The organism is Streptomyces incanus, assembly GCF_042656345.1.
GTDB classification, from domain to species: Bacteria; Actinomycetota; Actinomycetes; order Streptomycetales; family Streptomycetaceae; genus Streptomyces; species Streptomyces incanus.
In genome coordinates this window covers 1-56,930 of sequence record NZ_JBHSPC010000036.1, presented here as the reverse complement: position 1 = coordinate 56,930, position 56,930 = coordinate 1, and the positions used below count along the sequence as shown (strand labels likewise).

At 71.4% G+C, this 56,930-nt stretch carries 47 protein-coding genes, 5 pseudogenes and 1 riboswitch (1 of these 53 running past the window's edge); of the genes and pseudogenes, 19 read left to right on the top strand and 33 right to left on the bottom strand.

Features of this window, described 5'->3' with window-relative positions; translation table 11 throughout:
• From ACFP2V_RS13770 to ACFP2V_RS13720, 11 genes are all read right to left on the bottom strand, one after another.
• Positions 1–56, bottom strand: partial view of a pentapeptide repeat-containing protein gene (locus ACFP2V_RS13770; RefSeq protein ID WP_381210701.1) — the beginning only. 787 nt of this gene lie to the left of the window's left edge; only the first 56 of its 843 coding nucleotides appear in the window; it begins with the start codon at positions 54–56; its stop codon lies off the left edge, out of view.
• 45 nt (positions 57–101) lie between these two features.
• Complete coding sequence (locus tag ACFP2V_RS13765; RefSeq protein WP_381210698.1) at positions 102–1,049, bottom strand: sigma-70 family RNA polymerase sigma factor; 948 nt, start codon at positions 1,047–1,049, stop codon at positions 102–104.
• A 69-nt stretch (positions 1,050–1,118) separates the two neighbouring features.
• The gene (locus ACFP2V_RS13760; protein WP_381210696.1) at positions 1,119–1,862 is read right to left on the bottom strand and encodes a PIG-L deacetylase family protein; all 744 of its coding nucleotides are present in this window, start codon (positions 1,860–1,862) and stop codon (positions 1,119–1,121) included.
• A gap of 84 nt (positions 1,863–1,946) precedes the next feature.
• Complete coding sequence (locus ACFP2V_RS13755) at positions 1,947–3,248, bottom strand: alpha/beta fold hydrolase (RefSeq protein WP_381210694.1); 1,302 nt, start codon at positions 3,246–3,248, stop codon at positions 1,947–1,949.
• Positions 3,249–3,351: 103 nt separating this feature from the next.
• Positions 3,352–4,371 (bottom strand): LacI family DNA-binding transcriptional regulator, encoded by a 1,020-nt coding sequence (locus ACFP2V_RS13750; protein WP_055594331.1) that lies wholly within the window; start codon positions 4,369–4,371, stop codon positions 3,352–3,354.
• A gap of 158 nt (positions 4,372–4,529) precedes the next feature.
• On the bottom strand, positions 4,530–5,954 hold the full coding sequence (locus ACFP2V_RS13745; protein WP_381210692.1) for a BNR repeat-containing protein: 1,425 nt from the start codon (positions 5,952–5,954) through the stop codon (positions 4,530–4,532).
• 28 nt (positions 5,955–5,982) lie between these two features.
• Positions 5,983–6,303, bottom strand: coding sequence for an L-rhamnose mutarotase (locus ACFP2V_RS13740; RefSeq protein WP_381210689.1), 321 nt, complete (start codon positions 6,301–6,303; stop codon positions 5,983–5,985).
• A gap of 90 nt (positions 6,304–6,393) precedes the next feature.
• Positions 6,394–7,479 (bottom strand): rhamnose ABC transporter substrate-binding protein, encoded by a 1,086-nt coding sequence (rhaS, locus tag ACFP2V_RS13735; protein WP_381210686.1) that lies wholly within the window; start codon positions 7,477–7,479, stop codon positions 6,394–6,396.
• A 26-nt stretch (positions 7,480–7,505) separates the two neighbouring features.
• Positions 7,506–8,537, bottom strand: coding sequence for an ABC transporter permease (locus ACFP2V_RS13730; protein ID WP_381210683.1), 1,032 nt, complete (start codon positions 8,535–8,537; stop codon positions 7,506–7,508).
• The gene (locus tag ACFP2V_RS13725; protein WP_381210680.1) at positions 8,530–9,570 is read right to left on the bottom strand and encodes an ABC transporter permease; all 1,041 of its coding nucleotides are present in this window, start codon (positions 9,568–9,570) and stop codon (positions 8,530–8,532) included. The genes ACFP2V_RS13730 and ACFP2V_RS13725 overlap by 8 nt, the downstream gene beginning before the upstream one ends.
• Entirely contained in the window at positions 9,567–11,084 is a 1,518-nt protein-coding gene (locus tag ACFP2V_RS13720; RefSeq protein WP_381210677.1) for a sugar ABC transporter ATP-binding protein, read from the bottom strand. The genes ACFP2V_RS13725 and ACFP2V_RS13720 overlap by 4 nt, the downstream gene beginning before the upstream one ends.
• A gap of 263 nt (positions 11,085–11,347) precedes the next feature.
• Here ACFP2V_RS13720 and rhaI point away from each other — a divergent pair, with 263 nt between their 5' ends.
• The 9 genes from rhaI (at position 11,348) to ACFP2V_RS13675 (ending at position 22,014) form a co-directional block, all read left to right on the top strand.
• Positions 11,348–12,508, top strand: a complete 1,161-nt coding sequence (gene rhaI, locus ACFP2V_RS13715; protein ID WP_381210674.1) for an L-rhamnose isomerase — start codon at positions 11,348–11,350, stop codon at positions 12,506–12,508.
• Positions 12,509–12,660: 152 nt separating this feature from the next.
• Complete coding sequence (locus tag ACFP2V_RS13710) at positions 12,661–14,700, top strand: bifunctional aldolase/short-chain dehydrogenase (protein WP_381210671.1); 2,040 nt, start codon at positions 12,661–12,663, stop codon at positions 14,698–14,700.
• Complete coding sequence (locus ACFP2V_RS13705) at positions 14,697–16,142, top strand: rhamnulokinase (RefSeq protein ID WP_381210668.1); 1,446 nt, start codon at positions 14,697–14,699, stop codon at positions 16,140–16,142. Before ACFP2V_RS13710 ends, ACFP2V_RS13705 begins: the two co-directional genes overlap by 4 nt.
• A 115-nt stretch (positions 16,143–16,257) precedes the next feature.
• Positions 16,258–17,016, top strand: a complete 759-nt coding sequence (locus ACFP2V_RS13700; protein WP_381210665.1) for a (Fe-S)-binding protein — start codon at positions 16,258–16,260, stop codon at positions 17,014–17,016.
• A complete protein-coding gene (locus ACFP2V_RS13695) occupies positions 17,013–18,569 on the top strand; it encodes a LutB/LldF family L-lactate oxidation iron-sulfur protein (RefSeq protein WP_381210662.1) in 1,557 nt (518 codons plus the stop codon). The genes ACFP2V_RS13700 and ACFP2V_RS13695 overlap by 4 nt, the downstream gene beginning before the upstream one ends.
• Positions 18,566–19,207: a LutC/YkgG family protein gene (locus ACFP2V_RS13690; protein WP_381210660.1), complete on the top strand. Its 642-nt coding sequence runs from the start codon at positions 18,566–18,568 to the stop codon at positions 19,205–19,207. The genes ACFP2V_RS13695 and ACFP2V_RS13690 overlap by 4 nt, the downstream gene beginning before the upstream one ends.
• Before the next feature lie 141 nt (positions 19,208–19,348).
• The gene (locus ACFP2V_RS13685; protein ID WP_381210657.1) at positions 19,349–19,588 is read left to right on the top strand and encodes a hypothetical protein; all 240 of its coding nucleotides are present in this window, start codon (positions 19,349–19,351) and stop codon (positions 19,586–19,588) included.
• A 162-nt stretch (positions 19,589–19,750) separates the two neighbouring features.
• Positions 19,751–20,608, top strand: coding sequence for an AAA family ATPase (locus ACFP2V_RS13680; protein ID WP_381210990.1), 858 nt, complete (start codon positions 19,751–19,753; stop codon positions 20,606–20,608).
• A complete protein-coding gene (locus tag ACFP2V_RS13675) occupies positions 20,605–22,014 on the top strand; it encodes a vWA domain-containing protein (protein ID WP_381210654.1) in 1,410 nt (469 codons plus the stop codon). Before ACFP2V_RS13680 ends, ACFP2V_RS13675 begins: the two co-directional genes overlap by 4 nt.
• A gap of 321 nt (positions 22,015–22,335) precedes the next feature.
• On the opposite strand, the gene ACFP2V_RS13670 is transcribed toward ACFP2V_RS13675, so the two are convergent.
• The gene (locus ACFP2V_RS13670; RefSeq protein WP_381210651.1) at positions 22,336–22,698 is read right to left on the bottom strand and encodes a cupin domain-containing protein; all 363 of its coding nucleotides are present in this window, start codon (positions 22,696–22,698) and stop codon (positions 22,336–22,338) included.
• 223 nt (positions 22,699–22,921) lie between these two features.
• On the opposite strand from ACFP2V_RS13670, the gene ACFP2V_RS13665 reads away from it, so the two are divergent.
• Positions 22,922–23,332, top strand: a complete 411-nt coding sequence (locus tag ACFP2V_RS13665; RefSeq protein ID WP_381210648.1) for an SRPBCC family protein — start codon at positions 22,922–22,924, stop codon at positions 23,330–23,332.
• Between the two features lie 120 nt (positions 23,333–23,452).
• On the opposite strand, the gene ACFP2V_RS13660 is transcribed toward ACFP2V_RS13665, so the two are convergent.
• The 7 genes and pseudogenes from ACFP2V_RS13660 to ACFP2V_RS13630 all read right to left on the bottom strand — a co-directional run.
• Positions 23,453–24,715, bottom strand: coding sequence for an IS701 family transposase (locus ACFP2V_RS13660; protein WP_381210645.1), 1,263 nt, complete (start codon positions 24,713–24,715; stop codon positions 23,453–23,455).
• Positions 24,716–24,777: 62 nt separating this feature from the next.
• Positions 24,778–25,755 carry a pyridoxal-phosphate dependent enzyme gene (locus tag ACFP2V_RS13655; RefSeq protein WP_381210642.1) on the bottom strand — a complete coding sequence of 326 codons (978 nt, stop codon included), beginning with the start codon at positions 25,753–25,755 and terminating at the stop codon, positions 24,778–24,780.
• 102 nt (positions 25,756–25,857) lie between these two features.
• Entirely contained in the window at positions 25,858–26,442 is a 585-nt protein-coding gene (locus ACFP2V_RS13650; RefSeq protein ID WP_381210639.1) for a sigma-70 family RNA polymerase sigma factor, read from the bottom strand.
• Between the two features lie 323 nt (positions 26,443–26,765).
• A complete protein-coding gene (locus tag ACFP2V_RS13645) occupies positions 26,766–27,503 on the bottom strand; it encodes a hypothetical protein (RefSeq protein WP_381210636.1) in 738 nt (245 codons plus the stop codon).
• 119 nt (positions 27,504–27,622) lie between these two features.
• Positions 27,623–28,279: pseudogene (locus ACFP2V_RS13640) on the bottom strand (DUF6629 family protein); the annotation flags it as partial.
• 107 nt (positions 28,280–28,386) lie between these two features.
• A pseudogene (locus ACFP2V_RS13635) lies at positions 28,387–28,517 on the bottom strand (respiratory nitrate reductase subunit gamma); the annotation flags it as partial.
• A gap of 129 nt (positions 28,518–28,646) precedes the next feature.
• Positions 28,647–29,539, bottom strand: a pseudogene (locus tag ACFP2V_RS13630) (nitrate reductase subunit beta); the annotation flags it as partial.
• Between the two features lie 337 nt (positions 29,540–29,876).
• Between ACFP2V_RS13630 and ppk2 the strand changes: the two are divergent.
• Entirely contained in the window at positions 29,877–30,680 is an 804-nt protein-coding gene (gene ppk2 / locus ACFP2V_RS13625) for a polyphosphate kinase 2 (RefSeq protein WP_381210633.1), read from the top strand.
• Positions 30,681–30,814: 134 nt separating this feature from the next.
• Positions 30,815–31,588: a sulfite exporter TauE/SafE family protein gene (locus ACFP2V_RS13620; RefSeq protein WP_381210630.1), complete on the top strand. Its 774-nt coding sequence runs from the start codon at positions 30,815–30,817 to the stop codon at positions 31,586–31,588.
• A gap of 118 nt (positions 31,589–31,706) precedes the next feature.
• Here ACFP2V_RS13620 and ACFP2V_RS13615 read toward each other — a convergent pair whose 3' ends face one another.
• The gene (locus ACFP2V_RS13615) at positions 31,707–33,287 is read right to left on the bottom strand and encodes an alpha/beta hydrolase (RefSeq protein WP_381210627.1); all 1,581 of its coding nucleotides are present in this window, start codon (positions 33,285–33,287) and stop codon (positions 31,707–31,709) included.
• A 44-nt stretch (positions 33,288–33,331) separates the two neighbouring features.
• Positions 33,332–33,664 carry a hypothetical protein gene (locus tag ACFP2V_RS13610; protein ID WP_381210625.1) on the bottom strand — a complete coding sequence of 111 codons (333 nt, stop codon included), beginning with the start codon at positions 33,662–33,664 and terminating at the stop codon, positions 33,332–33,334.
• Between the two features lie 142 nt (positions 33,665–33,806).
• Between ACFP2V_RS13610 and ACFP2V_RS13605 the strand changes: the two genes are divergently transcribed.
• A complete protein-coding gene (locus ACFP2V_RS13605) occupies positions 33,807–35,864 on the top strand; it encodes a sensor histidine kinase (protein ID WP_381210622.1) in 2,058 nt (685 codons plus the stop codon).
• On the opposite strand, the gene ACFP2V_RS13600 is transcribed toward ACFP2V_RS13605, so the two are convergent.
• From ACFP2V_RS13600 to cobN, 3 genes are all read right to left on the bottom strand, one after another.
• Complete coding sequence (locus tag ACFP2V_RS13600) at positions 35,819–36,490, bottom strand: response regulator (protein WP_381210987.1); 672 nt, start codon at positions 36,488–36,490, stop codon at positions 35,819–35,821. The two genes, ACFP2V_RS13605 and ACFP2V_RS13600, sit on opposite strands and share 46 nt — an antisense overlap.
• A 445-nt stretch (positions 36,491–36,935) precedes the next feature.
• The gene (locus tag ACFP2V_RS13595; RefSeq protein WP_381210619.1) at positions 36,936–37,985 is read right to left on the bottom strand and encodes a methyltransferase; all 1,050 of its coding nucleotides are present in this window, start codon (positions 37,983–37,985) and stop codon (positions 36,936–36,938) included.
• 111 nt (positions 37,986–38,096) lie between these two features.
• Entirely contained in the window at positions 38,097–41,723 is a 3,627-nt protein-coding gene (gene cobN / locus ACFP2V_RS13590) for a cobaltochelatase subunit CobN (RefSeq protein WP_381210616.1), read from the bottom strand.
• Positions 41,724–41,756: 33 nt separating this feature from the next.
• Positions 41,757–41,907: riboswitch (cobalamin riboswitch) on the bottom strand.
• Between the two features lie 45 nt (positions 41,908–41,952).
• Between cobN and cobG the strand changes: the two genes are divergently transcribed.
• From cobG to ACFP2V_RS13575, 3 genes are read left to right on the top strand one after another with little or no spacing between them, the layout of a single operon-like run.
• Positions 41,953–43,260, top strand: a complete 1,308-nt coding sequence (gene cobG, locus ACFP2V_RS13585) for a precorrin-3B synthase (RefSeq protein ID WP_381210984.1) — start codon at positions 41,953–41,955, stop codon at positions 43,258–43,260.
• A complete protein-coding gene (locus tag ACFP2V_RS13580; RefSeq protein ID WP_381210613.1) occupies positions 43,257–43,928 on the top strand; it encodes a precorrin-8X methylmutase in 672 nt (223 codons plus the stop codon). Before cobG ends, ACFP2V_RS13580 begins: the two co-directional genes overlap by 4 nt.
• On the top strand, positions 43,925–45,421 hold the full coding sequence (locus ACFP2V_RS13575) for a precorrin-2 C(20)-methyltransferase (protein ID WP_381210610.1): 1,497 nt from the start codon (positions 43,925–43,927) through the stop codon (positions 45,419–45,421). The genes ACFP2V_RS13580 and ACFP2V_RS13575 overlap by 4 nt, the downstream gene beginning before the upstream one ends.
• A gap of 13 nt (positions 45,422–45,434) precedes the next feature.
• Here the strand turns inward: ACFP2V_RS13575 and ACFP2V_RS13570 are convergent, their stop codons facing one another.
• Positions 45,435–46,205, bottom strand: coding sequence for a cobalt-precorrin-6A reductase (locus tag ACFP2V_RS13570; RefSeq protein WP_381210608.1), 771 nt, complete (start codon positions 46,203–46,205; stop codon positions 45,435–45,437).
• Positions 46,206–46,264: 59 nt separating this feature from the next.
• Between ACFP2V_RS13570 and ACFP2V_RS13565 the strand changes: the two genes are divergently transcribed.
• Positions 46,265–47,383 (top strand): cobalt-precorrin-5B (C(1))-methyltransferase, encoded by a 1,119-nt coding sequence (locus ACFP2V_RS13565; RefSeq protein WP_381210605.1) that lies wholly within the window; start codon positions 46,265–46,267, stop codon positions 47,381–47,383.
• Positions 47,384–47,505: 122 nt separating this feature from the next.
• On the opposite strand, the gene ACFP2V_RS13560 is transcribed toward ACFP2V_RS13565, so the two are convergent.
• From ACFP2V_RS13560 to cbiE, 3 genes are read right to left on the bottom strand one after another with little or no spacing between them, the layout of a single operon-like run.
• Positions 47,506–47,919: a glyoxalase superfamily protein gene (locus ACFP2V_RS13560; RefSeq protein ID WP_381210981.1), complete on the bottom strand. Its 414-nt coding sequence runs from the start codon at positions 47,917–47,919 to the stop codon at positions 47,506–47,508.
• The gene (gene cobM, locus ACFP2V_RS13555) at positions 47,909–48,658 is read right to left on the bottom strand and encodes a precorrin-4 C(11)-methyltransferase (RefSeq protein WP_381210602.1); all 750 of its coding nucleotides are present in this window, start codon (positions 48,656–48,658) and stop codon (positions 47,909–47,911) included. The genes ACFP2V_RS13560 and cobM overlap by 11 nt, the downstream gene beginning before the upstream one ends.
• Positions 48,655–49,947, bottom strand: coding sequence for a precorrin-6y C5,15-methyltransferase (decarboxylating) subunit CbiE (gene cbiE / locus ACFP2V_RS13550; protein WP_381210599.1), 1,293 nt, complete (start codon positions 49,945–49,947; stop codon positions 48,655–48,657). The genes cobM and cbiE overlap by 4 nt, the downstream gene beginning before the upstream one ends.
• 1,178 nt (positions 49,948–51,125) lie before the next feature.
• On the opposite strand from cbiE, the gene ACFP2V_RS13545 reads away from it, so the two are divergent.
• Entirely contained in the window at positions 51,126–52,412 is a 1,287-nt protein-coding gene (locus ACFP2V_RS13545; RefSeq protein ID WP_381210596.1) for a phosphatase PAP2 family protein, read from the top strand.
• Positions 52,413–52,556: 144 nt separating this feature from the next.
• Here the strand turns inward: ACFP2V_RS13545 and ACFP2V_RS13540 are convergent, their stop codons facing one another.
• The 3 genes from ACFP2V_RS13540 to ACFP2V_RS13530 form a co-directional block, all read right to left on the bottom strand.
• Positions 52,557–52,859, bottom strand: a complete 303-nt coding sequence (locus ACFP2V_RS13540) for a hypothetical protein (RefSeq protein WP_381210593.1) — start codon at positions 52,857–52,859, stop codon at positions 52,557–52,559.
• Between the two features lie 36 nt (positions 52,860–52,895).
• Positions 52,896–53,453 carry a hypothetical protein gene (locus ACFP2V_RS13535; protein ID WP_381210590.1) on the bottom strand — a complete coding sequence of 186 codons (558 nt, stop codon included), beginning with the start codon at positions 53,451–53,453 and terminating at the stop codon, positions 52,896–52,898.
• 331 nt (positions 53,454–53,784) lie between these two features.
• Complete coding sequence (locus ACFP2V_RS13530) at positions 53,785–54,330, bottom strand: MerR family transcriptional regulator (protein ID WP_381210978.1); 546 nt, start codon at positions 54,328–54,330, stop codon at positions 53,785–53,787.
• Between ACFP2V_RS13530 and ACFP2V_RS13525 the strand changes: the two are divergent.
• A pseudogene (locus ACFP2V_RS13525) lies at positions 54,241–54,423 on the top strand (NAD(P)-binding domain-containing protein); the annotation flags it as partial. The gene ACFP2V_RS13530 and the pseudogene ACFP2V_RS13525 overlap by 90 nt on opposite strands.
• 471 nt (positions 54,424–54,894) lie before the next feature.
• On the opposite strand, the gene ACFP2V_RS13520 reads toward ACFP2V_RS13525, so the two are convergent.
• Both ACFP2V_RS13520 and ACFP2V_RS13515 read right to left on the bottom strand, forming a co-directional pair.
• Positions 54,895–55,854: a DUF5996 family protein gene (locus ACFP2V_RS13520; RefSeq protein ID WP_381210975.1), complete on the bottom strand. Its 960-nt coding sequence runs from the start codon at positions 55,852–55,854 to the stop codon at positions 54,895–54,897.
• A 558-nt stretch (positions 55,855–56,412) separates the two neighbouring features.
• A pseudogene (locus tag ACFP2V_RS13515) lies at positions 56,413–56,702 on the bottom strand (transposase family protein); the annotation flags it as partial.
• Between the last annotated feature and the right edge of the window lie 228 nt (positions 56,703–56,930).

Below are 56,930 nucleotides of genomic sequence, written 5' to 3'. Positions count from 1 at the left end.
CAGTCACCGCTCAGTTCGGGGCGGCCGGTCTTCGGTTCCGACATGCCGTTCAGCATACGGAACGTGGGGCGGGTGCCGGACCGTACCCCCGTCGGCCGGGCTCATCCCGTGAGGCCGGGCACCTCCAGACGGTCGAGCCGCTCGGGGTCGGCGAGGATGTACATGCCGGTGATGCGGCCGTCGGTGACGGTGACGGCCATGACCGAGTTGAGCCGGCCCTCGACCACGCTGATGAGGCCCATGGAATCGTTGACCATGACCTGCTGCGCGGCCGCGGTGTACCGGGCGAACATGAGCGCCGACTCGGCGACCGCCCTCGCGCCCTGGAGCGCCTTGGACACGGCGGCACCGCGGACCAGGGTGCCCGCGTCCGCCCTGAGGGTCACGTCCGGGTGCAGGACGGCGACCAGTGCGTCGAAGTCACCGCCGTGTGCGGCGGCCATGAAGGCGTCGAGCGCCTGCTTCTGCCGGCCGAGGTCGGGATCGGACGACGGGGTGGCGTCCCGCACCCGGCGGCGGGCACGGCTGGCGAGCTGCCGGGTGGCAGCCGGGCTGCGCTCCACCACCGGGGCGATGTCGTCGAACGGCACGGCGAACATGTCGTGCAGCACGAACGTCAGGCGCTCGTCCGGCTCCAGGTTCTCCAGAACCACCAGCAGGGCCACACCGACCGAGTCGGTCCGGAGGGCCTCCTGCTCCGGGTCGGCCGGTGCGAGCGATCCGATCACCGGGTCCAGGACGAAGGTCTCGTCGATCGGCTGCTCCCGGCGAGCGGTGCGCGACCGCAACAGGTCCAGGCAGATCCGGCCGGTCACGGTGGTGAGCCAGCCGCCGAGGTTGGCGATGGCGCCGGGGTCCGTCCGGCCCAGCTTCAGCCAGGCCTCCTGAACGGCGTCGTCCGCCTCGGCCTGCGAGCCGAGCATGCGGTAGGCGACCGCTGTGAGATGCCCTCGGTGCGCCTCGAAGCGCTGGGCCAGCGCGTCCCGGCCGCCCGTGTCCGCACCCGCGTACTCCACTCCCACTCCGCCGTTCCCGCCTGTCGCATCCATGCCGTCGCCCGTCACCGTTTCCTGCCCCCCTTGCCCCGCTCCCCCGCCGGCCCGGCGCGCCCTCCCCCGTCACCGGGAGAACAGCTCGAAGGCGACCGCGGGCCGGCCGCCGAACCGCTTACCCGTCTTCCTGCCGTTCCCCGTCAGGAAGCCGCGCACGTATTCCTCGGGATCCTGGTCGGTCAACGCCTGGATGTAGACGCGGTGTTCCAGCAGTGAGCGCACCGCCCTGTCCAGGCCGTTCGTCGCGTCCACGGCGTGGGTGGGGGTGCTGGAGCCCGCCACCGCGACCCAGCGGACCCCGGTCCAGGGTTCGAGACCCTGCTCGGTCAGTTCCGGGAAGATCCACCGGTTGCCGGCGTCACCGGCCGCGTCGAGCACCGCGCGTCCGACGGCCACATGGTCCGGGGTGTTCCAGAAGGTGCCGCCCCAGGTGTCCCGGTGGTTCAGGGTGATCACCAGCTCGGGGCGATGGCGGCGGACGGCGGCGACGATGTCCCGGCGCAGGGCGGTGCCGTACTCGATGACGCCGTCCCGGTGGTCCAGGAACTCCACCGTCGACACGCCGACCACGGCCGCGCCCGCCCGCTGCTCCCGCTCCCGGAGCGGGCCGCACTCGGCGGGGTCCAGGGTGTCGATGCCCGCCTCGCCGCGGGTCGCCAGCACATAGGCGACCTCGCGGCCGGCGTCGGTCCAGGACGCGATCGCCGCTGAGCAGCCGTACTCCAGGTCGTCGGGATGGGCGGCCACGGCCAGCGCGCGCTGCCAGTCGTCGGGCATGGGGGCGAGCTGAGCGGGTGTCACCTCGGTCATGCCCGCAGACTAACCCCCACCACCGACAACGCCCCGGAACGCGCACGGTGCACGCGGTGCGCGGAACGTCCGGGGCGCGCGGGCTCACACCTCGTCGCGGGCCATCGCCAGCAGCCGGTCCAGTACGCGGGGACCGCCCGCGCGGATGCCGTCGTGCTCGAACTCGTCGGTCACCCAGGTGCGCAGGCCGCGGATCGCCCGCGCGGTGCGCAGCGAGTGAGCCGTGTCGACGTACATGTCGTCGTGGTAGACGGCCGCCACGGCCGGGACCTCGTTGGCGGCGAGGCGGGCCGGGTCGTACAGAGGGGTCCAGTCGGTGCGGGCGGCGAGCAGTTCGGCGGTCTCGCGCAGCGGGCGCAGCGCGGGGTCGCAGTCGAACATCCAGGGGTGCACGGACTCCCCGGTGAACAGCAGCGGCCCGTCGCCCGCGAGGGCCTTCGCCGCGTCGAACCGCGGGAACTCGGCCCGGACCCGTTCGGCCGACCAGGCGGTGGGCCGGGCGTCCTGGCCGTAGATCGGCTCGTGGATGAGTGCGTACAGCGGATGGCCCGCGTACGAGAGCAGGCCCTGCGCCTGCTCCTGGAACGCGTCGGACAGTGCCGGGCCCGCCGGGGTGGGGACGAAGGCGTCCTCCAGGAGGTGGTGCAGCTGGTGGCTGCCGTCGCCGCTGCCCAGCACGCGGCCCAGGGACTGGAACGCCTCGGCGGTGAGCCGGTAGCCGTTCGGGAGGACGACCTCGTGGTCGAGGAGGTGCTCGGCGATCCGACGGGCGCGTTCGACGTCCTGCGGATAGCGGGCGTAGTGGGCGGCGACCTTGCGCTCGATGCGCGGGTAGGCGGCCCGGTAGACGTCGTCGGCGTGGGCGTCCAGGGAGGGCAGGCCGCCCGTGATCACGGCGGTGTCGAGGCCCTCGGGTGCCGTGGACAGGTAGGCGACGGTGCAGAAGCCGCCGAAGCTCTGGCCGAGTACGGTCCAGGGGGCGCCGCCGGTGACCTGCGGGCGGATCGCCTCGCAGTCGCGGACGATCGAGTCGGCGCGGAAGCGGGCGAGGTAGTCGGCCTGCTCGGTGGGGCCGCCGCGCAGCGGGAGCGTCTGCCGGTTGGCGGGGGTGGAGCTGCCGGTGCCGCGCTGGTCGAGCAGCAGGACGCGGTACTCCTTCAGGGCCCGGCCGAGCCAGGACGGTTTTCCGACGAATCGGTTCGCCCCGAATCCGGGGCCGCCCTGGAGGTACAGCAGCCACGGCAGGTCCTGGCCCGCCCGGTCGCCGGCGACGACCTCACGCGCGTACAGCTCGATCGTCTCCCCCGAGGGCGCGTCGTGATCGAGGGGGACGGTGAAGCGGCGGTCGGTGAGGACGACGCCGGGCTGGCGGTAGCTGACGGTCAACGGGGCTCCCGGGACGAACGGACGGTCGGGCCGCGACCCAGTTCAGCACATGTCCGCCCGGTCATTGCACCCGGGATCCCGGCCTGCGCGCGGGACCCGCTGGTCAGCGCGCCGACAGGCTGGAGCGCCGGACGACGAGTTCCGGGCGCAGCACGACCCTGCGGTGTTCGTGGGGCGCGGTCCCGGTCTCCGTCTCCTCGAGCAGCAGCTCCGCCGCCAGTGCGCCCATAGTGACTGCGGGCTGCCGTACGGAGGTGAGGGGGACGGCCGCGGCGGCGGCGAATTCGATGTCGTCGTAGCCCACGATCGCCAGGTCGTCCGGGACGCCGACCCCGGCCGCGTACATCGCCTGGAGCACGCCGAGGGCGAGCAGGTCGTTGGCGCAGAAGACGGCGGTGGGGCGGTCGGCGAGCCCGAGCAGCCGCGCGCCTGCGTCCCGTCCCGCGGCGACGTCGAGCCGCTCGGTGGGCAGTTCGCGCAGCGCTTGTGGGCCGAGTCCGGCCTCGGCGAGGGCGTTCAGCGCGCCGGTGCGCCGGTCTCTGACCTGGTTCAGGCCGGGCGGCCCGCTGACGTAGGCGAGGGACCTGTGCCCCGCGTCGACGAGGTGCCGCACGGCCAGCGCGCCGCCGGCGACGTCGTCCACGGAGACCGAGCACTCGGTGGTGCCCTCCGCGACCCGGTCGACCAGGACGAAGGGGATGCCATGCCGGCGGAAGGCCTCGATGTTGCGGCCGGTGGCGTCGGCCGGGGTGAGCAGCACGCCCCGTACCCGCTGCTCGGCGAAGAGGGAGAGGTAGTCGGCCTCCTCGCTCGCGTTCTGTGCGCTGTTGCAGACCATCACGCCGAGTCCGGCCGCTCGCGCGGCGCGTTCGGCGCCGCGCGCCACGTCGACGAAGAAGGGGTTGCCCATGTCGAGGACGAGCAGGCCCATGATCCGGCTGCGGCCCGCGCGCAGTTGCCGTGCGGACTCGCTGCGGACGTAGCCGAGCCGGTCGATGGCGGACAGCACCCTGGCCCGGGTCTCGGCGGCGACCGTGTCCGGACGGTTGATCACGTTGGAGACCGTGCCGACGGAGACTCCGGCGACGCGGGCGACGTCCTTGATACCCACCGACTGGGCCATCGGGCAGGGACCTCCGAGAAGACGAGGAGCGAAAGGCGAGGGACGGAAGGTGGGGGGCGGCCGGTGGTCGTTCACATTACCGGCCCGGCCGTCCCCCGATCGGCGGTGGCCGGGTCGGGCAGGGCTGGTCGACGGGGCGGACGGAAGCCGGGCGGGAGTCAGGTGGGCAGCCGGAAGTCGGCGACGTGCAGCGCCGACGGGGTGGCGCCGCTGGACCGCTCCTGGTACATGACCGACAGCACGCCGTCCTGGGCCGGCCGGGTCTCGTCGATCAGGACCTCGCCGAAGGCGTTCAGACCGGCGCCGTCGTACAACAGGGTCCAGTCGGTGTGGTCCGAGGCCGCGGAGGCGCCGGCGATCCGACCGTAGGGGAGGATCGCGTAGGCGTTGTCGTACCGGTCGAGAAGCAGCCGGGTGCGCTGGCTGGAATGCAGGGAGACGGGGATCTCGGTCTTGCGCCAGGTGCCCGAGGCGGTGCGGCGGACGTGGAAGGCGCGGCCGTTCGCGATGCGGTCGGCGACGTAGTCGGTGGTGCACTGGCCGAAGCGGCCGGGGACGTAGCTGATGATCGCGTGCGGCCGGCCGGCGGAGTCGGTGGACTGGCTCTCCTGGTTCATCAGGGAGTGGTCCGGGTTCAGCGGGTCGACGACCAGGCCGGGGTCGGTGACGGAGACCCGGTCGGCGGTGCCGGTGGTGGCGACGGCGGTGCCCGCGTCGTTGCGCCAGGTGCGGCCCCGGTCGTCGGAGTAGACGTAGCCGGTGTCGTGGTTGGTGATTCCGCCGGGGCTGCACATGACGGCGCCGTTCTGCTCCCGCCAGGTGAAGAAGGCGTGCAGGCGGCCGTTTTGGTCGTAGTCGATGCCGTGCAGGTACATGTTGCGGGCGGTGGAGGAGCCGTGCTCGCTGCGGTAGGTGCCGGTGGAGGCGGTCCATTCCCCCAGCGCCGTCCAGCGGGTGCCGTCGTACTCGGCCAGCGCGTTGCGACCGTCACCCGAGACGCCGGCGCGGTAGCTGAGCTGGAGCCGGCCCTCGGGGGTGGAGACGAACTGCGGGTAGGTGAACTGCGAAGTGAGAACGAGGCCGTCGAGCGTGGACTGCGGGGCACCGAAACGGCTCGCGGTCCAGGCCGACCCGGACGGGTTGTCCATGAGCCCGGCGGCGGACTTGATGTAGGTGAAGCCGTCGCTGTGGGAGTCCATGTGGAGGTGCAGGCGGCCGTCGGTCTTCGAGACTCCCATGGAGATGACGTTGTGGGAGTCGTTGTAGCGGAGTGTGTGGCCGACCTTGGCGGTCTGCCAGGTGCTCGCGCCGAGGGCGCGTCGGCCGACGACGGCGGTGCGGTCGGCGGTGTACCAGACGGCGTACTGGTGGCCCTTGTGGGTCAGCAGGCCGTTCTTCTGGAAGGAGTTGTTGTTGACCAGGCCGTCGTAGGAAACGAAGTAGACGGCCCGGTCGTCGAGGGTGGTGCGGCCGGCCGGGGTGACCGACGGGCCGGGGGCGGCGGCGCGGGCGGCGGACCCGCCGAGGGCGGGTCCGGCCACGGCGGCGAGTACGGCTCCGGCCAGCAGGGTGCGTCGTCTCATCTCGGGGCTCCTCGGGTGGGGTCCGTGGTCAGGCGAGGTGGAAGACTTCGGTGAGCGGTTTCATCGCCTCGTCCGGGCGGGCGCCGTCGAGGGTCTCGAAGAGGGGGGACATCTCCGCCTGCCAGCGGGCGTTGACGTCGGTGGCCTCCATGGCGGAGCGGGCGGCCTCGAAGTCCGGGGTCTCGAGGTAGCCGACGAGGAGGCCGTCGTCGCGCAGGAAGAGGGAGTAGTTGTGCCAGCCGGTGGCCGAGAGCGCCTCGCACATCTCGGGCCACACGGCGGCGTGACGTTCGCGGTACTCGGCGATCCGGTCCTGGCGGACCTTGAGCAGGAAACAGACGCGCTGCATGAAGTACCGCTCCTTCAGCTTTTCTTCAGTGAATGTTGACGCTGCCTCAGGTTCCGTCACACATCAGACAGTTGGCTTGGCAGGCCCCACTCAGAAGTCGAAGTCGTCGATGTTCTTCGAGTTGAAGACGGTGGGCTTGCCGAGGTTGATCACGCCGTCCTTGCCGATGGTGTACTCGCCCATCGCGCCGGCTTCGAAGGTCTCGCCCTCCTTGCCGGTGATCTGGCCGGAGGACAGGGCGACGGCGGTGCGCGCGGCGAGTTCGCCGAGCTTGGCCGGGTCCCACAGCTCGAACGCCTCGACGGTGCCGTTCTTGACGTACTTGCGCATGTCGTTGGGGGTGCCGAGGCCGGTCAGCTTGACCTTGCCCTTGTACTTGGAGCCGGACAGGTACTGTGCGGCGGCCTTGATGCCGACGGTGGTCGGGGAGACGATCCCCTTCAGGTTCGGGTACTCCTGGAGCAGGCCCTGGGTCTGCTGGAAGGACTGCTGGGCGTCGTCGTTGCCGTAGGCGACCTTGACCAGCTTGATGTCCTTGTACTTGGGGTCCTCGAGCTCGTCCTTCATGAACTCGATCCAGGCGTTCTGGTTCGTCGCGGTCTGCGCGGCGGACAGGATCGCGATCTCGCCCTTGTAGTCGATCTGTTCGGCGAGCAGCTGCACCTCGGTCCGGCCCAGGTCCTCGCCGCCGGCCTGCGAGACGAAGGCGTTGCGGCAGTCGGCGGTGGTGTCGGAGTCGTAGGTGACGACCTTGATGCCGTTCTTCATGGCCTGCTTGAGCGCCGTGCACAGCGCGCCGGGGTCCTGCGCGGAGACGGCCATGGCGTCGACCTGCTGCTGGGTGAGCGTGTTGACGTAGGAGACCTGGCCGGCGGTGTCGGTGGCGCTGGAGGGGCCGACCTCCTTGTAGTTGGAGCCCAGTTCCTTCAGGGCCTTCTCGCCGCCCTTGTCGGCGCTGGTGAAGTAGGGGTTGTTGACCTGCTTGGGCAGGAAGCCGACGGTCAGGCCCTTCTTGGTGGGCGCGTCGGGGTCGGCCTTGCCGGCCGTGGCCGCCGAGCCGCCGCCCTCGTTCTTGACGTCGTCCTTGGTGGTGCCGCCGCAGGCGGTGGCGGCCAGGGCGAGGGAGGTGACGGCGGCGAGGGCCGCACAGGTCCGGCGGAGGGAAGACTTGCGCATGGTGGATTCCTTACGGGGAGGAGGATTCACGGGGCCGGGGTGGGTGCTTTGGACACCGGTGGTGGGGCGGCCCGGCGTCCGGCACGTGCGGCGGAGATCTGCCGTGCGACGCGCGGACCGAGCACGGAGACGACGAGCAGGACGCCGGTGACGACGATCTGCGACTGGGCGGAGACGTTGACGAGGCTCATGACGTTCTGCAGTGCGCCGAGCAGGAAGACGCCCGCGATCGCGCCGCCGAGGGTGCCCTTGCCGCCGTCGAAGTCGATGCCGCCGAGCAGCACGGCGGCGACGACGGAGAGTTCGAGGCCGGTGGCGTTGTCGTAGCGGGCGCTGGCGTAGTGCAGGGCCCAGAAGACTCCGGTGAGGGAGGCCATCAGGCCGGTCAGCGTGAACAGGATCAGCTTCTGCCGCCTGACCCGGATGCCGGCGAAGCGGGCGGCCTCCTCGCTGGCGCCGATGGCGAAGAGCGAGCGCCCGAACGGGGTGGCGTGCAGCGCTACCACGGCGATCGCGAGCAGCACCAGGAACGGCAGCAGTGCGTAGGGGATGAAGCTGTCGCCGATACGTCCGGCGGCGAAGTCCAGGTACTGCGCGGGGAAGTCGGTCACCGCGTCGGAGCCGAGCACGATCTGTGCGATGCCCCGGTAGGCGGCGAGGGTGCCGATGGTGACGGCGAGGGAGGGCAGTCCGAGCCGGGTGACGAGCAGGCCGTTGACCAGACCGCAGGCGACGCCGATGAGCAGGCAGACCGGGATGATCGTCTCGATGGTCATGCCCTGGTTCCACAGGGCGCCCATGACCGCGCCGGACAGGCCGGCGGTGGAGGCGACGGAGAGGTCGATCTCGCCGGAGACCACGAGCAGCGTCATGGGCAGGGCGATCAGCGCGATCGGCAGGGTGTTGCCGATCAGGAAGGACAGGTTGAGCGCGTTGCCGAAGCCGTCGACGGTGGTGAAGGACAGCAGCAGGACCACGACGAGCAGGGCTCCCACGACCGTGTCCCAGCGCACGGAGGGGGACCGGCGGACGGCGCGCGTGAGAGCGGGGTCAGCCATGGCGGGCGTTCCTCTTCTTCAGGGCGGCGGCCACGCGCAGGGCGACGATCCGGTCGACCGCGATGGCGAGGATGAGCAGGATGCCGTTGATGGCGAGCACCCATACGGAGCTGACGCCGAGGGCGGGCAGGACGCTGTTGACGGAGGTCAGCAGCAGCGCGCCGAGGGCGGCGCCGTAGACGCTGCCGGAGCCGCCGGTGAAGACCACGCCGCCGACCACGACGGCGCTGACGACGGTGAGTTCATAGCCGGTGCCGGTGCCGGAGTCGACGTTGCCGAACCGGGCCAGGTACAGCGCGCCCGCGAGTCCGGCGAGGGCGCCGCAGAAGGTGTAGGCGGCGAGGATCCGCTTGCGTACGGGGATGCCTGCGAGCCGGGCGGCCTCGGGGTTGGAGCCGAGCGCGTACAGCTCGCGTCCGCTGCCGAAGTGCTTGAGGTAGTAGGCGGTGGCCACGAGGACGGTGAGGGCGATCAGGGCCAGGTAGGGCACGGCCGAGATGCCGCCGGAGCCGAAGTCGACGAATCCGGTGGGGAGATCGGCCGCGGTGATCTGGCGAGAGCCGACCCAGATGGAGTCGATGCCGCGGATGATGTAGAGGGTGCCCAGGGTGACGACGAGGGCGGGCACCTGGCCGAGGCTGACGAGCAGTCCGTTGAGCAGTCCGAAGCCGATGCCGAGCAGCACCGCCAGCGCGATGGCGACGACCGGGTTCCCGCCGCCCTGGAGCCATGTGCCGGCGGCGAAGGCGGAGATGCCGAGCGTAGAGCCGACGGACAGGTCGACGTTGCGGGTGAGGACGACGAGGGCCTGGCCGGTGGCGACCAGGACCAGGATGGTCGCGTTCAGCAGCAGGTCCTTGATGCCCTGCTCGGACAGGAACTCGCTGTTGCCGGCCTGGGTGACGGCGATCATCACCAGGAAGACCAGCAGGATGGCGAGTTCGCGCACCTTGAACACGCGGTCGACCAGCCGGGTGCCGCTGGACTTCGGCACCTCGACGACGGGGGTGGGGTCAGGGCTGACGATCGTCATGCGGCCCTCCCCGTGGCTGCGGCCATCACGGTTTCCTCGGTGGCGTCGGTGCGGGGGATCTCGGCGGTGAGGCGGCCCTCGTGCATCACCAGCACGCGGTCGGCCATACCGAGGATCTCGGGCAGGTCGGAGGAGATCATCAGCACGGCGACACCGTCGGCCGCGAGCTGGGAGAGCAGCCGGTGCACCTCGGCCTTGGTGCCGACGTCGATGCCTCGGGTCGGCTCGTCCACGATCAGCACCTTGGGGCCGGTGGCGAGCCACTTGGCGAGGACGACCTTCTGCTGGTTGCCGCCGGAGAGCGTGTTGACGGTGTCGGCGATCCGGGCGTATTTGACGTGCAGCTTGATCGCCCAGTCCAGGGAGCGGCTGCGTTCGGCGCCCCGGTCCATCAGGCCGGCGCGGACGGTCGTACGCAGTCCGGTCAGGCCGATGTTGCGCTCGATGGACATGTCCATCACCAGACCCTGGGCGCGCCGGTCCTCGGGGACCAGGGCGAGGCCCGCGGCCATGGCGGTGGACGGGGCGCCGTTGGTGAGCGCGCGTCCGTCGATCTCGACCTCGCCGGCGTCCCAGCGGTCGATGCCGAACACGGCGCGGGCCACCTCGGTGCGCCCGGCGCCCACGAGTCCGGCGAGGCCGACGATCTCGCCGCGGCGCACATCGAAGGAGACGTCGGTGAAGACGCCCTCGCGGGTCAGCCGGCGCACGCTCAAAGCGATCTCGCCGGGGCGCACCTCCTGCTTGGGGTACAGCTCCTCGAGGTCGCGGCCCACCATCCGGCGCACCAGGTCGTCCTCGGTCATGCCGTCCAGCGGTTCACTGGCGATCCGGGCGCCGTCGCGCAGGGTGGTGACCCGCCCGCAGATCTCGAAGATCTCCTCCAGGCGGTGGGAGATGAACAGGACCGCCGCGCCCTGCTCGCGCAGGGTGCGCACGACGCCGAAGAGGCGGGCGACCTCGCTGCCGGTGAGGGCGGCGGTCGGCTCGTCCATGATCAGGACGCGGGCCTCGAAGGAGAGCGCCTTGGCGATCTCGACGATCTGCTGGTCGGCGATGGACAGCCCGCGGGCCGGGCGGTCGGGGTCGAGTTCGACGCCGAGCCGCCGCATCAGGGCGGCGGTCGCGGTGCGGGTGGCCTTGTGGTCGATCCGGCCGAGAGCACGCCTGGGCTGTCGGCCCATGTAGATGTTCTCGGCGATCGAGAGGTCGGGGAAGAGCGTGGGCTCCTGGTAGATCACGGCGATCCCGGCGTCGCGGGCGTCGCCGGGTCCGTGGAAGAGGACGGGCGCGCCGTCGAGCAGCACCTGGCCGGCGTCCGGCCGGTGCACTCCGGCGAGCGTCTTGATGAGGGTCGACTTGCCGGCTCCGTTCTCTCCGGCGAGGGCGTGCACCTCGCCGGGGAACAGGTCCAGGGAGACGTCCCGCAGGGCACGGACCGCGCCGAAGGACTTGGAGATGTCCCTCAGTGCGAGAACCGGGGCGGCCGGACCCGTGTCGGACGGGTGGGTCATGAAGGCTCCTCGACGACGTCCGGCAGGGCAGCCCTCGCGGCGTCGTGAAAGGTTTCAACTGGGTTGCCGGGACGTTAGGCGCGCGGCGCATGTCACGTCAATGGGTCCCGGTCGAAAAAGTTTCGACAGCTTCGGATCACGCCCTGGTCACGAAGGGAGGTCTTGGACGGAGGGGTTGACACCCCTTCGGGGGCGCCATAGCTTCCCGTACTGAATCGTTTCACTCCGTGGTCGATAGGACCCGATGTCACAGGAGCCCTGACGTGACCGAGCTCGCCGCGGCGAAGGCCGCTCTCAAGACACAGGCCGTCGAGACGCCGTCGTGGGCGTACGCCAACTCGGGGACCCGTTTCAAGGTGTTCGCGCAGCAGGGCGTGCCCCGCACTCCGCAGGAGAAGCTGGACGACGCGGCCAAGGTGCACGAGTTCACCGGAGTGGCGCCCTCCGTGGCGCTGCACATCCCGTGGGACAAGGTCGACGACTACACCGCGCTGGCCGAGCACGCCGAGGACCGCGGTGTGCGGCTCGGTACGATCAACTCCAATACCTTCCAGGACGACGCCTACCGGCTCGGCAGTGTCTGCCACCCGGACGCGGCGGTCCGCCGCAAGGCCGTGGACCATCTCCTCGAATGCGTCGACATCATGGACGCGACCGGTTCGACAGACCTGAAGCTGTGGTTCGCCGACGGTACGAACTATCCCGGCCAGGACGACATCCGTGCGCGCCAGGACCGGCTCGCCGAGGCTCTCACGGAGGTGTACGAGCGGCTCGGCGAGGGGCAGCGGATGCTGCTGGAGTACAAGTTGTTCGAACCGGCGTTCTACACCACGGACGTCCCGGACTGGGGCACCGCGTACGCGCACTGCCTGAAGCTCGGGCCGCGCGCCCAGGTCGTCGTCGACACCGGCCACCACGCGCCGGGCACCAACATCGAGTTCATCGTCGCGACGCTGCTGCGTGAGGAGCGGCTGGGCGGGTTCGACTTCAACTCGCGCTTCTACGCCGACGACGACCTGATGGTGGGCTCCGCCGACCCGTTCCAGCTGTTCCGGATCATGCACGAGGTGGTGCGCGGGGGCGGGTTCACGTCCGGGACCGCCTTCATGCTCGACCAGTGCCACAACATCGAGGCGAAGATCCCGGCGATCATCCGGTCGGTGATGAACGTGCAGGAGGCCACGGCGAAGGCGCTGCTCGTCGATGCAGGGGCGCTGGCCGCTGCTCAGGCCTCCGGCGATGTGCTGGGTGCCAACGCCGTGCTGATGGACGCGTACAACACGGATGTGCGGCCGTTGCTCCGGGAGGTACGGGAGGAGTCGGGGCTGGACCCCGATCCCTTGACTGCGTATGCCCGTTCCGGGTGGGCCGAGAAGATCGTCGCGGAGCGAGTCGGTGGGGAGCAGGCGGGATGGGGGGCTTGATTGCCGAGATTCGTCTGCCGGGTTCCGTGATGCGCGCCCTGCGGGCCGTGTGTGGTTGATCGCGCCCACGCGGCGGTAGCCGCACATGACACTGCCCCGCGCCCCTGAAGGGGCGCTCTCCTCACCCTCTCTTGACAAGAACTGGAAGAGACATGGCAAACCACCCCGCAGCCGACGCCCTCCTCGCCCGTTCCCACCGTCTCGGTGCCGATCCTCGGAACACCAACTACGCCGGCGGGAACACCTCCGCCAAGGGCACCGCGACCGATCCCGTCACCGGGGGGGATGTGGAGCTGATGTGGGTCAAGGGGTCCGGTGGGGATCTCGGGACGCTGACCGGGGCGGGGCTCGCCGTGCTGCGGCTGGACCGGCTGCGGGCGCTGGCCGACGTCTACCCCGGAGTCGAGCGCGAGGACGAGATGGTCGCCGCGTTCGACTACTGCCTGCACGGCAAGGGCGGCGCGGCGCCCTCGATCGACACGGCGATGCACGGACTGGTCGAAGCCCCGCACGTGGACCATCTGCACCCCGACTCCGGCATCGCGCTCGCCTGCGCGGCCGACGGGGAGAAGCTGACCGCCGAGTGTTTCGGTGACGCCGTCGTATGGGTGCCGTGGCGACGGCCCGGTTTCCGGCTCGGTCTGGACATCGCCGCCGTGAAGGAGGCCAACCCGCAGGCCGTCGGGTGTGTCCTGGGCGGGCACGGGATCACGGCGTGGGGCGACACGTCCGAGGAGTGCGAGCGCAACTCGCTGCACATCATCCGCACCGCCGAGCGGTTCCTCGCCGAGCGGGGCAGGCCGGAGCCGTTCGGGCCGGTGCTCGACGGGTACGAGCCGCTGTCCGAGGCCGAGCGCCGGGAGCGGGCCGCGGCTCTCGCGCCGTACGTGCGAGCCGTCGCCTCGCAGGACCGGCCGCAGGTCGGGCACTTCGACGACTCCGAGGCCGTACTGGACTTCCTGGCCCGTGCCGAGCACCCCAGGCTGGCCGCGCTCGGCACCTCCTGCCCGGATCACTTCCTGCGCACCAAGGTCCGGCCGCTCGTCCTCGACCTGCCGCCGTCGGCCCCGACGGACGAGGCCGTGGCCCGGCTGAAGGAGCTGCACGCCGCCTACCGCGAGGAGTACGCCGCCTACTACGCGGCCCACGCCCAGGCCGACTCCCCCGCCATGCGCGGCGCCGACCCGGCGATCGTGCTGGTGCCGGGCGTGGGCATGTTCAGCTTCGGCAAGGACAAGCAGACCGCCAGGGTCGCCGGCGAGTTCTACCTCAACGCGATCAACGTGATGCGCGGTGCGGAGGCGGTCTCCTCCTACGCGCCGATCGAGGAGTCGGAGAAGTTCCGCATCGAGTACTGGGCCCTGGAGGAGGCGAAGCTCCGGCGGATGCCGGAGCCGAAGCCGCTCGCCACCCGGGTGGCGCTGGTGACCGGGGCCGGCAGCGGGATCGGGAAGGCGATCGCGCGGCGGCTGGCGGCCGAGGGCGCCTGTGTCGTCGTGGCGGACCTGAACGGGGACAACGCGGCCGCGGCGGCGGAGGAGTTGGGCGGATCCGACAAGGCCGTCGCCGTGACCGTCGACGTCACGTCGGAGGAGCAGATCGCGGAAGCGTTCCGGGCCGCGGTGCTCGCGTTCGGCGGGGTCGACCTGGTGGTGAACAACGCCGGAATCTCCATCTCGAAGCCGCTGCTGGAGACGTCCGCGAAGGACTGGGACCTCCAGCACGACATCATGGCCCGCGGTTCCTTCCTCGTCTCCCGCGAGGCGGCCCGGGTCATGATCGCGCAGCGGCTGGGCGGCGACATCGTCTACATCGCGTCCAAGAACGCGGTGTTCGCCGGCCCGAACAACATCGCCTACTCGGCCACCAAGGCCGACCAGGCCCATCAGGTGCGGCTCCTCGCCGCCGAGCTGGGTGAGTACGGCATCCGCGTCAACGGCGTCAACCCGGACGGTGTGGTGCGCGGCTCGGGCATCTTCGCCGGCGGGTGGGGGGCCAAGCGGGCGGCGGTGTACGGGGTGCCGGAGGAGCAGCTGGGCGAGTTCTACGCGCAGCGCACGCTGCTGAAGCGGGAGGTGCTGCCCGAGCATGTCGCGGCCGCCGTCTTCGCGCTGACCGGCGGCGACCTCACCCACACCACGGGCCTGCACGTCCCGGTCGACGCCGGCGTCGCCGCCGCGTTCCTGCGATGAGCACGGGTGCACGGCCGTACGCGGCGGTCGACCTCGGCGCGTCCAGCGGGCGCGTCATGGTCGGCCGCGTGGGCCCCGACAGCCTGGAGCTGGCCGAGGTCCACCGCTTCGCGAACCGGCCGGTGCGGGTGCCCGAGGGGCTGCGCTGGGACGTGCTCGGACTGTACGCCGGAGTGCTGGAGGGGCTGCGGAAGGCGGGCGACGGGCTCGCGTCCGTCGGTATCGACAGCTGGGCCGTGGACTACGGCCTGCTGGACGCGGACGGGGCGCTGCTGGGCAACCCGGTGCACTACCGCGACCGCCGTACGGACGGGGTCGCCCAGAAGGTGTGGGCGCGCGTCCCCGCCGGGGAGCTGTACGCGGCGACCGGTCTGCAGTACGCGCCGTTCAACACGCTGTACCAGTTGACGGCGGCCCGCTCCACCGCCCAACTCGCCCAGGCCAGAAGGCTTTTGCTGATCCCGGACCTGCTGGCGTACTGGCTCACCGGTGAACAGGGCACGGAGCTGACCAACGCCTCGACCACACAGCTGCTCGACCCGCGCACCCGCGACTGGTCCCATGGGGTCGCACAGCGGCTGGGCATCGACCTGTCCCTGTTCGCACCGCTGCGGCAACCCGGTGACCCGGCGGGAGAGTTGCGGCCCGAGGTGCTGGAGGAGACCGGTCTGGCGGGGCCCGTTCCGGTGACGGCGGTCGGCTCGCACGACACGGCGTCCGCGGTGGCCGCCGTCCCCGCCACCGGTGAGCGGTTCGCCTACATCTGCACCGGCACCTGGTCTCTGGCCGGCCTCGAACTGGACGCCCCGGTCCTGACCGAGGAGAGCCGCGCCGCCAACTTCACCAACGAGCTGGGGCTGGACGGCACGGTCCGCTACCTGCGCAACATCATGGGCCTGTGGCTGCTCCAGGAGTGCGTACGGACCTGGGGCGAGCCGGATCTGGGGGCGCTGCTGCTGGAGGCGGCCAAGGTGCCCGCGCTGCGGTCGGTGGTGGACGCCGGGGACGCGGCGTTCCTGGCGCCGGGGCGGATGCCGGAGCGGATCGCCGAGGCCTGCCGGGTCTCGGGCCAGCCGGTGCCCGCCTCCCCCGCCGAGACCACCCGCTGCATCCTCGACTCGCTCGCCCTCGCGCACCGCAGGGCCGTCGAGGACGCCCAGCGTCTCGCCGGGCGGTCGGTCGATGTCGTGCACATCGTGGGCGGCGGCACCCGCAACGCCCTGCTGTGCCAACTGACCGCGGACGCCTGCGGGCTGCCGGTGGTGTCCGGACCGACCGAGGCGGCCGCCCTGGGCAACGTCCTCGTACAGGCCCGTGCGCACGGGCCGGCCGGCGACCTGGCGGGGATGCGGCGCCTGCTCACCCTTACCCAGCTGCTGACCCGGTACGAACCGCGCGGCGGCACACGGCGGTGGGAGGCCGCGTGGGCCCGGCTCGCCTAGGACCCGTCCGAAGGGATCAGGCCGAACCGCTGCGGGCCCGGTCGTGGGTCTCCCCCGCGCGAGCGACCGCGCACTACCCTGCACTCACCCGATGATCGATCCACAAGGAGCCGCGATGCGTGTCGCCCTGTTCCTGACCTGCGTCAACGACACGCTCTATCCCGACACCGGGCGCGCGGTGGTGAAGCTGCTGACCAGGCTCGGCGTCGAGGTCGACTTCCCGATGGCGCAGACCTGCTGTGGGCAGGCGCACTACAACACCGGGTACCGGCACGAGGCCGAGCCGCTGGCCCGGCATTTCTCCGAGGTCTTCGGGGACTACGAGGCGATCGTGACGCCTTCCGGGTCGTGCGGGGCGATGGTGCGGGAGCTGTATCCGCGGATGGGCGAGCGGGCCCGTGCAAAGGGGCGCGGAGGCGGCCTCGCGGCCGCGCTGGCGCCGGTGGTACCGAAGACGTACGAACTCACCGAGTTCCTGGTGGACGTGCTGGGGGTGACGGACGTCGGCGCGTACTACCCGCACACGGTGACCTACCACCCGACCTGCCACGGGCTGCGCTCCCTGGGGATCGGCGACCGGCCCCGGCGGCTCCTGGAGGCGGTGAAGGGGCTGGAGCTGGTCGAACTGCCGGGGGCCGACGAGTGCTGCGGCTTCGGCGGCACGTTCGCGCTGAAGAACCCCGACGTCTCCGCGGCGATGGGCGCCGACAAGGTGCGCAACGCCGAGTCGACGGGCGCCGAGGTGCTGTGCGCGGCGGACAACTCGTGCCTGATGCACATCGGGGGGACGATGACCAGGCTGCGGACCGGCATGCGGCCGGTGCACATCGCGGAGATCCTGGCGCGCACGGAAGAGGAGGTGGCGGCCGTATGAGCGGAACGTTCGTCGGAATGCCGGCCTTCCCCAGGGCCGCGCGGGAGGCGGTGCGCGACACCACCCTGCGCGGCAACCTCCGGCATGCCACGCACACCATTCGGGCCAAGCGGGCGAAGGCCGTCGCCGAGGTGTCGGACTGGGCGAAGCTGCGGGAGGCGGGCAAGCAGCTCAAAGACCTGACCCTCCGTCACCTGGACGAGTATCTCGTGCAGATGGAGGAGGCGGTGACGGCCGCCGGCGGCACCGTCCACTGGGCCGCAGACGCGGGCGAGGCCAACCGGATCGTGACCCGGCTCGTCAAGGAGACGGGCGAGTCGGAGGTCGTCAAGGTCAAGTCGATGGCCACGCAGGAGATCGAGCTCAACGAGGCCCTCGAGGCGGCGGGCATCCGCGCCTACGAGACCGATCTGGCCGAGCTGATCGTTCAGTTGGGCAAGGACCGGCCCTCGCACATCCTCGTCCCCGCGATCCACCGCAACCGCGGGGAGATCCGGGACATCTTCGCCCGCGAGATGAGCGGCTGGGGCCGCCCGGCACCCGAGGGCCTCACCGACACGCCCGCCGAACTCGCCGAGGCCGCGCGGCTGCACCTGCGGGAGAAGTTCCTGCATGCCAAGGTCGGCATCTCCGGGGCCAACTTCATGGTCGCCGAGACCGGCACGCTGGTGGTGGTGGAGTCCGAGGGCAACGGGCGGATGTGCCTGACCCTGCCGGAGACACTGATCTCGGTCGTCGGCATCGAGAAGATCATCCCGACCTGGCGGGACCTGGAGGTGTTCCTGCAGACCCTCCCGCGCTCCTCGACGGCCGAGCGCATGAACCCGTACACGTCCATGTGGACCGGCACCACCGACGAGGACGGCCCGCAGACCTTCCACCTGGTCCTGCTGGACAACGGCCGCACCGACACCCTCGCCGACGAGGTCGGCCGCCAGGCACTGCGCTGCATCCGCTGCTCGGCCTGCCTCAACGTCTGCCCGGTCTACGAGCGGGCCGGCGGCCACGCCTACGGCTCCGTCTACCCGGGCCCGATCGGCGCCATCCTCAACCCTCAGCTGCGGGGCACGACAAGCGAGATCGACGCCTCCCTGCCGTACGCCTCGTCGCTGTGCGGGGCCTGCTACGAGGTGTGCCCGGTCGCCATCGACATCCCCGAGGTGCTGGTGCACCTGCGGGAACGGGTCGTGGAGGGCGGCGAGGTGGTCCGGGGCGGCAACAAGGTGGTGCTGCAGCCCGCGAAGGGGCATGCCGCCGAGCGCGCCGCGATGCGCGCGGCCCGCTGGGCGTTCTCACATCCGGGCGCGCTGCGCACCGGCCAGCGCCTCGCCTCCCGCACCCGGCGCCTTCACCCTCGCACCCTGCCGGGCCCCGGCCGCGCGTGGAGCGGGACACGGGATCTTCCTCCGGTGCCGGCGGAACCCTTCCGGGACTGGTGGCAGCGCACACACGGCAAGGGCGGCACCGCCGTACCGGGGACGACGCCCGGTGCCGGGACGCCCGTGAAGGACAATGCCGCGGACAAAGCCGAGGACAAGGGTGGTGACCGGTGAGCAGCAGGGAACGGATCCTGGGCCGGGTGCGGCGCGCCCTCGCCGACGTCCCGCGGGGCGACGAGCCCCCGTACGAGCGGGCCGTCACCCGTGACTACCTGCGTGAGCACGGTGACCGCACCCCCGCGCAGACGCTGGACCTCCTCGCCGAGAACCTCGCCGACTACCGTGCGATCGTCCACCGCACCGACGCCGGCCGGCTGGCCGAGGTCGTCGCCGGGCTCCTGGTCTCGCGCGGCTCCTCGTCGGTCCTCGTCCCGCCGGGGCTGGACGAGAGCTGGCTCGCGGGGAGCGACGTGAGGAGGGTCGCGGACCGGGCGGAGAGCACCCCGCACGAACTGGACCGGGTCGACAGCGTGGTCACCGCCTGCGCGGTCGCCGTCGCCGAGACCGGCACGATCGTCCTCGACGGCTCCCCCGACCAGGGCCGGCGCCGGATCACCCTTGTCCCCGACCACCACATCTGCGTTGTCCGCGCCGCGCAGGTCGTCCCCTCCGTCCCGTACGCCCTCGAACGCCTCGACCCGGCGCGTCCCCTCACCTGGATCTCCGGTCCCTCGGCGACGAGTGACATCGAACTCGACCGGGTGGAGGGCGTCCACGGCCCGCGCGTCCTGGAGGTCGTCCTGGTCGGCTGACGCCCCGCCCGCGACGTTCGAAGCTCTGATGGTGCCGGCCGCCACGGGGCGATCCTGCTGTCGGCCGGCTTCGCTGCTGTCGCCGCGGCCGCTGAAGGGGATGCTCGGCGCGCTGCCGCTGAACGGGGCGACCCTGGGCAGGTGGGCGCCGAGAGCGTGATCCTCACGGTCACCGGGGTCTTCTTCGGCACCGCGGCCGGGACCGTGCCGTTCACGGTGGTGCGCACCGACGCGGTCCTGCCGGACCAGTTCTTCGGCATCCGGCTCGCGATGGTTGTGGTCTCGGCGGCGGCCACGCCGGGGGCGACCCCGTGGACGGCCCGCCAGGTGCTGCGCACCCCTGCGGTGTCGGCGGTGGGCTCGGCCGCGCAGGCCGCGTGAGCCCGGAGCACGGACGGAGGCAGAGACAGGGACGAAGACCGAGACGGAGTGGCTGTGATGACGGCCACCCCGTTCTGCCGATGATGACAGGAGGGTGAACAAGCGCTTGGATAGCAGCGTCAGTCAGTGCTCAGTCAGTGCCGCCCCGAGCTGGAGGCCCAGGTGTTCACTTCCGTCGACGACGTCTTGGCGCGACTCGCCGAGGCGGGTTATCTGGCGTCGCCCGCGGTGGCCACGACCGTCTTCCTCGCCGACCGGCTCGGGAAGCCGCTGCTGGTGGAGGGCCCCGCCGGGGTCGGCAAGACGGAGCTGGCCAAGGCGGTGGCCCAGGTCGCCGGGGCCCACCTGGTGCGTCTGCAGTGCTACGAGGGCGTCGACGAGTCCCGGGCCCTGTACGAGTGGAACCACGCCAAGCAGCTGCTGCGCATCAGCGCCGGCCGGGACGAGACGTGGGACGAGGCGCGTACGGACATTTTCAGCGAGGAGTTCCTGCTGCCGCGTCCGCTGCTGACGGCCATCCGCGGGGACGATCCCAAGGTGCTGCTGATCGACGAGACCGACAAGGCGGACGTCGAGGTGGAGGGGCTGCTGCTGGAGGTGCTCAGCGACTTCCAGGTGACCGTTCCCGAGCTCGGCACGGTCACCGCGAGCCGTCGCCCCTTCGTCGTCCTCACCTCGAACGCGACCCGTGAACTGTCCGAGGCGCTGCGCCGCCGCTGCCTGTTCCTGCACATCGGGTTCCCCGACCCGGAGTTGGAGCGTCGGATCGTCCGGCTGAAGGTGCCGGGGATCGACGCGGCGTTGGCCGAGTCGGTGGTGCGGGTGGTCGGGGCGCTGCGCGCGATGGACCTGCGCAAGGTGCCGTCGGTGGCCGAGACCATCGACTGGGCCCGCACCCTGCTGGCGCTCGGCGCCCTCACGCTGGACGAAACGGTCGTACGGGACAGCCTGGGTGTGATCCTCAAGCACCAGGACGACATCCTGAAGGCCGAGGCCAAGCTCGACCTGGACGCCGTGTGAACGCCACCGCGGACCTCACCGCCCGGCTGACCGGCCTCGTCAGCGCGCTCCGCGCGCACGGCGTGCGCATCGGCACCGGTGAGACCGTGGACGCGGCACGGGCGACCCGGGAACTGGGGCTCGCGGACCGGGAGTTGCTCCGCGAGGGCCTGGCCGCGACGCTGCTGCACACCACGGGCCAACGCGCGGTGTTCGACGCGGTCTTCGACCTGTACTTCCCCCGCCGGGTCGGCACACCCGAAGGCCGCACGGACCCCGCGGACCCCGCGGATCGTGCGGATCGTGCGGATCGTGCGGACCCCGCGGATCGTGCGGATCTGCGCGAGCGGCTGGCAGCGGCGCTCGCCACCCATGACACGGCGCTGATGGCCCGGTTGGCGATGGAGGCGGTCGACGGCTTCGGCGGATACGGGAGTTCCCCGGCGTCGGACGGCTGGTCGTCGCACCAGACGCTGGACCGGCTGCGCCCGCAGACGCTGCTCGCGCGGGTCCGGGACGAGGTACGGGCCCGGGACGGCGCGGCGGGGTTCGGCGACCGGCTGCTGGAGGACGAGATCCGGCGCCGCATCGAGGAGTTCCGCCGGATGGTGGCCGCGGAGGCACGGCGCCGGGTCGCCGAACGGCGGGACCGGGACGAGATCGCCCGGCGTGCGGTGGCCCCGACGGCCGACCGCGTCGACTTCCTGTTCGCCGGGAAGGACCGGCTGGCCGAGCTGCGCCGGACGGTGCAGCCGCTGGCCCGGAAGCTGGCGACCCGGCTGGCCGCCCGCCGCCGCAGGGCCGCCCGCGGCACCATCGACCTGCGGCGCACCCTGCGCGGTTCCCTGTCGACGGGCGGGGTGCCGATGCGTCCCGTGCTGCGCCGTCGCCGTCCCGCGCGGCCCGAACTGGTGCTGCTGTGCGATGTGTCGGGGTCGGTTTCCGGATTCTCCGACTTCACGATGCTGCTGGTGCAGGCGCTGCACGACCAGTTCAGCAAGGTGCGGGTGTTCGCCTTCGTCAACCGGATCGACGAGGTGACCGGGCTGCTGGTGCGTGGCGCCGCCGACCCGGACGGTCTCGGTGCCCGCATCCGCCAAGAGGCCGCGATCACCGGCTGGCACGGCAGCAGCGACTACGGCGCCGCCCTGGGCGAGTTCACCGAACGGTACGCCGAGGCCGCGGGCTCACGGACCACCGTGTTCGTCCTCGGCGACGCCCGCAACAACATGGGTGACCCGAACCTCCCGGCCGTCGGCGAACTGGCCCGACACACCCGCCGCGTTCACTGGTTGAACCCCGAGCCGTGCTCCCGTTGGGGCACCGGCGACTCGGCGGCACTCGAGTACGCCGGGCTGGTCGACATGCACGAGTGCCGCACCATACGCCAGTTGAGCGACCTGATCGGACGGCTGCTGCCGGTTTGACGTCCGCGGACGCACACCTCGGGTTCAGACGGGCGAGCGGTGCGCGGTGTACAGCAGGTGTTCCCGGTCCATGACCAGGTGGCCCTCTCCGGTTTCCGCTCGTGGCGGCGGGCGAGTCCGGCCAGTTCGGTGTCGAGGGCGGCGACGCGTTCGGGGTCGTCCGCGAGGGACTTGCAGACGTTGATGACCGGGCCGTAGCGCTGCTTGAAGTAGTCCCCGGGACTTCTCCGGCGTCGCGAACCGCTCGACGGCGACCGTGCGTTGCCCGGCGGTCTCGTCGGTGACACGGCCCCCGAACAGCGCGCGGACGTGCTCTAGACCCTAGTCGGCGGCCTTCGCGTAGCTCTGGGCCGTGGCGCCCGCGAAGTCGTACACCACGACCTGTTCCTCGCCGACGACCCAGGCGTCGTGGCCGGATGTGCAGACGAAGACGTCGCCGGGGCCGACCTCACTCTCGGCGCCGTCGTCCATGCGGATGCGCAAGCGGCCCTGGAGGACGTAACCGTTGTGGTGGATTCGGCAACTCGGCGTTCCGGCGATCGGTCCGACCGGTTCGGACCAGCGCCACCCGGGCTCGAAGACGGTCACGGCGAAGTCCAGCCCGGTCATGTGGACGGCTTCGAGGTGGCCCCTGGGAAAGTCCCGCCGCTCGTCCGGCCTGTCCAGTGTCTTGATCTCAAGCATGTCCCTGCTCCCTTCCGGCCGTCGCTCTGCGCAGTCGGGGCCGGTATCCGTCCGCGCGGCACCGGCGAGGGCCTCCGGCCACCACTCCGCCGTCCGTCCGTCAAGACGGGTACGCCATTCGAGTGACGGGACTGGTACCGGCACGTTCAAGGGCCGCCCGGCCGGTCATACGTGTCTGATTCGTTCAAGAGGAGGGAGACGGTGTACCGCTACCGTCGCTGCAATGAAGAGCACCGGCAGGGGATCGCGCCACCTCAGCATCTGTATCGACCGCACCGTCGCCGATGTCTACGCCTACGCGTCGCAACCGGCCAACCTGCCCGCATGGGCCCACGGCCTGGGAGGCTCCATCGAAAGGATCAATGGTCGGTGGGTCGCGGAGTCCTCCCCCATGGGCCGGGTCGTGGTCGCCTTCGCACCACGCAATGAGTGGGGTGTACTCGACCACGACGTCACGCTGCCTTCGGGGGAGACCGTCCACAACCCGGTCCGCGTGCTCGTCGACGGTTCGGGGAGTGAGGTGGTGTTCACCCTCCGCCGGCAGCCGGGGACGAGCGACGCCGCATTCGAGCATGACGCCTCCATGGTCGCCGCCGACCTGGCACGGCTCAAGGAGTTGATGGAGTCCGCCTAGTAGGGCTTTGTTAGGTCCTGTGGTGGGGTTCGGGGGTGGGTGCGGGTTGGCCGCATATCGAGCAGGCGCCGGTCCAGGTGGCCAGGAGGGCCTGGAGTTCGCGGAGGACCGCGTAGAGGGTCAGGCCGGCGCAGGGACTTTTGGGTCGAGCCGCAGCAGGGTGCAGAAGGCCTGGGCGAGGGAGGCGAGGGTGGTGTGGCGGTGCCAGCCGAGGTAGTTGCGGCCCTCGAAGTGGTCCAGGCCGAGACCGTCCTTGAGCTCGCGGTAGTCGTGCTCAACTCGCCAGCGGATCTTGGCGATCCGGACCAGCTCCCGCAGTGGGGTGTCGGCGGGCAGCGTCGAGAGCCAGTAGTCGGTCGGCTCGGCGGAGTCCGGTGGCCACTGGACGAGCAGCCAGCATTCGGGCAGCGCGCCGTCGGCGGCGCGGCGGATATGCCGGTTGGCCGGTCGCACCCGCAGGGCCAGGAACTGCGAGCGCATGTCGGCGTTCGGATTGCGTTTGGTGGTCTTGCTGCCCTGGCGCCAGGTGACGGTGCGAGTGGCCGTTTGTCCGGCGGCCCGGGCCAGCGCGCGCAGGGTGGTGTGCGGTTGGGGGTAGGCGGACACGGGAGGGCGGCCCTGCCCGGAGTACGGCGGGCGCTCGGGCGTGGCGTCGCCGGGGTGCGCAGTCGTGGTGGCTTTGACCGCGACCGAGTAGGTCAGGCCGCGTTCGGTCAGGCCCTCGCGAAAGCCCGTGGCGTCGCCGTATCCCGCGTCGGCGACGACCGGCAGGTCGGGCAACTCCCAGTCCCCGCGGACCTCGTCGAGCATGTCCAGGGCCAGGCGCCACTTCTCCCGGTGCCGTGCCGCATCGGGGACGCCCGCCCTGGCCCGGCGGCGCCGGATCGCCCCGGCCAGCAAAGCGTCGTCGCCGTGCTTGGCGTCGTCCCAGCTCTCGGGCAGGAACAGGCGCCAGTCGACGGCCGAGGACGCGCGGTCGGAAACCAGGTTCACACTGACCCCGATCTGGCAGTTGCCACGCTTGCCCAGCGCCCCGCAGTACATCCGTGCCACCCCCGGCGAGTCGTAGCCGTCCTTGGGGAAGCCGACATCGTCGATGGCATACGCCTCCGGGCCGATGTGCGCCGCAGCCCAACGTGCCACCCGTTCCCGGACCTTGGAATAGTCCCACGTGGAGGAGGAGACGAACTGCTGGAGCTGCTGGTGGTCCACACCCAGGCGCTCGGCCATCGGCTGCATCGACTTGCGCTTGCCGTCCAGCATCAGCCCACGCAGATACAGCTCACCCTTGGCCCGCTGGTCCCGACGGGCCAGCGAGCCCAGCATCTGGGCCGCGAACGCCTCCAGGCGCGGGCGGACCTCTTCCATCTCCTCGGGTGTCACAGCTGAGAGGAAAACACGACCCCACCCGAGCTTGGACACCCGGGGTACCTAACAAAGCCCTACTAGGTACCGGAGCCGCAGAGGAGGGCGAAGCGCGCGGCGTCGACGTTGCCGCCGGAGAGGATCAGTCCGACCTTGTTCGGGAGGCGGCCGGCGCGGCCGGTCAGGAGCGCTGCCAAGGGGGTGGCGCCGCTCGGCTCGAGGACGATCTTCAGCCGCTCGAAGGCGAACCGCATGGCCTCCCTGATCTCGTCGTCGTCGACGAGGACGATCCCGTCCAGGAGCCGCTGGTTGACGGAGAACGTCAGTTCGCCCGGGGTGTGCAGGGCCTGGCCGTCGGCGATGGTGCGCGGGACCGGGATGCTCACGCGGTGTCCCGCCTCCAGGGAGCGCTTGGTGTCGTCGCCGGCCTCGGGCTCGACCCCGACCACCCGCGTCCCGGGGTACAGGCCCTTGACCGCGGTGGCGCTTCCGGCGATCAGCCCGCCGCCGCCGACCGGCGCGATGAGCACATCCAACTCCCCGGCTTCTTCGATGAGTTCGAGGGCCGCCGTGCCCTGTCCCGCGATGACGTGCGGATGCTCGTAGGGCGGGATGAGCGCCAGGCCGCGCTCCGCGGCCAGGGCTTTTGCGACGGCGACCCGGTCGCCGGTGTACCGGTCGTAGGTGACGATCTCCGCTCCGTACGCCTCGGTGGCCGCCCGCTTCGACGGCGGGGCGTCCTCGGGCATGACGATGACGGCCGTGGTACCGAGTTCCCGCGCGGCCAGGGCAACGGCCTGGGCGTGGTTGCCGGAGGAGTAGGCGGCGATGCCCCGGGACAACTGCTCGGGGGTGAGCCGGGAGGCCGCGTTGTAGGCGCCCCGGAACTTGAAGGCGCCCACGCGCTGGAAGTTCTCGCACTTCAGGTGGACTTCGGCGCCGACCAGCGCGTCCAGGGTGCGGGAGCGCAGGACCGGGGTGCGATGGGCGACGCCGTCGAGCCGTTCGGCGGCGGCACGGACGTCGTCGAGGGTGACCGGCGGGGTGGTGGTCGTCACGCGTTGCCTCCGGGGAGTCGTCAGCCGCTGGACAACGGCCCAGACTACTGCCGGGTCCTCCTCCGGCCGGGCACCGTGCGCCGCCCGGCCGGAGGAGGGCCGTCACCCGTCGTCGGCCTCGCCCAGCCACCGCATCAGCGAGACGCGGGCGCGGGCGACCCGCGAGCGCACCGTGCCGATCGGGCAGCCGGTGATGAGGGCGGCCTCCGCGTAAGAAAGACCGGACATCTGCGTGAGGACGAACGCCTCCCGCCGGTCGTCGGGGAGCGCGTCCAGCAGTTCCGCGAGGACGACGCCGTCGTCGAAGCCCGGCAGATCACGCGGCTGGTTGCGTTCGACGACCGCCTCCCAGTCCGCCGCGTCCACCAGGCGGGGGCGGGCGGAGCTGTGGCGGATGCCGTCGATCACGGCCCGGCGGGCGATCGCCAGCAGCCAGGTACGGGCCGACGAGCGGCCCTCGAACCGGTGCAGGCTGCTCAGGGCCCGCAGGAACGTGTCCTGGGTCAGGTCGTCGGCGCTCTGCGGGTCGGCGCCGAGGAACGTCACGTAGCGGCGGACGTCCGGGTGCAGAGCACGGACGAAATGCTCCACGGCCTCGGTGTCTCCGCCGCGGGCGGCGAGCGCCCAGGCGGTGATCGACTCCTCTTTCGGCTGTTTCCGTGGGGGAAGCAGGGCGACAGTGCTCACCTGCGGCTGTCCTTCCGGGAGTTCCGGCACCGGCGGCCGGATCCGCGCCGGCGCGTCGCGCCGTCGGCGCACGCGGGCAGCGGTACGGCGTGGCCGTATCCGCGTGACACCGCGGGCGCGACCGGCTCGGCAGACGCGACGGCCCGACGGCCCGATGGCCCGACGGGTGCGACACGACGGTGCCGGTGAGGGGTTGGGTGGCGGCCGGGCACGGACGTGCGCGGCCGGTGCCCGAGGCGGGAACGTCGACGGCCGACGGCTCGACTGCGGCGTCGATCCGCCGGTTGGGCGGGTTCCAGGAGGCCTCGGGGAACCGGCTGTCGTCAGACGACAGCGACCCCGGCGGGCGGGCCCCGCGTGGTGATCGTGTGGGTGAGGAGGAGCCGGCGCGGCATCCGGCCTTGCCCGGTGCGGCGCGCGCGGACGCGTGGACGGTCCGGCGGTGCGGGCAGCCGCAGCAGCAGTCCGCGCAGCGGCGCGAACAGTCGGCCGGCGAAGGCACGCAGGATGCGGAACGCCGCACGTTCGCCACGCGCGAGCCAGAGGGCGCACACCAGCGCGGCCAGCAGGTGGGCGGCGAGCATCCCGGTCGACGACATGCCGTCCGCGGCCATGGAGTGGGCGGTGTGCTCGGCATGGGCGGAGTGCACGGAATGCGGGCTGCCCGCCGTCTCACCGCCCATACCGCCACTCATGCCGTGCCCCATGCCGCCCTCCGGGGAGAGGGGCGCGGCGTGCTGACGCATCAGCAGGTTGTGCAGCCCGCGCTCGAGCAGCGAACCTCCGCCCGAGGGATCCGGGTGGACCAGTGCCTGGGCGAAGGCGAACAAGGTGTGCAGGGCGGCCTGTGCGGCCACCGCGACGGAGCCGACCAGCCACGGCCCGCGCTCCCGGCCGGCCAGGAGCCAGGCCGTGACGCCGGTCGCCGCCGCCCCTGCCGCCAGGGCCCACCCGGGCACCGCGGTCCGTGACATCAGAACGTGGCCGAGGGCGGCGAGCAGCACGCAGACAGCCGCGAACACCGCGGCCCGTACCGTGCGAGAACACCACCCACTGGTCATGGCGGCCTCATCCTCGCATCCGGATCTCGAACGTCACGTGAGGGTACGGACATTGTCCCTGTGCCCGACTCAATCGAGGTGACGTGATGCGCGTCACCTCCGCCTGCCGGTCGAGGCCGTCACCCTGCCGCGGCGGTCAACCCCGACCGCCGCCCACGCCCCCGCACCCACCCGAACAGGACCAGTGAGCACACGGCGGCGAACGCGCACCAGATCGAGACGAACTCCATCCGCCACAAGGCCCAGGAGACGAGCGCGCCCGCACCGGCCAGGACACCGAGGGCCCGCAGGCCGCGGTCGCCGGAGAGCAGCAGGGACCCGACGGTGGCCAGCAGATAGCCCACGACCAGCAGCGGGGCGTACGGCAGGTCCACGACGTAACCGATGGTGCGGCCGCGGATCTCCGCCCGCACGGGACGGGCGGCGAGGACGCAGCCGAGGACCGCCGCCGTCACGGCCCCGGCGACGAGGGGCGGCGTCAGCCTGCGCAGCGCGTCCCCTCCTACGCCCTTCGGCGCGGCGCACCACACACCCACCGGCATCCAGAGCGCCAGCAGCGGCAGGGCGACGACCGCCCACAGCAGCACGGCCGGGCCCGTCCCTCCGCCGGAGGCCCAGACCGCCGCCTCGATCACCTGGTGCACGCCGAGCAGCAGCGGCAGCCCGGCCAGCGGAAGGTCACCGCTGTGGCCCGCCCGCACCGTGCGGGCCACACAGGCCACCCCGACCGCCGCGATGCCGACGCCCGCCACGAGGTCGGCCTCCGCGCTCCAGCACGTCGCTCCGCCCTCGGGTCACCCGCAGGAAAGCTACATCCTCGCGAACCCGGAGCAACCGGACGGCAGCGACACGGCCGCGCGCTCCCCCGTCCGTCCCCGCGCGCCTACCCGGTGCGCTCCCAGCCCCGGCGGGGCGTGCGGGTGCCGAGGGCGGTGTCGCGGCTGCGGTAGACGATGTACGGGCGGGTGAGGTGACCGAGGGGGCGGTGAGCATGTGGACGAGACGGGTGAAGGGCCAGGTGCTCGTCGAACCGGTCGTCGGGGTGGGCGAGCAGCAGGGACTGGGCCTGCCAGGCCGGCGGGCGCCAGGGCCGGGTGGCGGTCGCCCGTGTGGTCTTCGAGGGCTGCTTCTTCTTTCGCATGCTCATGGTTTCGGTCCCGCCTTCCTGTCGCGGTCGGGGCGGGAAGGGGGCCCGCCGTTGTCGGCGTCCCCGGGCGGTGTCTTGGGAAACAGGCCCCACGAGACCCCCTTGCCGTCCCAGTCGAGGAGGTTGACGCGGGTGTCCTTGTCGGTGGGGGTGGCCGGGGTGTCGGAGGTCTGGCGGTCACGCAGGGCGTGGAAGTTCTCCACGACGATGGGGCGGCGCCGCCGAACGTTTCCCCAAGGGGCCCGAGCCGCCCATGCCGGGGCCGCCCTCGTAGTCGAGGCTGCACTCGGTGGCCAGTTCCTCGAGCCGGTGGGCCTGTTCGGCGTGGGCGGGCGGGATGACGTACCGCCCGTCGTACTTGGCGAGGGCCGCAGCCGGTACATGTCGTACATCTGTTCCTCGCCCATGCCGACGGCCTCGGGGACGGACGCGTCCGGTTCACGGCCGAGGTTGATGTCGCGCAGGTAGGCGCGCATGGCGGCCAGCCGGCGCAGCACCGCGTCGACCGGCGCCGGGTCGCCGGCGGTGAACAGCTGGGCAGGTAGTCGACGGGGACGCGCAGGGCGTCGACGGCGGCGAAGAGGGTGCGGTGGTCCTCGGCGTCCCGGCCGGTGTCGCGGACGGCGTCGACCACCGGGGACAGCGGCGGGATGTACCGGACCATGAGCATCGTCCGGTACTCCGGGTACAGGGGCAGGGCCACCTTGTAGGTGTTGATCAGGGCGTGGATCGGGGAGCGCTGGGCGGCCTCGATCCAGTCCCGCTCGATCCAGTCCCGGGGGATACCGGCCCGTTCGGCCGCGGCGACGACCCGCGGGTCGTCGGGGTCGAGGAAGCCCTGCCGCTGGGCCTCGTACAGTCCGGTGTCGTCGGGGGTGGTGGCGCCTTCCGGGGTTTGCCCTGGAACGGTCGATATGGTCGTGCACGGGACACCTCCGGATCGGTTGTCGCCGGCCTCGTCCCGGCACCCCGGCTGGTGCGGGAGGTCGTCCGGGACACGCACCGGATGCTGCTCGGCCCCTGGTACGCCCTGCTCGCCGTGCTCGTCCTCACCCGCTTCTGGTCGTACTGGAGCACATTGCTGTAGTCCTCGAGCCCACCTGGAGCGTCACCGGGCCGGATGCGCGGATCCTCGCCCATCAGTACGGTGGCGTCCTGGGGTGTGACCTTGAATGCAGTGACCCGCCCGAGGACGGCGCGGGTCACCGGGCGGTGGAGGCGGCGACATGGCCGGCAAGAAGGCGGCGAAGCTGCCCCGTGCGGCGTACGAGAGCGAGCTGCTGCGTCTGCAGGCGGAGCTGGTGAAGCTCCAGGAGTGGGTGCGGGCCGAGGGGGCGCGGCTGGTCGTCGTCTTCGAGGGCCGGGACGCCGCGGGCAAGGGCGGCACCATCAAGCGGGTCACCGAGTACCTCAACCCGCGCGTGGCACGGATCGCGGCCCTGCCCACGCCGACCGAACGCCAGCGCACCCAGTGGTACTTCCAGCGGTACGTCGAGCATCTGCCGGCCGCCGGCGAGATCGTGTTGTTCGACCGGTCCTGGTACAACCGTGCCGGCGTGGAGCGGGTCATGGGCTTCTGTACGAAGGAGGAGTACCAGCGCTTTCTGCACCAGTGCCCGATCTTCGAGCGGATGCTGGTGGAGGACGGGATCCTGCTGCGCAAGTACTGGTTCTCGGTGAGCGACACCGAGCAGGAGACACGATTCCGCAAGCGGCTGGAGGATCCGGTGCGCCGCTGGAAACTCTCGCCGATGGACCTCGAGTCGATCACCCGCTGGGAGGCGTACTCCCAGGCCAAGGATTCGATGCTGGTACACACCGACATCACCGAAGCGCCGTGGTACGTCGTGGAGAGCGACGACAAGCGCCGCGCGCGGCTGAACATGATCGCCCATCTGCTGAGCACGGTGCCCTACCAGGAGGTGGAGCCGCCGGTCATCGAACTGCCGGAGCGCCCGCCGTCGGCCGGCTACCAGCGTCCGCCCCGCGACCTGCAGACGTACGTCCCCGACCACGCGGCCACCCTCTGACCCGGTGTCCGGGTGACCGGTTGGGGTAACCGGGTGATGCCCCCGGTCGCCCTGGCATGCACGCCCTTCCTGCATGATCGGTGGTGGCCCCTCGACCTTCACGGCGGGGAGGCGACTCACCGAATCAGAAGGAGATGGCCTTGTCCATCTGGGAGGCACTGGCGGTCTTCGCCGCCGGAATCGGCGCCGGCACCATCAACACCATCGTCGGCTCGGGCACACTGATCACGTTTCCCGTCCTGCTCGCCACCGGGCTGCCTCCGGTGACCGCCACCGTGTCCAACGCCCTCGGGCTGATCCCCGGTTCGGTCAGCGGCGCCATAGGCTACCGGGCGGAACTCAAGGGCCAGCGCCGTCTCGTCCTGCGGCTCGGCGTGGCCGCGGTGATCGGCGGACTCGCCGGGGCGATGCTGCTGCTCACGCTCCCCGCGACCGCCTTCGAGACGATCGTCCCCGTACTCGTCGCGCTCGCGCTGGTCCTCGTCGTGCTCCAGCCCCGCATCTCCGCCCGCGTGCAGCGCCGCCGGGCCCGCACGGGCACGGTCACCAAAACCGACGGCGGGCCCCTCCTCTTCGGCGGGCTCCTGCTCGCCAGCGTCTACGGGGGTTACTTCACAGCGGCCCAGGGGATCATCTACCTCTCCCTGATGGGCATGCTGCTCGAGGACACCCTCCAGCGGCTGAACGCCGTCAAGAACGTCCTGGCCGCCGTCGTGAACAGCATCGCGGCCCTGTTCTTCCTGTTCGTCGCCGACTTCGACTGGACCGCCGTCCTGCTCATCGCCGTGGGCTCGGCGATCGGCGGCCAGGTCGGCGCGAAGGTCGGGCGCCGGCTCCCTCCGCCCGCCCTGCGGGCCTTCGTCGTCGTCGTGGGCACGTTCGCCATCGTCCAACTGCTCCTGCGCTGAACCGGCGCCCGCCGGAACGCCGGTTCAGCGGTCGCGGCCACCGCGGCACGGGGCCGGGGCCGGCCTCCTCACCGAGGCCGGCCCTCGGACGCTTCGCCGGAGGCGGGAACCGCCCGGTTCACGAGCAGACGGTGTCGTTCTTCGGGACCGTCCCGTCGAGCAGGTACTTGTCGACGATCTTGGTCAGGCACTTGTTGACGGCGTAGGTGCCGTGCCCTTCACCCTCGACGGTGAGGTGGACACCGACTCCCTTGCCCAGCGCATCCGCCATCTTCTTGGCACCCTCGTAGGGGGTGGCCGGGTCGCCGGTGTTGCCGATGACGAGAACGGGGCCCGCGCCGTCGGCCTTCACGTCGACGGTGGACGCGTGGCCTTCCACCGGCCAGTCGGTGCAGGCGAGCAGCATCCAGGCGGTCATGTCGCCGAACACCGGAGAGGCCTTACGGAACTCGGGAAGCTGCTGGTGCACGTCCTCGACGGTGAAGCGATCCTTGCTGTCGGCGCAGTTCACCGCTGTATTGGCGGGACCGGAATTGGAGTACACGCCGTCGTTGCGCTCGGCGTACATGTCGGAGAGCCACAGCAGCTCGCCGCCCTCCCCCTCCTCGGCGGCCTGCAGGGCACGGCTGAGCCACGACCAGCTCTCCTGACTGTAGAGGGCGGCGAGGATGCCTATGCCTGCCTGACCTTGTGTCAGGACGCGGTCGTCGTCTTCCACAGGCAGGGGCTTCGTGTCCAGGCTCTCGAGCAACTCGGTGATCTCCTTCTCACCCCGAGCGGGGTCCTTCCCCTCGAAGAAGCACTCATCCTGCTTCACACAGTCCTTGAGGAAGTTCTGCAGCGCGCTCTCGAATCCCTCCGTCTGGCTGAGGGTGACTGTCGCGGAATCCTGAGTGGGATCGACCACGGCGTCGAAGACGGTCCGTCCGACGTTCTTCGGGAAGAGGTGCGCGTAGACGCCGCCGAGCTGCGTTCCGTAGGAGAGGCCGAAGTAGTTCAGCTTCTCGTCGCCCAGGACCCGGCGCATCAGGTCGAGATCGCGTGCGGCCTCCTGTGTGCCGACGTGCTCCAGCACCGCACCCGAGTTGCTTTCACAGGCCCGGGCATACGCGCTTGTACCGAGGGTGAGGACCTTCTCCTCCGCAGCGTCGTCCGGTGTCGAGTCCTGGGCCAGCCAGGCATCCATGGCCTTGTCGTCCAGGCACTGCACACCGGCACTGTCCCCGACCCCCCGCGGATCGAAGCTGACCAGGTCGTAACGCTTGTGCAGCTCCAGGTAGTCCTCGGCCGCAAAGGCGGGAAGCGTCGGCACCCCGGCCCCACCGGGGCCTCCGAAGTTGAAGACGAGAGATCCAAGGCTCTTCTTGCCGGAGTCCTTCGCGGCCCGTGCCCGGACGAGGGCGATATCGATGGTCCTGCCGTCGGGCTTCGCGTAGTCCAGGGGCGCCTTCATGGTGGCGCACTGCCACTTCGTGCCGTCCGGCAGGTCCTCGGGCTTCTCTCCGCCGCCCTGGGCCGCGGACGGGGCGGGGCATCCGGCCCAGTCCAGTTTCTGTTCACCGAGAGCGGCGGGGACCGCGGGTATCGCGGCGGCTCCGTCGTCCTCGACATCCGGGTCGCAGGCTGTGAGGGTGGCGGCTGCCAGTACGGCGAGCGAGACCAGGCCGATGGCGGCCCGGGACGAACGGTGGTGGGACATGCTTCTGCCGATCTGAGGTCGTTGTTGGTGGAAGGGGCAAACGCTCATGCGTCGACGTGCTGGTCGTGATCCTGGTCGTGATCCTGGTCGTGGTGCTGACGACCGGCGCGCCTGTCCCGGCGGGCCTTGTACCCCCGGACGACCGGCGCGGTGAGTACGGTGAACACAAAGGTCACGCTGATCAGGAGGGGATACTTGGACCATGGGCTGTTGACGATCCCGGCCGATTCCAATACCGAGAGCAATACCCTGTCCACTGGGTAGAGGAGGACGGCCAGAACGACGATGTGCCAGGTGGGCACCTTCTTCAACGGCTTGGCCGTGACCACCAGGATCAGAACGGCGGCCAAGACGACGATGACATCGGTTCGTTCCATGCCTCAATCCTTCCGTCCCGGGACCCACTGGGACGTCGACCACCGGGAGGAACGTCACCTAGGCCGCAAGACCTAGACGGGTCACCGGCGCACCAGCCCTCGACGACAGGCGGAGCAGTGCCCCCCCTCTACACTTACGCCGATGGGAAGGACTCGAGGCCTGCTCCTGCCGGGCCTGTTCGCGTTGGCAGAATCCGCTCTGTGGTTCTTCACCCTTCCGTTGCTGGAGAAGCCTCCGAACACAACGGTGTGCATCACTTACTTCTCTGCCTTGGCATGCACCGTGGTCGCGCTCGAACGGCGAACCCGGGCACCACTCACCGCTCTTGGCCTTACCCTCACCACGTCCGTACTGGTACAACTCCTGATCCCGCCCGACCTGGTGGGCCTGACGGGCCTGCTGGCCGTCCAGGTGGCGCTCTTCTCCGTGACCGCTCGGAGCGACTGGGTCGTCGGGCTGGGCGCGACCGCCGCAGCCGCCGTTGTCCAACTCCTGCCGGCCACCGTGCAGTACGGATTCAGCAGCGCTCTCGTCCACGACTGGCTCATCACCGTCTTCCTGTGCCTGCCGGCGGCTGCTCTCGGCGCCGGTCGCCGGCACTGGCTGCGGGAACGGCAGGTGACACAACAGCAACTGGCCCGTGCCGAACAGGAACGGGGGCAGGCCGCCGGCACCGAACGGAACCGGTTGGCGAACGAGTTGCACGACATCAGCGCACATCACCTCACCTCCGTCGTGGTGACCGTCGAAGCTGCCCGCAGGCTTGGTGACAGCAGACCCGAATTGGCCACGGAGGCCCTCACGTTCGCCAGCCGCACCGCACGGGAGACCCAGTCCGCCCTGCGCCGTCTCGTGACGGTCATGCAGGTGGACGACACACCGGCTCCCCAGTCGATGACCGCCTCGATCGAGGCCCTGATCGCGGGCTTCGGCAGACTGGGTCGCCCCATCTCCGTTTCCCTGCCTCCCGATCTGGTCGGCCCTGCGGCGGAGGCGGCCCACGGCATCATCCGGGAGGCTCTGACCAACACCCTGCGCTACGCACCGGGCGCGTCGGTCGGCATTCGGGCGGAGCGATCCGAGGACGCCCTACGACTGACCATTGACAACAGCAAACCGCCGGGCGGTACCGACGGCAGCCAGCCGCCTCTCGGCTCCGGCCGGGGTGTGGCGGGGATGTGGCGACGCGCCGATGCGATCGGCGGGCAACTTTCCGCGGGGCCCCGCCCCGACGGAGGTTGGCGTGTGCACGCCGTGCTCCCCGACACCTCGTCCGGATGGCAGTCGGCCGTGGGACGACGGCGCAACTTCACACGCGAGCAGCAGATCGCGGACGGAGCAGTCTTCGGCCTTGTCGCCGCGTTGTCGCTGGCGTTCGCCCTGGCAGAGGCGGACGATGTCGGTCACTCGGTCTCGGTCCGCCTGCTGCTCGCGCTGGTACTGACCATGCACGCGCTGCCGCTGTTGTGGCGCCGACGTGCCCCTTGGCTGACCCTCACGGCGGTCGGGGTCACCGCCCTTCTGTGGCCGGTGCTGCTCCACAGCGGTGTGCTGCCGCTGTCCGCCGCATCCTGTCTCGTGGGCGGCGGACTCGCCGAAGTGGCCGCTGTCTACGGTGTCGCGGCCTACGGTCGCGTGCTGAAACCCGCAACCTCCCCTGACGGCCGGTACGTTCAGCAATCGAGGACGACATCACTGACGTATCCGCCGGGCCTCCGGATGTCGTTTCTGCCTGTTCCCGCCATGATCCTTTCGTTCGTGGTATCGATGATGGCGGCGTTCACCGCCGACGGGATACTGGTCGGAGAGCCTGTCGATCCCTTCGTTGTGCTGTTCGTTCTCTTGCCGGTGCTGCCTTTGCCCGGCCTGATGTTCACGGCCGCGTGGTTGGCGGGGTGGCTGATGCACATGCGCCGCAGGCGGGAGTTGAGGCGCGAGGACGCAGCGCTCACGGCGTTGCTGGCCGGCAAGAAGGACCTGGTCCACAGTGAGCGGCAGCGGGTCGCCGGCGGCCTGCGGGAGACGGTGCTCCGGCAGACCACTCGGGTGATCTCCTCGGCGGAGGCGGGCAGTCTGGACGACGTCGCCGCCGCCACGAGAGCGACACTGGCCGCCATGCGTCAGCTGCTCGGAAGTCTGGATGCCGCTACTCCTCAGGGAGTTGACAGCCCCGACGGACGGATGAGTCCGCTTTCATAGGCGAAAATGGTCGCCTGCACACGATCCCGCAGACCCAGTTTGTTCAACACCGCGCTGACATGGACCTTCACCGTGCCGAGGGCGACCCCCAGGCGCTTCCCGATCTCCGCGTTGCTCAAGCCCGTGGCGACCAGCGTCAGAATCTCGCGCTCGCGCTGGGTGAGGCTGTTCAGGGCCCCGGTGCTCTCCGAAGAGACCGGGGCGCCTTGGGCGAAGGCGGCTATCAGACGTCCGGTGACCGCAGGCGCGAGGACGCCGTCACCGGCGGCGACACCCCGTATCGCGGCCAGCAGGGCTTCTGGCTCGGCGTCCTTGAGCAGGTAGCCGGAGGCTCCGGCCCGCAGGGCTTCGTAGACGTAGGCATCGAGGTCGAACGTGGTCAGCACCAGGACTCGGGGGCGACTGCTGTGCCGCGTGATCAGCCGGGTGGCCGTCAGCCCGTCCATGCCGGGCATGCGGATGTCCATCAACACCAGGTCGGGCACGAGCTCGGCCGCCATCGCGACCGCCGCGTCCCCTTCGGCTGCCTCGCCGACCACGGTCATGTCGGCCTCGGCCGTCAGGATCGCCGCGAATCCCGCGCGGACGATCGTCTGATCGTCCGCGATCAGCACACGGATACTGATGGCCTTCTCCTCTTCCTGAGGTCTTTCGTCCGGGCGGGCCGGATGGGGGGCGGGGGCCGGTGCCGGGGCACCGCTCACGCCCTTCGGACGGCGGAGGGGGAGCTCCGCGAGGCGCAGAGGTACAGTGCCGGATCACGCCGGCCCGGCACGATCCCACCGGACAGGTCCCGGCCCACATGGAGCCCGGTCGCCCGCGTCGTATCCTCCCACGGACGCCGAGCACGGCGTGCCGGACCGGGACACGCCCACGGGCGGCCGGAGTGCCAACTCCCCTCATCTCCAGAAGAGTCGGGGCTCTCGAATGCCCTGCCTCCAGGCACGGATCGCGGGGAAGGGAGCCGAACAGCGCGAGGCCGCGCCCCGGTCGGGAAGGAGCGCGGCCTGAAGGCGGTGGATTCCGGCGTGGGCGAGGACCACCGGCAGGGGGTGGTGTTCCGAACGGAGCTCAGGCGGGTACGAGTTCCAGGACGGAGACCCGGGAGACGGAGGGCTTGGTGGATGCCGGTTTCAGTCCGGCTCGTTCGAAGAGGTTCTCGAACTCGTCGAGGCTGCGTTCGCGTCCGGTGGACAGCGCCATCATGTTGAGGTCCATCAGCGGTTCCAGACCGGGTGTGCCCACCTCGTCGACGAGGAGCTCCATCACCAGCACGCGCCCACCGGGCCGGAGGGCTTCCCGGCAGTTGCGCAGAATGCGGACGCAGGAGTCGTCGTCCCAGTCGTGCAGGACGAACTTCAGCAGGTGCACGTCCGCGGGCGGCACCTGCTCGAAGAAGTCGCCGCCGACGAAGGTGAACCGGTCCCTGACGCCCAGAGCCGTCGCGGAGGCGTCCGCCTCGGCGCCCACGTGCGGGAGGTCGAGGACCATTCCGGTCAGTCGGGGGTGCCGCTGCATGAGCGTCTGGACCAGGTTTCCGCCGGCGCCGCCGACGTCCACGGCGACCTCGGCGCCCCTGAGGTCGATCACGTCCGCGAGCCGGTGGGCCAGGCCGCGGGTCATGGCCGTCATGGCATTGGTGAAGACCTCGGCTTCCGTGGGGGCGGCGGCGAGCCAGTCGAAGACGGGTGCGCCCAGGGCGGCCTCCGCCTGGGGGGTGCCGGTGCGGATCGCGTCCGCCAGGCGCCCCCACGGCAGCCAGTGCGACTCGGCCCCGCCCCACAGGGCCAGGTCCCGCAGGGAACCCGGGGCGTCGGTGCGCAGGGTGTCGAGCAGGGGCGTACCGGCGAACCGCTTCCCGTCGGTGGATGCGGCCAGACCGAGGGAGGCGCACGCGCGCAGGAACCGGAAGGTCGAGTCCGGGTCCAGGGACTCCGCCTCTGCCACCTCCTCGGGAGTGGCGCCGTCGGCGTGCAGGTGATCGGCGATCCGCAGTTCGGCCGCGGTGCGCACCACCTGGGTGACCCAGTATCCGGTCATCATCTGGAGCATCCGCCCCGTGTCACCCACCGGCCGCTCGATGGAACCCGCCGCGACGAAGTCATGCTCGAACAAAGTCATACTGATGATCGTGGCGCACCGGAAACGCCACGGCGTCGTCCGTACTGAGGAGCACCGACCAGGCCGCAGGACATAGACCGGGCGGCGGCCGGCCGCCGCCCGGTCCGCCCCTCAGTCCTCGCCCTCCAGGTCGCCCTCCGTCTCCAGGTACACCTTCCGCAGCGCGTCGAGGACCGCCGGGTCGGGCTTCTCCCACATGCCGCGCGACTCGGCCTCCAGCAGCCGCTCCGCGATGCCATGCAGGGCCCAGGGGTTGGCCTGCTGCAGGAACTCACGGTTGGCCGGGTCCAGGACGTAGGCCTCGGTGAGCTTGTCGTACATCCAGTCGGCGATGACCCCCGTGGTGGCGTCGTAACCGAACAAGTAGTCCACGGTGGCGGCGAGTTCGAAGGCGCCCTTGTAACCGTGGCGGCGCATCGCCTCGATCCACTTCGGGTTGACCACCCGGGCGCGGAAGACGCGCGAGGTCTCCTCCACCAGGGTGCGGGTGCGGACCGTCTCGGGGCGGGTGGAGTCGCCGATGTACGCCTCGGGCGCGGTGCCGCGCAGAGCGCGGACGGTGGCGACCATGCCGCCGTGGTACTGGAAGTAGTCGTCCGAGTCGGCGATGTCGTGCTCGCGGGTGTCCGTGTTCTTGGCGGCCACCGCGATCCGCTTGTACGCCGTCTCCATCTCGTCGCGGGCCGGGCGGCCGTCCAGTTCGCGACCGTAGGCGTAGCCGCCCCAGACGGTGTAGACCTCGGCGAGGTCGGCGTCGGTGCGCCAGTCGCGGGAGTCGATGAGCTGGAGCAGGCCGGCACCGTAGGTGCCGGGGCGGGAGCCGAAGATGCGGGTGGTGGCCCGGCGTTCGTCGCCGTGTTCGGCGAGGTCGGCCTGGACGTGGGCGCGGACGTGGTTGGCCTCGGCGGGCTCGTCCAGGGAGGCCGCCAGGCGGACGGCGTCGTCGAGGAGGCCGACGGTGTGCGGGAAGGCGTCGCGGAAGAAGCCGGAGATGCGCAGGGTGACGTCGATGCGGGGGCGTCCCAGCTCGTCGTACGGGATGGCCTCCAGCCCCGTGACACGGCGTGAGGCGTCGTCCCAGACGGGGCGGATGCCCAGCAGGGCGAGGGCCTCGGCGACGTCGTCCCCTGCGGTGCGCATGGCGCTGGTGCCCCAGAGGGAGAGCCCGACCGAGGTGGGCCAGTCGCCGTTGTCCGAGCGGTAGCGCTCCAGGAGGCTGTCCGCGAGGGCCTGGCCGGTCTCCCACGCGAGGCGGGAGGGGACGGCCTTGGGGTCGACCGAGTAGAAGTTGCGGCCGGTCGGCAGGACGTTGACCAGACCGCGCAGTGGGGAGCCGGACGGGCCGGCGGGGACGAAACCGCCGTTCAGGGCGTGGACGGTGTGGTCGAGTTCGGCGGTGGTGGCCGACAGCCGCGGGACGACCTCGCGGGCGGCGAACTCCAGGACGGCGGCGACCTGTTCACCGTGCTCGGTGGGCACGGCGGCCGGGTCCCAGTCCGCGTCCTCCATCGCCTGGACCAGGGCGCGGGCCTTCTCCTCCGCCTCGTCGGCCGTCGTGCGGGTGGCGGCGGACTCGTCGAGGCCGAGGGCCTCGCGCAGGCCGGGCAGGGCGGTGACGCCGCCCCAGATCTGGCGGGCGCGCAGGATCGCCAGGACGAGGTTGACCCGGTCGGCGCCGGCGGGCGGGACGCCCAGGACATGGAGGCCGTCGCGGATCTGGGCGTCCTTGACCTCGCAGAGCCAGCCGTCGACGTGCAGGAGGAAGTCGTCGAAGCCGTCGTCGTCGGGACGGTCGTCGAGGCCGAGGTCGTGGTCGAGGCGGGCGGCCTGGATGAGGGTCCAGATCTGGGCGCGGATCGCCGGGAGCTTCGCCGGGTCCATGGAGGAGATCTGGGCGTACTCGTCGAGGAGTTGTTCCAGGCGCGCGATGTCGCCGTAGGAGTCGGCGCGGGCCATCGGGGGGACGAGGTGGTCGACGAGGGTGGCGTGGACCCGGCGCTTGGCCTGGGTGCCCTCACCCGGGTCGTTGACCAGGAAGGGGTAGACGAGGGGGAGGTCGCCGAGGGCTGCGTCGGGGCCGCAGGCGGCGGACAGGCCGGCGTTCTTGCCCGGCAGCCACTCCAGGTTGCCGTGCTTGCCGAGGTGGATCATGGCGTCCGCGCCGAAGCCGCCGTCCTCGGCCCGCGCGGCGAGCCAGCGGTAGGCGGCGAGGTAGTGGTGGGAGGGCGGCAGGTCGGGGTCGTGGTAGATGGCGATGGGGTTCTCGCCGAAGCCGCGCGGGGGCTGGATGAGGATCAGCAGGTTGCCGCGGCGCAGGGCCGCGAGGACGATGTCGCCCTCCGGGTTGCGGCTGCGGTCGAGGAACATCTCGCCCGGCGCCGGGCCCCAGTGCTGCTCGACGGCCGTGCGCAGTCCCTCGGGGAGGGTGGCGTACCAGCGCTTGTAGTCGGCGGCCGGGATGCGCACCGGGTTGCGGGCGAGCTGTTCCTCGGTGAGCCAGTCCTGGTCGTGGCCGCCCGCCTCGATCAGCGCGCGGATCAGTTCGTCGCCGTCTCCGGAGGCCAGTCCGGGGACGTCGGTGTCGCCGAAGTCGTATCCCTCGTCCCGCAGCCGGCGCAGGAGGGCCACCGCGCTGGCGGGGGTGTCCAGGCCGACCGCGTTGCCGATGCGGGAGTGCTTGGTCGGATAGGCGGACAGGACGAGGGCCAGGCGCTTGTCGGCGGCCGGGATGTGCCGCAGGCGGGCGTGGCGCACGGCGATGCCGGCCACCCGGGCGGCGCGCTCGGGGTCGGCGACGTAGGCCGGGAGGCCGTCGGCGTCGATCTCCTTGAAGGAGAACGGCACGGTGATCAGGCGGCCGTCGAACTCGGGCACGGCGATCTGGCTCGCGGCGTCCAGCGGGGAGACGCCCTCGTCGCTCTCCTCCCAGGCGGTGCGGGAGCCGGTCAGGCACAGGGCCTGGAGGATCGGCACGTCCAGGGTGGTGAGGGCGCCCGCGTCCCAGGACTCGTCGTCGCCGCCGGCGGACGCCTCGGCGGGCTTGGTGCCGCCGGCCGCGAGGACGGTCGTGACGATGACGTCCGCCGCGCGCAGCTCCTCGATCAGTTCGGATTCGGGGGCGCGCAGGGAGGCCACGTACAGCGGCAGGGGCCGCCCGCCCGCGTTCTCCACGGCGTCGCACAGGGCGTGGACGAAGGCGGTGTTGCCGCTCATGTGATGGGCGCGGTAGTAGAGCACGGCGACGGTCGGGCCGTCGGTGTCCTCGCGGGGTGTGCGCTCCAGCGGGCCCCAGGTGGGTGCGGGCGCGGGCGCCTCGAAGCCGTGGCCGGTGAGCAGGACCGTGTCGGACAGGAAGCGGGCGAGCTGCTCGAGGTTGGCGGGTCCGCCGTGGGCGAGATAGGCGTGCGCCTCGGCGGCGATGCCGACGGGAACCGTGGAGGCGGCCATCAGCTGGGCGTCGGGGGCCTGTTCACCGGTGAGGACGACGACCGGGCGGCCGTCGGCGAGCAGCAGGTCGAGGCCCTCCTCCCAGGCGCGCAGTCCGCCGAGGAGGCGTACGACGACCAGGCCGACGCCCTCGAGGAGCGCGGGCAGGTCGTCGAGCGGGAGGCGGGAGGGGTTGGCGAAGCGGTAGGGCACCGGGCCGTCGGCCGCTCGCGCGCTGAGCAGGTCCGTGTCGGACGTCGACAGGAGCAGGATGCGGGGGTGCGTCGAGCGCTCCCCGGACGAATGCGGCATGCGTCGGCCGGCCTTCCTCGGGGTCCGCGCCCCGGGCAGTGTTGGACGGCGGGAGTTCCTGACTCGTCCGGCCTCCTGGTGGCCGGACTCACAGTGGCGGGACCGCGCCGGATTCGCACCGGCTTCCTCCCCTGTCGCCGTCGTGGCGAGGGCGGATCTGATGATCCGCCGAGATCATAGTAAGGGTCGGGGGAAGAGGGCAGGGCTTGGACGCCGTGTGACGGTCGGTATGCTCGCCGCCATGTCCACGGCTTCCCTCCCTCCGTCGTCCCAGGCCACAGCGGTCTCACGGGACCGCGGTGACGCCTGTCCGGGGTCGTTGCGGCTGCACACCGCCGACGACGGCGCGCTGGCCCGGGTCCGGGTGCCCGGTGGGGTGCTCACCGTGCCGCAGGCCGAGGTACTCGCGGACGTGGCCGACCAACTGGGCGACGGCGAACTGCATCTGACCTCGCGCGGCAACGTGCAGTTGCGTGGACTGCGCGACGACTGCGGCGCCCGGCTCGCCGGGTCGCTGGACCCGGCCGGACTGCTCCCGTCACGCGGGCACGAACGGGCACGCAACATCGTCGCCTCACCGCTGTCCGGCCTCGACGGACGGGGGGTCCGGGATGTGCGGCCGTGGTTGTCGGCCCTGGACGAGTCGCTGTGCGCGAGCGAGGCGGCGCGGGCGTTGTCCGGGCGGTTCCTGTTCGCGCTCGACGACGGACGCGGCGATGTCGCCGGACTCGGCGCCGATGTGACCGTGCGTGCGGTCAAAGACGGCGGCGCCCTGCTCGTCACCGGCTCGGCGGACGAGGCCCTGCGGGTGTCCGGGGACGAGGCGCCCCGGGCCGCGCTGCTCGCTGCCGAGGCGTTCCTCGAGGTGCTGCGGGAGACCGGGGCACAGGTCTGGCGGGTCGACGAACTGAGCCTCTCCCCAGGTGAGTTGACGCATGTGATCCGGTCCCGCCTGACCGGCGCGGGCATCGACTGCGTTCCGGCGCCGAACGACCGCGCCACAGCGGAGGGGCCGCCTTTGGGAGTGATCGGGGCGGCCCTGTCCGTCCATGCTCCCCTGGGCCTTCTCACGTCCCGTCAATGGCGGACCGTGACCCGGGTGGCCGCCGGGGTCGGGGCGGGCGAACTGCGCCTGACACCGTGGCGCGGCATCGTCGTCCCCGCTCCCGGGACGAGCACGGCGACAGCGGCCGACGCGCTGGCCCGCCTCGCCGGCACCGGCCTGGTCACCGACGCCTCCTCCCCCTGGCTGCGCGTCGGTGCCTGCATCGGCCGGCCGGGGTGCGGCAGGTCACGTTCCGACGTGCGGGCGGACGCTGCCGATGCCCTCGCCGGCGCGGGCCGCTCCCCCCTGCCGTTGTACTGGTCCGGCTGCGAGCGGCGTTGCGGCCGCCCCCGGGGCGACCGGATCGATGTGGTCGCCGCCCCGGAGGGCGGCTACCGGATCGGCATGGTCGCCCAGGGGCGGCCGGCGCGCACCGCCGCCCTGGACGATCCCTCCCTCCTCGCCGCCACCCTGGCGGCGGTCACCTCATGAGCCGTACGACGACCGAGAGCAGCGAGAAGGACACCGTGACCCCCTACGACTACGAGAAGGACGGAGCGGCCATCTACCGCCAGTCCTTCGCCACCATCCGCGCGGAGGCGGACCTCGCGGCCCTGCCCGCCGACGTCAGCCAGGTCGCGGTCCGGATGATCCACGCCTGTGGAATGGTCGACCTCGTCCGCGACCTCGGTCACACGCCCGGTGTGGTGGCCCGCGCACGCGAGGCCCTGCGCGGCGGGGCTCCGATCCTCTGCGACGTGCAGATGGTGGCCAGCGGGGTGACCCGCAAGCGGCTGCCCGCCGACAACGACGTGCTGTGCACGCTCTCCGACCCGGCCGTCCCGGAGCTGGCGGCGAAGCTCGGCACGACGCGCAGCGCCGCCGCACTGGAGCTGTGGCGCGACCGTCTGGAGGGCGCCGTGGTCGCCGTCGGCAACGCGCCCACCGCGCTCTTCCGCCTCCTGGAGATGATCGAGGAGGGGGCGCCCAGACCGGCCGCCGTCATCGGCGTGCCCGTCGGCTTCATCGGCGCGGCCGAGTCCAAGGACGCCCTGGCCGCCCACCCCTCGGGCCTGGAGCACCTGGTCGTCCGAGGCCGTCGCGGAGGCAGCGCCATCGCCGCCGCCGCTCTCAACGCGATCGCGAGCGAGGAAGAATGAGCGGCAAGCTGTACGGGGTCGGGCTCGGCCCCGGCGACCCGTCCCTGATGACCGTACGGGCCGTCGAGGCCATCGCCGAGGCGGACGTGATCGCCTATCACAGTGCCCGTCACGGCCGGTCCATCGCCCGCTCCATCGCGGCGAAGCACATACGGGCCGACCACGTCGAGGAACCGCTGGTCTACCCCGTCACCACCGAGACCACCGACCACCCCGGCGGCTACCAGGGCGCCATGGACGACTTCTACGCCGAGGCGTCGGCCCGGCTCGCCGCCCATCTGGACGCGGGCCGGACGGTCGCCGTCCTCGCCGAGGGCGACCCGCTCTTCTACGGCTCCTACATGCACATGCACAAGCGGCTCGCGGACCGCTACGACACCGAGGTGATCCCTGGTGTCACGTCGGTCTCCGCCGCCGCGGCCCGCCTGGGCACCCCGCTCGCCGAGGGCGAGGAGGTGCTGACCATCCTGCCGGGCACGCTGCCCGAGGAGGAGCTGACCGCCCGGCTCGCCGCGACGGACGCGGCCGTGGTGATGAAGCTGGGGCGTACCTTCCCCAAGGTGCGCCGGGCGATGGAGCGTGCGGGGCGGCTGGAGGCGGCCCGGTACGTCGAGCGGGCCACCATGGCCGGGGAACGCCTTGCCGAACTCGCCGACGTGGAGGCCGAGTCCGTGCCGTACTTCGCGGTGGCCGTGCTGCCGAGCCAGGTCGACGCCGGGCCGGCCGTCCGGGAGCCGGGCTCCGTCGGTGAGGTCGTCGTGGTCGGAACCGGGCCGGCCGGGCCGCTGTGGCTGACGCCCGAGTCGCGCGGCGCCCTCGCCGCCGCCGACGACCTGGTCGGCTACACCACCTACCTGGACCGGGTGCCCGTACGGACCGGTCAGTGTCGCCACGGCTCGGACAACCGGGTCGAGGCCGAGCGCGCCGAGTTCGCGCTGCAGCTCGCCCTGCGGGGGCGGAGGGTGGCCGTCGTGTCCGGCGGCGACCCGGGGGTCTTCGCCATGGCCACGGCCGTACTGGAGGCCGCCTCGGCGGAGACGTACGCACATGTGCCGGTGCGGGTACTGCCGGGTGTGACCGCCGCCAACGCGGCCGCCGCCCGTGCGGGCGCCCCGCTCGGCCACGACTACGCCACCGTCTCCCTGTCCGACCGCCTCAAGCCGTGGGAGGTCATCGCCGGGCGGCTGCACGCCGCCGCCGGTGCCGACCTGGTGCTGGCCCTGTACAACCCCGGGTCGCGCAGCCGGACCTGGCAGGTCGGCAAGGCCCGCGAACTGCTGCTGGAGCACCGGGCACCGGACACGCCCGTCGTCGTGGCGCGGGACGTGGGCGGCGCCGACGAGCGGGTGCGGATCGTCCGGCTGGCGGACCTGGACCCGGCCGAGGTCGACATGCGCACGATCCTGCTGGTCGGTTCCTCGCAGACCCGGGTCGTGCGGCGGGGGGATGGCGAGGAGGTCGTCTGGACGCCCCGCCGCTATCCGGAGGCGTGAGGGCCGCGGCGGTTCAGCCGGCGTCCGGGGGTGCACACCGCGCGTATGCTTCCCGGACCCGCTGGACCGCCTGCCGGGGCTCGGCCACGACGGCCACTCCCCCGGGTGCCGGCGGCCTGCGCACCACGACCACGGGCACGCCCGCCTCACGGGCGGCCGTCAGCTTCGGTGCGGTGGCCGCTCCCCCGCTGTCCTTGGTGACCACGACGTCGATCCGGTGCCGGCGCAGCAGCTCGCGTTCCCCGTCGAGGGTGAACGGGCCGCGGTCGAGCAGCACCTCCATGCGGGGCGGATGCGGCGCCCCGGGCGCGTCCACCGACCGTACGAGGAACCACAGGTCGTCCAGGCCGGCGAAGGCGGCCAGGCCCATCCGGCCGGTGGTGAGGAAGACCCGCCGGCCGAGCACGGGCAGCAGCCCGGCGGCCTCGGTCAGGGAACCGGCCTCGTGCCAGACGTCCCCCTCGACCGGCAGCCAGCCGGGGCGCCGCAGCGCGAGCAGGGGAACACGGGCGGTGGTGGCGGCCCGTGCCGCGTTGAAGCTGATCGTGCCGGCGAAAGGGTGGGTCGCGTCGATGAGCAGGTCCACCCCGTGCCCGCGCAGCCATGCGGCGAGCCCGTCCGCCCCTCCGAAGCCGCCGACGCGCACCTCGCCGGGCGGTGTCCGGGGCGCGGCCACCCGTCCCGCCAGGGAGTTCGTCACGCGCAGACACGGCAGGGGTTCGGCCGCCAGCAGCTCGGCGAGGCGGCGGGCCTCGGTGGTGCCGCCGAGGATCAGCACATGCACGGCAGTTCCGTTCCCTTCATTCGGTTCCCTTCCCTTGAGCGAGACATGAGCAGCGACGCATGAGCAGCGAGGCCGAGGGCGGTCGCAGCGCCCAACTCAAGCACACCGGTCTGCGGCCCGGCTGGACCACCGGTGCCTGCGCGACCGCGGCCACGACCGCCGCGTACACCGCGCTGCTCACCGGTGACTTTCCCGACCCGGTGACGATCACGCTGCCGAAGGGGCAGACACCGTCGTTCGCGCTGGCCATCGAGGAGCTGACGGACTCGTACGCCATGGCGGGGATCGTCAAGGACGCCGGCGACGACCCGGACGTCACGCACGGGGCGCTGATCCGGGTGACGGTACGTCGGCTTCCCGCCGGGGCCGGGGTCTTTTTCCGGGCGGGGCCCGGCGTGGGCACGGTCACCCGCCCCGGCCTGCCGCTGCCCGTCGGCGAACCGGCCGTCAACCCCGTCCCCCGGCAGATGATGCGCGACCACGTCGCACGCGTCGCCGGACGGTACGGCGGCAGCGGCGACGTCGAGATCACCGTCTCCGTCGACGACGGCGAGGAGATCGCCCGCTCCACCTGGAACCCGCGGCTCGGTATCCTCGGCGGGCTGTCCATCCTCGGCACCACCGGCATCGTGGTCCCCTACTCGTGTTCGGCGTGGATCGACTCGATCCGCCGGGGTGTGGACGTGGCGCGGGCGGCGGGGCGCACGCACGTCGCCGGGTGCACCGGCTCCACCTCGGAGAAGACCGTCGTCGCCGAGTACGGCCTGCCCGAGGACGCTCTGCTGGACATGGGCGACTTCGCGGGCGCCGTGCTGAAGTACGTCCGACGCCACCCGGTGGACCGTCTCACCGTCTGCGGGGGCTTCGCCAAACTCTCCAAGCTTGCCGCCGGCCACCTCGACCTGCACTCCGCCCGCTCCCAGGTCGACAAGGGGTTCCTCGCCCGACTGGCCCGGCGAGGCGGCGCGGACGAGGCCCTCGCCGCCGAGGTGGCGGACGCCAACACCGGCCTCGCCGCACTCCAGCTCTGCCAGGCGGCCGGGGTGCCGCTGGGCGACCTGGTCGCGACGGTGGCCCGCGACGAGGCGCTGGCCGTGCTGCGCGGGGCGCCGGTCGCGGTCGACGTGATCTGCGTCGACCGGGCGGGCACGGTGGTGGGCCGCAGCTCCGTGGCCTGAGGGAGGGAGGGCGGGTCCGGGTCCCGGGGTTCGAGTTCCCGGTCCCACGGCATCTCCTCGGCCGGGACCTCGAACTCGGCTGCGACGGCTTCGGGTCGTGTCCCGCGTCGTGGTGCAGGGGATCAAGCGTGACGCGTTCCGGTACGAGGCCTCTGCCGATCTCCCAAGAGGCGGCGGTCCACGAGGCGCCCCGCTGAGACGGGTTGAACACCCGGTCCGGCGGAGCCGCCGCCCCCGCCCTGCGCATTCCGGCGCCTTGACCGGCCGCACCACCCGGCGGGATGCCATCCGGCTTCGAGGCCGGCGACCCTCGGATACACCGGGGTGTCCGGCCGCGCGTCGCCCTCGTGCTCCGACAGGCAGAGCCGGGCGTGCCCGCGGGTGATCTCCGTGAACACGGAAGGTCCCGGCTCGAACCGCTTCTCCTCCTGCTGGACGAAGCCCAGCCGCGCGTACCACCGCACCGCCGCCGCGGCATCGCACACCCGCCAGACCGGGACGGCCTGCTCCCTCGGGACGTCCTGCTCAGCAGGTATGCCTCTCCCGCTCGGGCGAATACAGGTGGCTGTCGCGGAACTGCTCCGCTCCCAGCGTCCGCCCGACCATGATCACAGCCGTCCGCAGCACTCCCGCGTCCTTGATTTTCCCGGCGATGTCGTCGAGCGTGCCGCGGATGATCAGCTCCTCGGGGCGGGAGGCGTACGCGACGACGGCGGCGGGGCAGTCGGCGCCGTAGTGCGGCAGCAGTTCGTCGACCACGCGGTCCGCGTACTTCGCCGCCAGGTGCAGCACGATCAGCGCACCGCTGCGGCCGAGGGTGGCCAGGTCCTCGCCGTCCGGCATGGCGGTCGCCCGGTGGGCGACCCTGGTGAGGATGACGGTCTGCCCGACCGTCGGCACGGTCAGCTCCCGCTTCAGTGAGGCCGCCGCCGCGGCGAAGGCGGGCACGCCCGGGACGACCTCGTAGGGCACCCCTGCCGCGTCCAGCCGCCGCATCTGCTCGGCGACCGCGCTGAACACGGACGGGTCCCCGGAGTGCAGCCGGGCCACGTCGTGGCCCTCCTGGTGCGCTCGGAGCAGCTCGGCCGTGATCTCGTCCAGATCAAGCTGCGCGGTGTCCACCAGCCGTGCGTCGGGCGGGCATTCGGCCAGCAGTTCGCGCGGCACCAGGCTGCCCGCGTACAGACAGACCCCGCAGGCGGCGAGCGTCCGGGCGCCGCGCACGGTGATCAGGTCGGCGGCGCCGGGTCCGGCACCGATGAAGTACACGGTCATGTGTCTGCTCCTGCTGTTCCTGGTACGGCTTCTGACGACTCGGACGTCTTCTGTGCCGCCCACTGGGTCACCGGCATCGCCTGCCGCCACCCGGTGAAGCCGCCCACGGGCACGGCGTGCGCCACGGCGAGGCGCACCAGCTCGCCTCCGTGACGCCGTCGGGCGTCGGCCAGCAGCGCCTCGGACTCCAGCGTGACGGTGTTGGCCACCAGCCGCCCGCCCGCGGGGAGCGCTTCCCAGCACGCGTCCAGCAGTCCGGGTGCGGTGAGCCCGCCGCCGACGAAGACGGCGTCCGGCCGCGGGAGCCCGGCGAGGGCCGCGGGCGCTGCGCCGGTCACCACCCGCAGCCCCGGGACGCCGAGCCGTTCCGCGTTGCGGATGATCCGCTCGGCGCGGACAGGGTCGCGTTCGACGGTGACTGCCCGGCAGGCGGGATGCGTACGCATCCACTCGACGGCGATCGAGCCGGAGCCGCCGCCGACGTCCCACAGCAGTTCGCCGGGGGCGGGGGCCAGGGCGCCGAGTGTGGCGGCGCGGACATGGCGCTTGGTGAGCTGCCCGTCGTGCTCGTACGCCTCGTCCGGAAGCCCGGGTACGGCGCCGAGGCGCAGGGCATCGGGGGCGCGGCGGCATTCGACGGCGACGACGTTGAGGGGGTCGGGGTCGTCGCCCGTGTGCGGCGGTGGCCAGTCGTCGGCAAAGGTCGCCTCGCTCGTCCGCTCCCTGTCGCCGCCGAGCTGTTCCAGCACCCGTATCCGGCTCGGCCCGAAGCCGCGGTCCCGCAGCAGGGCGGCGACCTCGCCGGGGGTGGCGGCGTCCGCGCTGAGCACGAGCAGCCGCCGGCGGTCGTGCAGGGCGGCGGCCAGGCGTGCGGTGGGCCGGCCCACGAGCGTGACGACCTCGGTGTCCTCCAGGGGCCAGCCGAGGCGGGCGCAGGCGTAGGAGACGGACGAGGGGTGCGGCAGGACCCGTACGGAGCCGGCGCCGAGCACCTCGGCGAGGGTGCGTCCGATGCCGTAGAACAGGGGGTCCCCGCTGGCCAGGACGGCGATCCGGCGGCCGGCGTGGGCCGCGAGCAGGCCGGGAACCGCGGGCCGCAGGGGTGAGGGCCAGGGCACCCGGTCCCCGTCGCATTCCGGTGGCAGAAGGTCCAGTTGGCGGGGACCGCCGATCACCACGTCCGCACCGAGCAGGGCCTGCCGCGAGGTGCCGGGGATGCCTTTCCAGCCGTCGGCGCCGATCCCGACGACGGTCACTGCGGCGGTCGGTGCGGGTCGGGCGGCGGTCACTGCTCGGTACCTCGGGGGTCGGGGGGCATCGGAGACGCACTCTACGGGGCGACGGCCTGCGCAGAGTCACGTGGGTGCCTCTCGCCGGCGATCTTGTCGCGCTTGGAGTCTTTCGTCCGGACGGAGAGCAGACCGGGAGTTGTCGACTCTTCTGAACCCCGACTGCGACCCCGGGGCCGCGCATGTCCACGGCCTGACCGCCGAGCGGCTGCGCGGGGCACCCGTCTCGAGCGAGTCGCCGGTCGGATCGGAGCGCTGTCGCAGGACCGGGTCCTCGTGGCCCGCAACGCCCGATTCGACGACGAACAGGTCGTCTTCGATGAGGACTTCGTCTTCTACGGCGTCCCGGAGAACCCCGCGGGCACGGTACGGATCCTCATCGACGGCCCGGCGCGACAGACCATCGCTATCGACTTCGCCTCACTCCCGCCCGCCTCGCGCAAGGTCGCCGCCGCAGCCGCCGTCGGCAAAGAAACGACCTGGGGCGCCCGGCCTCCGCAGGCGGCCCCACCCGCCAAAACAGCACCCCACTCGTCCGGCACCAGCCGCTCGACCCACTCCGTCACGAACGATTCAACGGTGCGTCGGCACCAAGGGAAACGGTGTCCTGGCGGGGCACCGGGCGGACCGAAGGACGGTGTGGGCGACGAGGGATACGGCCAGGCAGACGGTCTCGGTCTTCTCCTGGTGAGTCGTCATGCCCCGCCACTGCTCCCCGGACGAAGCCGGTCGGTTGGTCGATCCGCTTCGTCGCCGACCGTGAACCGGTAGCCGGGTTCGATGTACCGGCGGTATGCCAGTACTTCCGCTCGGACCACCGGTTCGCGACCTGTACACACGCTTCAGAGCCACCAGGTGGCCCGTGACACCTTCATCGCCCGCCGGACGTACAGGGTTTCCCGGCCATCCTGGACGCCGGACCACCGAGAGCGGGGCATCTGGCCTGGGCACCATTCGTGACCAGCGAAACCCGCCCTCCATACCGTTAGCATGTTTGAACTCGCGACGATCCCCCTGATCGCCCGCCCTTCACCGGCAACCATGCCAAACAGCTCAATAAGTGACCTATTTGTCTAGCATCTAGCAAACGGGCCAAACAATTGAAAAATACTCCACCACGAATATCCTCGCGCACAGACCGCACCTTTGCGTTCGCCGCGTGGCCTCAGCCACGAGCGATGCTGTGGGCCACGGCGGGTGTGGCGGCCCTCGGTTTCCTCATCGCACTGGAACTCTCCGCGCGCCACTACGGCTTGTCGGGGCCGATCACCCATCAGGCACGAGAGGTAATATTCGCTCCCCATTCGGGTCCGCTGCTGTACGCCGGTCTGGCGTTGACGATGGTGGTGCTCACCTGGCGGCAGCGGCTCGTCGCGATCGGTGCCGCGATCGGCATCGACGTCCTCTTCTGGCTGGTGCGGTGGGCGGTCGACGCCGAAATGAACTTCGGCAACGGCGCGTTGTGGGTGGTTCTGGGTTGCGCGGTCATCGCCGTCACGCGCCGTACCGGCCGGGAACGTGCGCTGCTGCTGAAGGGCGTCGGGCTGGGACTGCTGCTGGTGTCCGGCCACAAGACGGGTGACACCTGGCTGCTCATCACGTCGAAGACCCGCCCGGCGGTGCTCGACCAGTACGTGGCGACCGCCGATCACGCACTGGGCGATCCCTCGTGGCTGGTCGGCCGGATCGTCAATGCCACCGAACCGATCAGCGTCCATGGTCTCGGTCTGGTCTACGGTCAGCTCCCGCTGGCAGCGGCACTCGTCGGGCTCTACCAGTTGCGTCACGTGGCGGTCGAGCGCCGTTTCCCGGGCCATCACCTGGTGCGCACCTTCCTGGTCATCGGCCTGCTCGGGCCGGCCATCTACATGATCTTCCCGGTCGTCGGTCCGGTCTACGCCTACGGCGCCGACGGCGGACCCTGGGCGGCGGCCACCCTGTGGCCGGACACGCTGCCGCCGATCAACACCCCGCACCCGATGCCGTTCGACGAGATCACCCCGCGCAACTGCATGCCCAGCCTGCACACGGCGTGGGCCGTCACGCTCTTCATCCATTCCCGCAAGGGCTCACGGATGATGCGTTACGCGGGCACGTTCTGGTTGGTCGGCACTCTCGGCGCGACGCTGGGCTTCGGCTACCACTACGGCGTGGACCTCGTCGCCGGCGTGGTGTTCGCGCTCACGATCGAGGCGACGATGCGCTCGCTCGCACGTGGCTGGGACCGGTCGGGCATCCTGCTGGCCGCCTACGGCACGACGGTTTTCACCGTGCTCTTGGTGTCGTACCGCTGGCTGCCAAGGGAGATGGCCGCACATCCGTGGGCCTTCGGTCCCCTTCTCCTCCTGGCGATGGCCTCAGTGGTCCACAGCTACGTGCGGACCACCAGGCTGTGGGACGCGGTTGCCGCGCCTGCGCGGCAACCGGAGTCGCGCCCCGCAGGACCGCAACCCGAACTGGTCTGATGCATGGTGCATCAGGCGGTGGGCCGAGCGCTTCACGGGCGGGGCCGGCACGCTGAACACGTGCCGGCCCCGCCCCTCCAGCGGTGCTGTGCTGCCGGAGTGTCCTCCGCCGCACCTGCTCAACCCCGGTGCGGCCGTCCCGCCTCAACCGTCGGGGCCGCGCCGACCGCTCGCCGCGCTCGTCTGCGGTCCGCCCCTGACGAGATCCGGCGTAGGCGGCGATGCGCAAGCGACGCAGGCGTCCGGTGGGACGCAGGCCGGGCAGACCGTGGACGTAGGGGTCGTAGGACACCGTGCTGGTGACAGGCGTGACGTGTCCGCTTCCAGGGCCAGCGAGGCGAAGGTACGCCAGGGTTCGCCTCCGGCGGCCGCGCGCAGTTCGGCCACCACCTTGTCCCGTGCCCACGCCTCGAGCCAGGCACCGTCGACCAGTACGAGACGAGTCATGCCCCGCACGGTGACACGCGTCACCAACAACGCCGTTCACTCGCCGTCGGCGGTGGGCTCGTCCTCCTCCCGTTCGCCGTCCGGCCCCTGGGCCCGCACCCGCTGGACGTGCTCCAGGGACTCACGCAGTTCGGTGAGCCAGTCGTCGGTGTGCCGCTGGACCAGGCGCACGCACCAGGCCAGCGCCTCGCTGCGGCTGCGGGCCACCCCGCCGGCGATCAGCGTGTCGAGGACCAGGCGCTCCGGCTGGCGCAGCCGGGTCATGACGGGCGCGGCGACATGGGTGAACAGGGCGCGCCGCCCGTCGCACTCCACCCCCCAGGAGACCTTCCGTCCGAAGCGGTGTTCCGCGTCCCGGGCGACCGCGATCCGGGCGTCCCGGGTGCGTTCCCGGAACTCCTGGATCCGGCCCTCGGTCGCCGCTTCCCGCTCGGCCGGAGAGGCGTCCTCGACCGGCTGAGGTCCGGAAATGCGTCCGATCACCGTGATCTCCTCGCGGTCGACCGTGACCTCGGCCAGTTCCTCGAAGAGATCGTCGGGGAGCCGGCCGGTGAACCAGCCCCTCAGTTGCTCTCGCTGCTGTGTCGTAATCATGTAATGACGATTACTCGGCACCTTCATGAACACAAGGGGTCACGGAACGGTCTGCCGACAGCAGAATCTGAATGTTTCAGGTCCATTGGCCTGGGGCTTTCACGGTGCTGGGCGTACCGGATGTTGATCGAATGAGTAGAGAGCCCTACCGACCTGGGAAGATGGGCTTGCCGAAGGCCCCCTCCACCGCGGGAAAGAAGTTCCTCACCAGGTGAAGCGTGCGGCCCCGTCTCCGCGTGTTCGCGTCCAGGCCGGAGCGTCGGCGGTGGTCTCGCAGGTCGGCGGGTGCTGCCGGCCGAGACGGTCTCGCAAGACGGGGCGCCCCGGCTGCTCAGGCGGGGACGGGCTCCAGGGCGGCATCGTCAAGGGGTGGATAGCTCTCGTCGCCCATTCGCTCGGCCGCATCGATGCAGTCGGCAAGAGCGTCGCGGGATTGAGCGGGCCTGTCCATCTGATCGTCCAGTCGCCGCAGCCGTGACCGCATCGCGGCCAGCGACTCGGGACACCCGAGCAGCTCCGGGGCTTCTCTGAGCGCATAGGACAGCAGATGCACGATGCCCCCGGAGGACAACCCGACACCAAGCAGGTGCCGGATCCACTTCACCCGCAGCCCGACGCTTTCGTCGTACTCGCGGTAACCGTTCGTTCCGCGGTCTGCCTCCAGCAGGCTCTGGGCCTCGTAGGAGCGCAACTGATTGGCGTTGACGCCCGTCCGACGACTCAGTTCCCCGATCCGCACCGAAACCCGCTTGACCTTCACACCGGTATCAGCGTTGACGATGCTGCCATGAACAACAAAACCGCTACATCCGTGACAGACCTCGGACTCGGACTGATGGGCCAGGCACTCGCCGGCGCATTCCTGAAAGCCGGGCATCCCACGACCGTGGGCAACCGGAAGGCCTCCGAGGCCGACCAGTTGGTGGCCGAGGGCACACGGCTGAAGCCAACGGTTGGCGACGCGCTCAAGGCAGGTTCCCTGACGATCATCTGCGTCACCGACTACCGGGCCACGCACGAGCTGTTCGGCGCGAGCGATGTCGAGCCGGGCGGCACGACGTTGATCAGTCCGACCTCGGGCCGTCCGCCCCATGTCCGGTCCGAGGACGCGGTGCGGGACCTGATACACCGTGACAGCCATGTCCTCCCGAAGCTGCCGCAAAGCCAAAGGAGTGTACGGGGGCGATCGAACAGGCAGCCGCCCCGAAGGGCGGGGGCGCGATCCGACTGCCGCGCGCCGGGCCGGGCCGCTGTCCGCCCCGCCCCCGTCACACCAAGCCGCGGCTACAGGGCTTGCTCCACGCGCGACCCGGACGGCCACTTCATCGAGGTGGGCCAGGCAACGGGACTGCTCCAGGGTGTCCTGGCACGCATCGGCACCTGTCCGGGGCGGTGCCCCGGTGACCACGCCAGCGGGCCGGGCCGCGACGGCGTGCGGGCCTCAGCCGGACGCGGTACCAGGCCCGTGGACCCGCAGTTGCGGGTCCGTCACCCCGCCGGGACATGCCATCCGCTCGATCTCCCAGCCGGCGCGCCCGGCGCCGGCCCGGTACGCGCTTTCATAGAAGGCGAGTACGGCAGCGCGCGGGTCGGCCTCGGTACGGACCTCGTCGTACCGCAGCACGGCCAGGTGGCTGTTGCCACGGGCAAGCCAGCGTGCCGCCGCGGGCCGGAGCGGCTCCTCCGCCAGGTGCGCGGGCTCCGGAGCGGTGTAGGAGTAGAACGCGGGCTCGGGGAAGGTGTCGTCTCCGAACCAGAAACCGAAACTGATCACTTCCCGGGAGTACGCCTCCCGGGTGACCGGGTCGATCTGCTCGGGCTGCTCGATGTGGCGCCCGGAGAACCGGCTGTGGGCGATGTCGAAGGTGTGCCAGAAGTGGTGCACCGGACTGACCTTCCCCGAGTACCCCGCGGCGAATTCCTCCAGCACGGACGCCACCTGGCTGAGGACCCGCCAGTAGCGGTTGGCCTGCACGGGATCGTAGGTCGAGTGCTCGGTGTCCTCGGCGAACGGTCGGCCGGAGTCGGGGAGGTCGAAGGGCCTGGGTACGGCGAGCCGCACCCGGACGCCCAGCGCGGCCAGCGAGTCCATGACCGCGTGGTAGAAGGACGCCACGGACCGGCCGGTGAGCGGGAAGGAGATCTCCCGCCCGTCCAGAGTCGAAACAACCAGCTGATGCGCGACGAAGTCGAAGTCCATCGCGAAGATCGGATTACCGTCGACCTGGCCCATCGGGCGACTGGTGGTGCCACGCCCCGTGAGGTGCAACGGGATATTCCACCAGTGATTACGCTGAGCGCTGGCGGCGAGCCGGATCTTCCCGACGATCTGCGCGAAGCGATGGAGAGTCTCTTTGGTGTCGCGCCACCCGGCGAGCGGGATCGGCGGAAACAGTTCCATTGTCATCCCTTTCCCTCCCCCCAACGCTCCTGGACGGCCGGACGAGGCCTGGATGACCATGATGACCACGCCCGACAGGTGCGGCACCTCCTCGAACCCGGAAGGCCTATCGGCGTGCGCCGGCGAGGCCGTGCCCACGCAAGCCGCCCTCCCCCCGAACCAAACCGATGTCGTGGCACCGCTCTTCGACCAGGATCCGGACCGTTCCCGGACCGGCGAGCCGCTCCGGGCGTCGAGCTGCACTGTGTGTGCTGGCCGGCGATGTGCCGTTGCCGTACCACCAGCAGACGAAGAACCTGCTGGTTTCACTCTGCCAGGGCATCTCCTCCACGCGGCAGGAGCAGGATCGCTCCCCGCCACGGCCGCTCGCGCCTTGTCGACTCTTCACAAAACGGCGGGGAGAGCACCGAACTCCCCCGCCGGCGCGCGACCCAGCCGCCCGCCAGGTCAACGTTCGTCCGGCCGCTTCGGCTCGATCAGGGGCCCATCGGGCCCCGGACAGATCGCTGGGCACGGCTTCCGCTGGCTCACGCCGTAGCGTGGGAGCGTGAGGGCCGGAGCCTTCGGCGACGCGGTGCGGACGGCGCCGGCCAGGCTAGGGGCGAGAGCGGCCAGGAGGTCGACGGCCTCCGTGACGTAGCGGTATGCGGTCGTGGTTTGACGCCGAACCCGGCCGCGAGCTGGGCGTACGTGTGTCCCGTGCGCTGGTGGGCGAGTGTGGGGAGGGCTTGGCGGCCGGTGCTCGGTCGCCCATGGGAGCCGATCGCGCGGCGGTGCCGCCGCAGCTGCCGAGCGAGGAAGCGAAGGGAAGAGCTGGAGACGTCGATTACAGACGGGTGAACAAGCATGTGAAACCTGTGGCGGCGACGGTTCTCTTGGTCGAAAACCCATCTGTCGGGGGCTTCACCACGTTGTCACCCTGACTGTCCCTCCGCAGGGGAACTCGTCGCAGGAGTCGTTCGGGATGTCGTCGTACATGTACACGAACGGGTCGCTGCCTTTTCTTCGCAGGTGCAGCGTAAGCATTCAGAAGGTGGTCGGCGGTCGCGTTGCCTGACGATGTGACAGGCAGTGGG

Excerpts from the sequence above, each read along its gene's own strand:
- ACFP2V_RS13700 (WP_381210665.1), top strand. The coding sequence starts at position 16,258 with ATGCGTGTCGCCCTGTTCCTGACCTGCGTCAACGACACGCTCTATCCC.
- ACFP2V_RS13705 (WP_381210668.1), top strand. The coding sequence starts at position 14,697 with ATGAGCACGGGTGCACGGCCGTACGCGGCGGTCGACCTCGGCGCGTCC.
- ACFP2V_RS13760 (WP_381210696.1), bottom strand. The coding sequence starts at position 1,862 with ATGACCGAGGTGACACCCGCTCAGCTCGCCCCCATGCCCGACGACTGG.
- ACFP2V_RS13595 (WP_381210619.1), bottom strand. The coding sequence starts at position 37,985 with ATGACTTTGTTCGAGCATGACTTCGTCGCGGCGGGTTCCATCGAGCGG.
- cobN (WP_381210616.1), bottom strand. The coding sequence starts at position 41,723 with ATGCCGCATTCGTCCGGGGAGCGCTCGACGCACCCCCGCATCCTGCTC.
- ACFP2V_RS13665 (WP_381210648.1), top strand. The coding sequence starts at position 22,922 with ATGAAGAGCACCGGCAGGGGATCGCGCCACCTCAGCATCTGTATCGAC.
- cobG (WP_381210984.1), top strand. The coding sequence starts at position 41,953 with ATGCTCGCCGCCATGTCCACGGCTTCCCTCCCTCCGTCGTCCCAGGCC.
- ACFP2V_RS13750 (WP_055594331.1), bottom strand. The coding sequence starts at position 4,371 with ATGGCCCAGTCGGTGGGTATCAAGGACGTCGCCCGCGTCGCCGGAGTC.
- ACFP2V_RS13610 (WP_381210625.1), bottom strand. The coding sequence starts at position 33,664 with ATGGAACGAACCGATGTCATCGTCGTCTTGGCCGCCGTTCTGATCCTG.
- ACFP2V_RS13695 (WP_381210662.1), top strand. The coding sequence starts at position 17,013 with ATGAGCGGAACGTTCGTCGGAATGCCGGCCTTCCCCAGGGCCGCGCGG.
- ACFP2V_RS13535 (WP_381210590.1), bottom strand. The coding sequence starts at position 53,453 with ATGATTACGACACAGCAGCGAGAGCAACTGAGGGGCTGGTTCACCGGC.
- ACFP2V_RS13645 (WP_381210636.1), bottom strand. The coding sequence starts at position 27,503 with ATGACCAGTGGGTGGTGTTCTCGCACGGTACGGGCCGCGGTGTTCGCG.
- ACFP2V_RS13730 (WP_381210683.1), bottom strand. The coding sequence starts at position 8,537 with ATGGCTGACCCCGCTCTCACGCGCGCCGTCCGCCGGTCCCCCTCCGTG.
- ACFP2V_RS13605 (WP_381210622.1), top strand. The coding sequence starts at position 33,807 with ATGGGAAGGACTCGAGGCCTGCTCCTGCCGGGCCTGTTCGCGTTGGCA.
- ACFP2V_RS13575 (WP_381210610.1), top strand. The coding sequence starts at position 43,925 with ATGAGCGGCAAGCTGTACGGGGTCGGGCTCGGCCCCGGCGACCCGTCC.
- ACFP2V_RS13745 (WP_381210692.1), bottom strand. The coding sequence starts at position 5,954 with ATGAGACGACGCACCCTGCTGGCCGGAGCCGTACTCGCCGCCGTGGCC.
- ACFP2V_RS13720 (WP_381210677.1), bottom strand. The coding sequence starts at position 11,084 with ATGACCCACCCGTCCGACACGGGTCCGGCCGCCCCGGTTCTCGCACTG.
- ACFP2V_RS13740 (WP_381210689.1), bottom strand. The coding sequence starts at position 6,303 with ATGCAGCGCGTCTGTTTCCTGCTCAAGGTCCGCCAGGACCGGATCGCC.
- ACFP2V_RS13580 (WP_381210613.1), top strand. The coding sequence starts at position 43,257 with ATGAGCCGTACGACGACCGAGAGCAGCGAGAAGGACACCGTGACCCCC.
- ACFP2V_RS13710 (WP_381210671.1), top strand. The coding sequence starts at position 12,661 with ATGGCAAACCACCCCGCAGCCGACGCCCTCCTCGCCCGTTCCCACCGT.
- ACFP2V_RS13565 (WP_381210605.1), top strand. The coding sequence starts at position 46,265 with ATGAGCAGCGAGGCCGAGGGCGGTCGCAGCGCCCAACTCAAGCACACC.
- ACFP2V_RS13725 (WP_381210680.1), bottom strand. The coding sequence starts at position 9,570 with ATGACGATCGTCAGCCCTGACCCCACCCCCGTCGTCGAGGTGCCGAAG.
- ppk2 (WP_381210633.1), top strand. The coding sequence starts at position 29,877 with ATGGCCGGCAAGAAGGCGGCGAAGCTGCCCCGTGCGGCGTACGAGAGC.
- cobM (WP_381210602.1), bottom strand. The coding sequence starts at position 48,658 with ATGACCGTGTACTTCATCGGTGCCGGACCCGGCGCCGCCGACCTGATC.
- ACFP2V_RS13530 (WP_381210978.1), bottom strand. The coding sequence starts at position 54,330 with ATGCCCGGCTTTCAGGAATGCGCCGGCGAGTGCCTGGCCCATCAGTCC.
- ACFP2V_RS13520 (WP_381210975.1), bottom strand. The coding sequence starts at position 55,854 with ATGGAACTGTTTCCGCCGATCCCGCTCGCCGGGTGGCGCGACACCAAA.
- ACFP2V_RS13545 (WP_381210596.1), top strand. The coding sequence starts at position 51,126 with ATGCTGTGGGCCACGGCGGGTGTGGCGGCCCTCGGTTTCCTCATCGCA.
- ACFP2V_RS13615 (WP_381210627.1), bottom strand. The coding sequence starts at position 33,287 with ATGTCCCACCACCGTTCGTCCCGGGCCGCCATCGGCCTGGTCTCGCTC.
- ACFP2V_RS13765 (WP_381210698.1), bottom strand. The coding sequence starts at position 1,049 with ATGGATGCGACAGGCGGGAACGGCGGAGTGGGAGTGGAGTACGCGGGT.
- rhaS (WP_381210686.1), bottom strand. The coding sequence starts at position 7,479 with ATGCGCAAGTCTTCCCTCCGCCGGACCTGTGCGGCCCTCGCCGCCGTC.
- ACFP2V_RS13670 (WP_381210651.1), bottom strand. The coding sequence starts at position 22,698 with ATGCTTGAGATCAAGACACTGGACAGGCCGGACGAGCGGCGGGACTTT.
- ACFP2V_RS13620 (WP_381210630.1), top strand. The coding sequence starts at position 30,815 with ATGGCCTTGTCCATCTGGGAGGCACTGGCGGTCTTCGCCGCCGGAATC.
- ACFP2V_RS13540 (WP_381210593.1), bottom strand. The coding sequence starts at position 52,859 with ATGACTCGTCTCGTACTGGTCGACGGTGCCTGGCTCGAGGCGTGGGCA.